The 55836-nt window shown below is 68.2% G+C and carries 54 protein-coding genes (2 of these 54 running past the window's edge); 25 read left to right on the forward strand and 29 right to left on the reverse strand.

Going from position 1 to position 55836, the window contains the following annotated elements:
* From AB0F17_RS54615 to AB0F17_RS54630, 4 genes are all read left to right on the forward strand, one after another.
* Nucleotides 1–218 carry the 3' end of a helix-turn-helix transcriptional regulator gene (locus tag AB0F17_RS54615; RefSeq protein WP_358041441.1) on the forward strand. It extends 622 nt beyond the left edge of the window, so 218 of the gene's 840 nt are visible here — the last part of the coding sequence; the start codon falls outside the window, past its left edge; it ends in the stop codon at nucleotides 216–218.
* A gap of 58 nt (nucleotides 219–276) precedes the next feature.
* The gene (locus tag AB0F17_RS54620) at nucleotides 277–681 is read left to right on the forward strand and encodes a hypothetical protein (protein WP_358041443.1); all 405 of its coding nucleotides are present in this window, start codon (nucleotides 277–279) and stop codon (nucleotides 679–681) included.
* The gene (locus tag AB0F17_RS54625; RefSeq protein ID WP_358041445.1) at nucleotides 678–1331 is read left to right on the forward strand and encodes a hypothetical protein; all 654 of its coding nucleotides are present in this window, start codon (nucleotides 678–680) and stop codon (nucleotides 1329–1331) included. The genes AB0F17_RS54620 and AB0F17_RS54625 overlap by 4 nt, the downstream gene beginning before the upstream one ends.
* A gap of 85 nt (nucleotides 1332–1416) precedes the next feature.
* Nucleotides 1417–1740 carry a hypothetical protein gene (locus tag AB0F17_RS54630; protein ID WP_358041448.1) on the forward strand — a complete coding sequence of 108 codons (324 nt, stop codon included), beginning with the start codon at nucleotides 1417–1419 and terminating at the stop codon, nucleotides 1738–1740.
* A 263-nt stretch (nucleotides 1741–2003) separates the two neighbouring features.
* Here AB0F17_RS54630 and AB0F17_RS54635 read toward each other — a convergent pair whose 3' ends face one another.
* From AB0F17_RS54635 to AB0F17_RS54675, 9 genes are all read right to left on the reverse strand, one after another.
* Entirely contained in the window at nucleotides 2004–3653 is a 1650-nt protein-coding gene (locus tag AB0F17_RS54635; protein WP_358041451.1) for a hypothetical protein, read from the reverse strand.
* Nucleotides 3654–4099: 446 nt separating this feature from the next.
* Nucleotides 4100–5023 (reverse strand): hypothetical protein, encoded by a 924-nt coding sequence (locus AB0F17_RS54640; RefSeq protein ID WP_358041454.1) that lies wholly within the window; start codon nucleotides 5021–5023, stop codon nucleotides 4100–4102.
* 21 nt (nucleotides 5024–5044) lie between these two features.
* Nucleotides 5045–5536 carry a hypothetical protein gene (locus AB0F17_RS54645; RefSeq protein WP_358041457.1) on the reverse strand — a complete coding sequence of 164 codons (492 nt, stop codon included), beginning with the start codon at nucleotides 5534–5536 and terminating at the stop codon, nucleotides 5045–5047.
* A gap of 45 nt (nucleotides 5537–5581) precedes the next feature.
* On the reverse strand, nucleotides 5582–5767 hold the full coding sequence (locus tag AB0F17_RS54650; protein WP_358041460.1) for a hypothetical protein: 186 nt from the start codon (nucleotides 5765–5767) through the stop codon (nucleotides 5582–5584).
* 158 nt (nucleotides 5768–5925) lie between these two features.
* The gene (locus AB0F17_RS54655; RefSeq protein ID WP_358041462.1) at nucleotides 5926–6222 is read right to left on the reverse strand and encodes a hypothetical protein; all 297 of its coding nucleotides are present in this window, start codon (nucleotides 6220–6222) and stop codon (nucleotides 5926–5928) included.
* Between the two features lie 273 nt (nucleotides 6223–6495).
* The gene (locus tag AB0F17_RS54660; RefSeq protein WP_358041465.1) at nucleotides 6496–6687 is read right to left on the reverse strand and encodes an HNH endonuclease signature motif containing protein; all 192 of its coding nucleotides are present in this window, start codon (nucleotides 6685–6687) and stop codon (nucleotides 6496–6498) included.
* A gap of 401 nt (nucleotides 6688–7088) precedes the next feature.
* Nucleotides 7089–8024: an AAA family ATPase gene (locus tag AB0F17_RS54665; RefSeq protein ID WP_358041468.1), complete on the reverse strand. Its 936-nt coding sequence runs from the start codon at nucleotides 8022–8024 to the stop codon at nucleotides 7089–7091.
* A 65-nt stretch (nucleotides 8025–8089) separates the two neighbouring features.
* Nucleotides 8090–9733 carry a recombinase family protein gene (locus tag AB0F17_RS54670; protein WP_358041471.1) on the reverse strand — a complete coding sequence of 548 codons (1644 nt, stop codon included), beginning with the start codon at nucleotides 9731–9733 and terminating at the stop codon, nucleotides 8090–8092.
* Between the two features lie 222 nt (nucleotides 9734–9955).
* Nucleotides 9956–10144 (reverse strand): DUF5999 family protein, encoded by a 189-nt coding sequence (locus AB0F17_RS54675; RefSeq protein ID WP_358041474.1) that lies wholly within the window; start codon nucleotides 10142–10144, stop codon nucleotides 9956–9958.
* Between the two features lie 853 nt (nucleotides 10145–10997).
* On the opposite strand from AB0F17_RS54675, the gene AB0F17_RS54680 reads away from it, so the two are divergent.
* The 3 genes from AB0F17_RS54680 to AB0F17_RS54690 all read left to right on the forward strand — a co-directional run bounded on the left by AB0F17_RS54680 (nucleotide 10998) and on the right by AB0F17_RS54690 (nucleotide 15799).
* A complete protein-coding gene (locus tag AB0F17_RS54680) occupies nucleotides 10998–12107 on the forward strand; it encodes a serine/threonine-protein kinase (RefSeq protein WP_358041477.1) in 1110 nt (369 codons plus the stop codon).
* 35 nt (nucleotides 12108–12142) lie between these two features.
* The gene (locus AB0F17_RS54685) at nucleotides 12143–14266 is read left to right on the forward strand and encodes a serine/threonine-protein kinase (protein ID WP_358041480.1); all 2124 of its coding nucleotides are present in this window, start codon (nucleotides 12143–12145) and stop codon (nucleotides 14264–14266) included.
* 141 nt (nucleotides 14267–14407) lie between these two features.
* Entirely contained in the window at nucleotides 14408–15799 is a 1392-nt protein-coding gene (locus tag AB0F17_RS54690; RefSeq protein WP_358041483.1) for a class II fumarate hydratase, read from the forward strand.
* A 63-nt stretch (nucleotides 15800–15862) separates the two neighbouring features.
* Here the strand turns inward: AB0F17_RS54690 and trpD are convergent, their stop codons facing one another.
* Entirely contained in the window at nucleotides 15863–16945 is a 1083-nt protein-coding gene (trpD, locus tag AB0F17_RS54695) for an anthranilate phosphoribosyltransferase (protein WP_358041486.1), read from the reverse strand.
* 215 nt (nucleotides 16946–17160) lie between these two features.
* On the opposite strand from trpD, the gene AB0F17_RS54700 reads away from it, so the two are divergent.
* From AB0F17_RS54700 to AB0F17_RS54710, 3 genes are all read left to right on the forward strand, one after another.
* A complete protein-coding gene (locus AB0F17_RS54700; RefSeq protein WP_358041489.1) occupies nucleotides 17161–17913 on the forward strand; it encodes an SDR family NAD(P)-dependent oxidoreductase in 753 nt (250 codons plus the stop codon).
* A 112-nt stretch (nucleotides 17914–18025) separates the two neighbouring features.
* Nucleotides 18026–19885, forward strand: coding sequence for a GAF domain-containing protein (locus tag AB0F17_RS54705; protein WP_358041492.1), 1860 nt, complete (start codon nucleotides 18026–18028; stop codon nucleotides 19883–19885).
* Between the two features lie 30 nt (nucleotides 19886–19915).
* Nucleotides 19916–21202, forward strand: coding sequence for an MFS transporter (locus tag AB0F17_RS54710; RefSeq protein ID WP_358041496.1), 1287 nt, complete (start codon nucleotides 19916–19918; stop codon nucleotides 21200–21202).
* Here AB0F17_RS54710 and AB0F17_RS54715 read toward each other — a convergent pair.
* A complete protein-coding gene (locus AB0F17_RS54715) occupies nucleotides 21185–22414 on the reverse strand; it encodes a transposase (RefSeq protein WP_358041498.1) in 1230 nt (409 codons plus the stop codon). The genes AB0F17_RS54710 and AB0F17_RS54715 overlap by 18 nt on opposite strands.
* Before the next feature lie 166 nt (nucleotides 22415–22580).
* On the opposite strand from AB0F17_RS54715, the gene AB0F17_RS54720 reads away from it, so the two are divergent.
* Nucleotides 22581–22733 carry a hypothetical protein gene (locus AB0F17_RS54720; protein ID WP_358041501.1) on the forward strand — a complete coding sequence of 51 codons (153 nt, stop codon included), beginning with the start codon at nucleotides 22581–22583 and terminating at the stop codon, nucleotides 22731–22733.
* Here AB0F17_RS54720 and AB0F17_RS54725 read toward each other — a convergent pair.
* Nucleotides 22723–24720 (reverse strand): glycosyltransferase family 2 protein, encoded by a 1998-nt coding sequence (locus AB0F17_RS54725; RefSeq protein WP_358041504.1) that lies wholly within the window; start codon nucleotides 24718–24720, stop codon nucleotides 22723–22725. The genes AB0F17_RS54720 and AB0F17_RS54725 overlap by 11 nt on opposite strands.
* A gap of 70 nt (nucleotides 24721–24790) precedes the next feature.
* The gene (locus tag AB0F17_RS54730; RefSeq protein WP_358041606.1) at nucleotides 24791–25411 is read right to left on the reverse strand and encodes a lytic transglycosylase domain-containing protein; all 621 of its coding nucleotides are present in this window, start codon (nucleotides 25409–25411) and stop codon (nucleotides 24791–24793) included.
* A 364-nt stretch (nucleotides 25412–25775) separates the two neighbouring features.
* Between AB0F17_RS54730 and AB0F17_RS54735 the strand changes: the two genes are divergently transcribed.
* The 3 genes from AB0F17_RS54735 to AB0F17_RS54745 are packed head-to-tail and all read left to right on the forward strand — an operon-like array spanning nucleotide 25776 to nucleotide 28364.
* The gene (locus tag AB0F17_RS54735; RefSeq protein ID WP_358041507.1) at nucleotides 25776–26450 is read left to right on the forward strand and encodes a response regulator transcription factor; all 675 of its coding nucleotides are present in this window, start codon (nucleotides 25776–25778) and stop codon (nucleotides 26448–26450) included.
* Entirely contained in the window at nucleotides 26447–27859 is a 1413-nt protein-coding gene (locus AB0F17_RS54740) for a HAMP domain-containing sensor histidine kinase (protein WP_358041510.1), read from the forward strand. Before AB0F17_RS54735 ends, AB0F17_RS54740 begins: the two co-directional genes overlap by 4 nt.
* On the forward strand, nucleotides 27852–28364 hold the full coding sequence (locus AB0F17_RS54745) for a hypothetical protein (protein ID WP_358041513.1): 513 nt from the start codon (nucleotides 27852–27854) through the stop codon (nucleotides 28362–28364). The genes AB0F17_RS54740 and AB0F17_RS54745 overlap by 8 nt, the downstream gene beginning before the upstream one ends.
* A 9-nt stretch (nucleotides 28365–28373) precedes the next feature.
* On the opposite strand, the gene AB0F17_RS54750 is transcribed toward AB0F17_RS54745, so the two are convergent.
* The 9 genes from AB0F17_RS54750 to AB0F17_RS54790 form a co-directional block, all read right to left on the reverse strand.
* Nucleotides 28374–29693: a PhoH family protein gene (locus AB0F17_RS54750; protein ID WP_358041516.1), complete on the reverse strand. Its 1320-nt coding sequence runs from the start codon at nucleotides 29691–29693 to the stop codon at nucleotides 28374–28376.
* A gap of 207 nt (nucleotides 29694–29900) precedes the next feature.
* Nucleotides 29901–30662, reverse strand: coding sequence for an isoprenyl transferase (locus tag AB0F17_RS54755; protein ID WP_358041519.1), 762 nt, complete (start codon nucleotides 30660–30662; stop codon nucleotides 29901–29903).
* Between the two features lie 82 nt (nucleotides 30663–30744).
* Nucleotides 30745–31281 carry a hypothetical protein gene (locus tag AB0F17_RS54760; protein WP_358041523.1) on the reverse strand — a complete coding sequence of 179 codons (537 nt, stop codon included), beginning with the start codon at nucleotides 31279–31281 and terminating at the stop codon, nucleotides 30745–30747.
* A gap of 19 nt (nucleotides 31282–31300) precedes the next feature.
* Entirely contained in the window at nucleotides 31301–32134 is an 834-nt protein-coding gene (locus AB0F17_RS54765) for an amidohydrolase family protein (RefSeq protein ID WP_358041526.1), read from the reverse strand.
* An 88-nt stretch (nucleotides 32135–32222) separates the two neighbouring features.
* Entirely contained in the window at nucleotides 32223–34016 is a 1794-nt protein-coding gene (locus tag AB0F17_RS54770; RefSeq protein WP_358041528.1) for a phosphoenolpyruvate carboxykinase (GTP), read from the reverse strand.
* Nucleotides 34017–34266: 250 nt separating this feature from the next.
* A complete protein-coding gene (locus AB0F17_RS54775) occupies nucleotides 34267–34788 on the reverse strand; it encodes a hypothetical protein (protein ID WP_358041531.1) in 522 nt (173 codons plus the stop codon).
* A 71-nt stretch (nucleotides 34789–34859) separates the two neighbouring features.
* Nucleotides 34860–35987 carry a C40 family peptidase gene (locus AB0F17_RS54780; RefSeq protein WP_358041534.1) on the reverse strand — a complete coding sequence of 376 codons (1128 nt, stop codon included), beginning with the start codon at nucleotides 35985–35987 and terminating at the stop codon, nucleotides 34860–34862.
* 137 nt (nucleotides 35988–36124) lie between these two features.
* A complete protein-coding gene (gene greA / locus AB0F17_RS54785) occupies nucleotides 36125–36625 on the reverse strand; it encodes a transcription elongation factor GreA (RefSeq protein WP_219534083.1) in 501 nt (166 codons plus the stop codon).
* 108 nt (nucleotides 36626–36733) lie between these two features.
* Nucleotides 36734–37153, reverse strand: a complete 420-nt coding sequence (locus tag AB0F17_RS54790; RefSeq protein WP_358041538.1) for a DUF4307 domain-containing protein — start codon at nucleotides 37151–37153, stop codon at nucleotides 36734–36736.
* Between the two features lie 134 nt (nucleotides 37154–37287).
* On the opposite strand from AB0F17_RS54790, the gene mca reads away from it, so the two are divergent.
* From mca to AB0F17_RS54805, 3 genes are read left to right on the forward strand one after another with little or no spacing between them, the layout of a single operon-like run.
* A complete protein-coding gene (gene mca / locus AB0F17_RS54795; protein WP_358041541.1) occupies nucleotides 37288–38172 on the forward strand; it encodes a mycothiol conjugate amidase Mca in 885 nt (294 codons plus the stop codon).
* A gap of 34 nt (nucleotides 38173–38206) precedes the next feature.
* Complete coding sequence (locus AB0F17_RS54800; protein WP_358041544.1) at nucleotides 38207–38371, forward strand: hypothetical protein; 165 nt, start codon at nucleotides 38207–38209, stop codon at nucleotides 38369–38371.
* Complete coding sequence (locus AB0F17_RS54805) at nucleotides 38372–38665, forward strand: GNAT family N-acetyltransferase (RefSeq protein WP_358041547.1); 294 nt, start codon at nucleotides 38372–38374, stop codon at nucleotides 38663–38665.
* Here the strand turns inward: AB0F17_RS54805 and AB0F17_RS54810 are convergent.
* Nucleotides 38651–39802, reverse strand: a complete 1152-nt coding sequence (locus tag AB0F17_RS54810; RefSeq protein WP_358041550.1) for a hypothetical protein — start codon at nucleotides 39800–39802, stop codon at nucleotides 38651–38653. The genes AB0F17_RS54805 and AB0F17_RS54810 overlap by 15 nt on opposite strands.
* A 96-nt stretch (nucleotides 39803–39898) precedes the next feature.
* Between AB0F17_RS54810 and AB0F17_RS54815 the strand changes: the two genes are divergently transcribed.
* Nucleotides 39899–41863: a thioredoxin domain-containing protein gene (locus tag AB0F17_RS54815; RefSeq protein ID WP_358041552.1), complete on the forward strand. Its 1965-nt coding sequence runs from the start codon at nucleotides 39899–39901 to the stop codon at nucleotides 41861–41863.
* Here AB0F17_RS54815 and AB0F17_RS54820 read toward each other — a convergent pair.
* Nucleotides 41849–43948, reverse strand: coding sequence for a transglycosylase domain-containing protein (locus AB0F17_RS54820; RefSeq protein ID WP_358041555.1), 2100 nt, complete (start codon nucleotides 43946–43948; stop codon nucleotides 41849–41851). The two genes, AB0F17_RS54815 and AB0F17_RS54820, sit on opposite strands and share 15 nt — an antisense overlap.
* A 125-nt stretch (nucleotides 43949–44073) precedes the next feature.
* Nucleotides 44074–44553: an Lrp/AsnC family transcriptional regulator gene (locus AB0F17_RS54825; RefSeq protein WP_358041558.1), complete on the reverse strand. Its 480-nt coding sequence runs from the start codon at nucleotides 44551–44553 to the stop codon at nucleotides 44074–44076.
* A 102-nt stretch (nucleotides 44554–44655) separates the two neighbouring features.
* On the opposite strand from AB0F17_RS54825, the gene hppD reads away from it, so the two are divergent.
* Together hppD and AB0F17_RS54835 are read left to right on the forward strand one after the other, a co-directional pair.
* The gene (hppD, locus tag AB0F17_RS54830; RefSeq protein ID WP_358041561.1) at nucleotides 44656–45765 is read left to right on the forward strand and encodes a 4-hydroxyphenylpyruvate dioxygenase; all 1110 of its coding nucleotides are present in this window, start codon (nucleotides 44656–44658) and stop codon (nucleotides 45763–45765) included.
* A 175-nt stretch (nucleotides 45766–45940) separates the two neighbouring features.
* Entirely contained in the window at nucleotides 45941–47338 is a 1398-nt protein-coding gene (locus AB0F17_RS54835) for a M1 family metallopeptidase (protein ID WP_358041563.1), read from the forward strand.
* Nucleotides 47339–47353: 15 nt separating this feature from the next.
* On the opposite strand, the gene AB0F17_RS54840 is transcribed toward AB0F17_RS54835, so the two are convergent.
* A complete protein-coding gene (locus AB0F17_RS54840; protein WP_358041609.1) occupies nucleotides 47354–48538 on the reverse strand; it encodes an FIST N-terminal domain-containing protein in 1185 nt (394 codons plus the stop codon).
* A gap of 171 nt (nucleotides 48539–48709) precedes the next feature.
* Between AB0F17_RS54840 and AB0F17_RS54845 the strand changes: the two genes are divergently transcribed.
* The 3 genes from AB0F17_RS54845 (at nucleotide 48710) to AB0F17_RS54855 (ending at nucleotide 52884) form a co-directional block, all read left to right on the forward strand.
* On the forward strand, nucleotides 48710–50101 hold the full coding sequence (locus AB0F17_RS54845) for a sigma 54-interacting transcriptional regulator (protein WP_358041566.1): 1392 nt from the start codon (nucleotides 48710–48712) through the stop codon (nucleotides 50099–50101).
* A 62-nt stretch (nucleotides 50102–50163) separates the two neighbouring features.
* A complete protein-coding gene (locus AB0F17_RS54850; RefSeq protein WP_358041569.1) occupies nucleotides 50164–50898 on the forward strand; it encodes a hypothetical protein in 735 nt (244 codons plus the stop codon).
* A 30-nt stretch (nucleotides 50899–50928) separates the two neighbouring features.
* On the forward strand, nucleotides 50929–52884 hold the full coding sequence (locus AB0F17_RS54855) for a hypothetical protein (RefSeq protein WP_358041611.1): 1956 nt from the start codon (nucleotides 50929–50931) through the stop codon (nucleotides 52882–52884).
* 22 nt (nucleotides 52885–52906) lie between these two features.
* Here AB0F17_RS54855 and AB0F17_RS54860 read toward each other — a convergent pair whose 3' ends face one another.
* Nucleotides 52907–53329 (reverse strand): DUF6292 family protein, encoded by a 423-nt coding sequence (locus tag AB0F17_RS54860; protein WP_358041572.1) that lies wholly within the window; start codon nucleotides 53327–53329, stop codon nucleotides 52907–52909.
* A gap of 276 nt (nucleotides 53330–53605) precedes the next feature.
* On the opposite strand from AB0F17_RS54860, the gene AB0F17_RS54865 reads away from it, so the two are divergent.
* On the forward strand, nucleotides 53606–54037 hold the full coding sequence (locus AB0F17_RS54865; RefSeq protein ID WP_358041575.1) for a hypothetical protein: 432 nt from the start codon (nucleotides 53606–53608) through the stop codon (nucleotides 54035–54037).
* Here AB0F17_RS54865 and AB0F17_RS54870 read toward each other — a convergent pair.
* Nucleotides 54034–55173, reverse strand: coding sequence for a cystathionine gamma-synthase (locus AB0F17_RS54870; RefSeq protein WP_358041578.1), 1140 nt, complete (start codon nucleotides 55171–55173; stop codon nucleotides 54034–54036). The genes AB0F17_RS54865 and AB0F17_RS54870 overlap by 4 nt on opposite strands.
* A gap of 161 nt (nucleotides 55174–55334) precedes the next feature.
* Nucleotides 55335–55544, reverse strand: a complete 210-nt coding sequence (locus tag AB0F17_RS54875; protein WP_358041581.1) for a hypothetical protein — start codon at nucleotides 55542–55544, stop codon at nucleotides 55335–55337.
* Nucleotides 55545–55684: 140 nt separating this feature from the next.
* On the opposite strand from AB0F17_RS54875, the gene AB0F17_RS54880 reads away from it, so the two are divergent.
* On the forward strand, nucleotides 55685–55836 hold the 5' end (the start) of the coding sequence (locus AB0F17_RS54880; RefSeq protein ID WP_358041584.1) for a histidine kinase. 988 nt of this gene lie beyond the right edge of the window; 152 of the gene's 1140 nt are visible here — the first part of the coding sequence; the start codon lies at nucleotides 55685–55687; its stop codon lies beyond the right edge, outside the window.

The raw sequence follows: 55836 nt of genomic DNA on the forward strand, positions 1-55836 counted from the left end.
CCGCGACGGCGCCATACGAAGTGCCGACAAATCAGTTCATCATGTTCGATGAGCGGATGGTGCATGTGGAAGCGATATCAGCAGAGATTGCAATTACTCAGCCCCATGAGATCGCCCTGTATAGCAAGGCATTCCAGGGCCTGAGCGACCTAGCGGTGTATGGCGCAGCAGCCCGAGAGGTGATCACTTCAGCGCTTGATGAGCTGCGGACGGCATGACGCGCAAACTGCTGCAAAATCCTTGAGCGCTGCTGCAACCCGTCCCTACGGTCAAGACATGGCCGTCACTCACACAACCGCATCAGCCGAAGACCTGTTGGGGCAGCCGATCCGGGAGGCGGAGGCGGCAGCCCAGAACGTCGCCCTCGACCGGGTCCTTGAGCATCTGACGGCCGAAGGCGTGAACGCGCAACTGATCAAGCGGCTTGTGATCGAGTGTGGGGCGCATCCTGGCCCGTTCGTCGAAAAGCTTCGGTATCCGCCTCAGCTCGTCATCTACGCCAATGCGGGTTGGCGGGTCGCCACGGTGACCATCGGGGTTCGCTCGGGCGCGTACATGGTCGAGCTGACCCGCAGGAGACCTGACAACGAGATCAGGCCCGACAGGGTGGAGGTCGTACCGGCGTCACAGCCGGGCCGCGTTGCTCTGCTGGTAGCGCAGAACGCGGGAGCAGCCGCATGAGCAGAGCCAAGGTGAGTGAGACAGCGTTCCGCTACCCGTACGTGATCGGGTGGACAGGCGAGACTCAGAACCCTCCACTGAAGTGGGCACCGCGCCGTGGCGGGCTGCGACTGGGCTACGTCGTGTCGCACCGCGACGACTTCGGCAACGGTGTCCTTCGCCTTCGGCAGAGTCAGAACCGAGCCGGGCGGCCCGACTTCAAGACGGTCAACACGCTGCGGCAGTGGCGCTGCATGGAAAAGCGGCTGTGCCAGGTATGCGCCCGCTCTGCTGTGGATCGGGCCACGGGGCGGATTTGGTGGCTGCTGTCTTCTGGTTATGGCGGTGATGGCGACGGCTACACCAATGCGCCCCCGACGTGCCCGACTTGCATTCCGGAAGCGATCTCCCAGTGTTCGCACCTGCGACGCAACGCGGCCGTCTTCACCGTGGGCGACTGCTCGCCGTACGGGGTGCGGGCAGATGTGTTTGTTCCTTATTTGCCGCCGCTGGTCCCGTTCGAGCGGAACGCCATCTTGGCGTTCGACGACTACGACATGCATCACGTGCTCGCCCGTGAGCTGTTGATGCGGCTACAGGACGTGCAGTCGGCCGTGACAGAGGGCGATGCGTATGGGCGGCATAGGCGGTGCCCATCCGTTCGTGGATGACGGATCTTGACCGGTGCACTCGCCCTAGCTTTATAATCTAACGATCTTGCTACTGGATCAAGAAGCCATCACGAAGGGATGACACATGATCGCTCGCCTCGCTGGCATCATGAGCGCCTCATTGCTAGCTGCGGCAATCGTCGCCTTGCCGGTAACGGCCGCTCAGGCGGAGAGGGCTCAGGTATCAAAATCAGAGGTGGTCTTGGATGTACGTTCGGCCGCTGACTCTTGCAACGCAGCGATCAACGCTGCAAGGGAATGGCTGCGCAAGGTCGGCCGTGACGCAGGTGGTAATGCGGAGACCCTCCGCAACAGAATCCACACGGCGGCCATGAGCATGTGGGATGGTCCTACCAGGCGGGCGGGCCTCAAAATCGTGAAGCGTCTGAACGTCCAATGTGATCTCTGATTGGACTTATGTCGCTCTCTGCTGAGGAGTGCGAACCAAGCACGGCGACTCACTCCCGTGAAGTCCTCTGGTTCCGAGGTCGCCTGCAGCTGGGCCAGGTTTAGTTTGCCGGCCTTGATGCTCACCGACGCGTTCGCCACTAGGCGGGGCTCTCGCGCCCGGCCGATGGCTGCGTACGTCAGCCAGTTCACGTACCGGCCTCCGGGGATGACGTGCCAATGGGCAGGCCCCCGACCGTAGCCGGGGGCCTGCCCTACGGGACACTAGGCCGCTACCTCAGGAGCCTGGAAGAGCGCTTCGGCGTTGCTCTTGGCCCGGCTCCTCCGGGGAGCCTTGGCCTTGGTCGCCGCGCCCATCTGGGGAGCACTGGCCGCAGCCTGCTTGGCCATCATGGACATCAGGATCTCCTGGAGCATCTCCGCTCCGGCAGGAGAGGATAGGAACGCCTTCACGGCCTCCTCCGAGACGGTGGACTCCTCGGTGGCCTGGGCCACCGGCTCAGGCTCAGGCATGACGTTCGGCACGGCGTCGATCTCGTCCCACTCGTCATCGCTCAGGAAGGGCAGGAAGGCCGGAGTCTCCGTCACCGGAGCGGCCTCCTCCTCAGGTGCCGCCTCCTCGGTGGTGGCCGACTCGGCAGGCTGCTCCAAAACGATCTCGGAAGTTTTCTCGACGTCGAGATTGGTTAGTTCGTTAGTTTCCGGGACCTGAGCGTCAACGTAGAGGTAGCGCATGCTCGGACGGCCCCCGGTGCCCTTGGCACTGTGCCCCTTGACGACCTCGATCGTGTCGAGCTGGGTCACGATCTCCCGAAGGTCGGCCGCCTTGATGTTCAGGGCTCGATAGATCTCAGTGGCCGTACGGCCTTCCAGCCCGGCCTCACGAACGAAGTTCTCCACCTTCACGGCAAGGCTGGCCTCCTCCGAAGCCTCAGCTTCGGGAAGCACGTAGGCGATGGTCTCGATGGAGTAGCAGACCAGGGCCAGAGCAGCGTCAAAGTCGCGCTCGCTGATCTCGTCTCGCCGCTCCGACAGGGCGAACAGTCCAGCCAGCCGGATCATGTACGCCATGGCTCGTTCGGCGTACTGGCTCATGGCCTCGGTGGAGATCATGGCTTCCACGATGGGCCTGTGCTTGGCCTCGAACACGCGCGCTACGTGCCCCGGCACGGTCACCGTATCCACCTGTCGGGCGTAGTCGCCCGCCTGCCTCAGGGCTCGTGCGGCCTGGCGGATGGCCTCGTGAGCATCGGAGGACTCGAACACGGGCAGGGTCTTGGACTGCTGCACCCACACGGGCAGGAGACGGTTCCACGTCCCTCCGGTGGCGTCCTTACCACCCGCCACCGCTGCCCAGTTTCTTGGCTGCACGTGCATCGTGAGGCCCAGGTGCGGACGCCTCACCCGAAGGTCATCCACCTTGGTCTTGTGGGCGATGGTCTGGGCGTCGAAGGACTTGCGAAGGTAGATGCCCACCTTGGCGTCACGACGCGCGTTGGACAGTAACGCGTCTCCCTCCTCCTCGATGAACCAGACCGGGTTGGCCAGCGTGCCCTCTGCTCGGTCGGCCAACTCCGTGATGAACCCCAAGCCCGTGGCCGGGAGTCCCTCCACCACGTTCTCCTCGGCGAAGGTCGCGAACGCCCCCTCGACCACGCGCCTCGCGATGCCGGTAGCCGTGCCCTTCCTGCCGACACCGCTACGCCCCACGAGAACGCCCCAGAGTGCCAGCGGGGAAGAGCCCTTCCCGGTCTCGACGGTCGGCCCGTAGCCGATGTAGGCGCTGTAGGCCGACATGAGAGACACCATGACACCGACCTTGGACCCCTCGGTGTAGGGGTCGAGTGCATCCGTGATGCGGCCAAACAGCCCGTGGAACGCCTCGTTGGAGATGACAGGAGCGTTGCTCTGCATGGCTTGGTAGCCTTCCCTTGTCGGCCCCAGAGCGCTTGAGATTGCCGTCTGATCGCTCTGGGGCTGGTTATGTCTGCCGCTGGTTTCTCCGTCCCGAGTTTGTTCGTTACTCGGTTGAATCGGAGCCAGCGCCGAGAAAGCTAGCCATTCGAGTTTTGTCTGTCAACACAAAACTAAGAAACCCCTGGAAAATCGTTGTTTGTTAGTTCATCGCCCACACCCTGGGGTAATGCACTTTCCTTCCCTCGGTAGACCCCGAGGGGGGTGGTTCCTCCGACCAGGTACGAATCTGGGACTTTTCCGAGAGGGCGTCAAACATACTCTGAGCTGGGCTACAGTCTTCTTGCGGGGATGGAGAAACATACAAAATCCGCAGTCCAGAAAGCAAGAAGAGTCCCCGGATTCTTCTATTGAATCCGGGGCTTTCATGGGTCTTCAGAATTAACTTAGGCGGTCCACTTCACAGCGGCCTTCACGAGGCCCTCGGAATCCTTCACGGCGACGTTCGGCCCGGTGGGCTGCTTCCCACCAGGGAAAGACAGAACCCGTGCGCCGTACAGGTGCAGGGCGTCAATCTGGTCGCGTCGGTACTTCTCCACTGGCTGACTCCGGAAGTCGGTGAACTGGCTGGCGAACGTGGTGAACGACCTTTGTCCGGCCAGAATGTCCACGCCGGTCGGCATGGCCGTGGTGGACAGCAGTGTGAACCCGGCCAGGCGTGCAACCACGCCGTTGGCCGTTGCGCCAGCCTCACCCAGAGCGGCGGCGTTGGCCACGTCGGGGGCGCGCATCAGGTAGCGCTTGGCCTTGGGGCCGACGACTACGTATCGACCGTCCGGCACCTTGCCAGTGTCGAGCCTTTCCATCATGTCGAAGATGGCTTCCAGCAGCGCCTCGCCCTTGTCGCGACTGTCAGGCTGGGCGCTTACGTTCACCTGCGGGAGGCTGGTGGCCGAGGCCGCAATGGTCGCGCCAACGAATGTGTCCGTAGAGGCCGCCAGAGCACGGATGGACTCCAGAGCGGCCGGCGCGGCCAGGGCGCCGGCCGCTTGCACCGTCTCAATGTTGCGCACGTAGAAGGCCACGTAGTCGGCCTCGGAGATGTCCACGTACTGCTCAACGGTCTTCAGGTCTTCGATCGTCATCCCGGCCACGTCGTCGTACTTGCCGACGTTGGGCCGGATGAGGCCGTTGACCACCATTCGGTCGCCTTGGGCGGTGATGTCGCCCTCGTAGTCGGTGTTCACCACCAGGGGTGAGGCCCAGACCAGCAGCGGATCAAACTGGGTGAGTAGCTCGTTGCTCCACTCGGTGGGAACGAACGCATGCGTGCCTGCGTGCGCGTATGCGGGGATTGGGGTAATTGCCAAAGGGGAACCTTTCAGTAGCGGTTAGCGGCGTGCCCGCGCGTCCAGAGACACACCGCGGTCAACGGGTGCCCCGTTTCCTCCGTGCGGGCCGATGCCCACATCTTGGGGATACGTGGGCTTCTTGGTTGCCGAACCGAGTGAAGAAACAAACTCCGTGATCGTGTGAAGGTCTGCCGATCCTTCCTCGGTGAGGAAGGCGGCCATGTTCAACTTGGACATCGCCTCTGGAGTCAGCTCCATGCCACGCTCTTTGGCGGCCTGCTGGAGCTGGATCTCAGCGAGCGTGAGAGCGTGCTCCTGCTTCATCGTGGCCATGGCCTGTTCCAGTTCCGAGCTCTTGGCCGTTGCGGCCTCCAGTTCGGCGCTGGCGGCCTTCCAGCGGGCTTCATTAGTCCGGCTGAGGCTCTTCCATTTATCGGTCTCAGAATCGATCTGAGAGCCTTCTAAGGGTGCTTCGGTCACCGGCTCCATTTCGGTGGTGGCGTCAAGCGTGTTACTTGGTGAGTCGTCCATTTCGGCTACTCCCTTCGATAGTCAATGCGTGGGTACGTGTCGGGGCTACCAGGTGCGCATACGCAGCTCGTCATGCTCGGGCGTCGCCTGCCACGCGTAGGTAAGCGACCTCGGGTTGTCCAGGTCGCCGCTCACGGACACGATGCGAATGGCAGGGTCCAAGTTTCCTTCACGCCAGGCGGCGAGGATCTCCAGGGCGCTCATGTTCTCAAGCTGGACGTGGGTAATCATCAGTTCTGTTCTCCAAACGGGGTGTGGTGTGGGCTGAAGAAGGCCCCCGGCACGAGGTCACCGAGGGCCTTCAACAACCTGTACGTGAATGAGGAGGGTCGAAGAGTCCCTCCCCACCTTCTATTAGAGGGGTGGATAGGTTATTTGTGCGAGAAACCTCAGCTCACGGCCGTTCGGATCTCCCACAGCACATCATCACAACGCAGTGAGCAGTACGGATCGAACTCTTCGGCGTCGATCTTGAGTCCACACTTCAGGCACAAGCCTTTGCTGAGGCGGTAGCGCTCCTGCGCTTTCTCTCGATCTCGTACACGCTTGGCGGCCTGACGGCACTCGGTCGAGCAGTAGCGAAGCCAAGGCCCAGGGCGGCCCGAACCAAGTTTCCGGATTTCTTTGTCGGGCTTAGCGCAATGGCCACACTTAAACGCCTGTGTGAGATAGCCGTCCTGAAACATGTCTGCCTGCTTTCCTGAGTCTCATAAGTAGTGATGCTCACGGTGAGCTACGGGAACCCCCGTAGCGCACGAATCATGTGTCATGTGAGGGATGACGGACACGATGTTCGTCGTCAGTGGGGGGAGACACTCCGTTCTGTGAGAGCGGGCGTCTCCGCATCTTGGAGCCCTTTGGCGGCTCTGATCAGGGAAGAGGCCGAGGTCGAAAGGGGTTTTCACACTGCCCACACCCTTTTCTGACGACCGTCGGCCAATAACTAACGAACTAACGAATCAACCTCGGCTCGTTCGACGGGTTCTGCTGGCCCGCCGCTCACGGAACGACTTGGCCTTGTGGTCCTCGGCGCAGATAGCGGCGAGGTTATCCAGCTCCCAGCTACCGCCTTCGGCGATGCATAGAATGTGATCAACCTCGGTGGCGTTGCTGCGGCGGCAGACGTAGCAGACTCCACTGTCTCTTTCCATGACCGCCTTGCGACGCCGTCGCCAGTCGGTTGGTCTGGACAGGTTCCTCTTGGATTTGACGGCCCACGCCCTGCGGCGGTGGGCGGAACACCTGCCTTGCCTCGGCAGAGAGATGCCGTGACAGCCTGTCTCATTGCAAATCTTGTTGGCCAAACTGGCTGGCTCCTTTCCCTAACAACAAAGACCCCGGTGGGGGCCGGGGTCCTGCTTGCATGTCCCTATTGACTACACAAGGGCCTCTCTAAAGGCCCTCAGAATGAACCTACTGTAGTTACCATGCCGAAGAATGCCGCCCCTCGAAGGGCGGCTTATCAAGTGAGTCCAAGTGGGTAAAGGGTGGGGCGGAGACCCACCTATTAGGGTATCCAGTACCCATGTATCCACCCTGCCGTTCCCCGTGGTCAGCGGGTCTGCTGATCAGCGGCCTCCGTAAGCTGCCAGCGTCCATCCGACTGGACAACGGGAATCGTCCCTTTGGTGAGATACCTCTTGTACGTGTTTTCACTGCCGTCGAACTCAGCAGCGAGACGCTTTGCCGTCTCATTTCGACTTAGGCCCTGGCAGTTTTCCATCAGCCATTGGGCGTGCTTGAGACGCATGTCCATCGTGGCCTTGTCCCGCTTTCGCTTGTCCTCGGCCTGCCTAACCTCACCAGCCTGGGCCACCGTGAAGCGCAGGCCGTCGCCGTCCTCAAGTGTCAGACGATAAACGGTGTCTGGTACATGATTGCCACGTGCCGTGAGTCGATGCGTTCCTGCACCCTGCCCGTTGATCTCCAAATAGAGAATATGCCGTGGCCATGACGTAATGAACTGCGATCCTATGGGCGTCTTTCCCTTGCCCAATCCCGGCTTACTCGCGTGATGGACCAGCACAACCGGCATGCCATATTGGACGAGCTTGGTGAGCCGCTCCAACGTCGGCTTGACTGTATGCCGGTTGTTGAGGTCCGCATCCGGGGGCAACAAGCCGTCCAGATTATCGACGATGAGGATCTCGGCCTTCTCCAGCGACCTTTCGAGGTCATAGCCCCTCGGCTCAGTAAGCGAGATGACATTCCTAAAGGTTGGGTCCAACGTCGTGTACCGACTGATGAACTCTGGCCATGCCCCTGCATCACTCAATGCAACCGCCACGGAGTGTGGCTTATTGATTGGAGCCCCTAAAAAGGGCTCCCCATTGGCCAGAGCATGCGCAAGCTGAGTAATGATCACCGACTTTCCCGCCTTAGGTTGGCCGTAGACAAGAGTGCCGGCCGATGAAACAAGCCCGTCGATAACAAACAAACTGTCGTGCTCGATCCGCTGCGCAAGTCCGGCTAGGGGAACGATCGCCATGCAGGAGACTCCTTACACTCAGATATGGATACGCCCCGCCGTAGCGGGGCGATTTCGCTTGAGGACTACAGGGCCAATGCTTCCTGTTTTATGGCGATACGAGACTGCGCCATCTCGGTAAGCCGCTCCAATGGAAGAGAGCTCCCGTCATCTCCAGGCGGAGTGTTGAAGTCGGTCCTGTAGTAGTCCAGATCATCCAGTTGAAGATTATTGCCCTGGATAACTTCCTTTAGATTCAAGAACTCCACCACGACACTCTCTTTGGCCCACTCAACCAGGTCTCGGAAGACGACGATGCGGATGTTGTGCTTCTTGAGGAAAGCTCGCTTCTGCTCGTCGTCTTTCTCTGCCCACACCTCCGCGTAGGTCCTGCCCGTGTTCACATACTTCGGAGCGCTGTCCAGCACTTCCACTTCCGCGCGAAGACGAGAGATCTTCGCCGAGAGGCTCTTGTGCATCTTCCAGTACGACTCTTGCTGTCCTTCCTCGTCGTACCTACCGGCCATGTAGTCCGTCTCAAGTCGATCGAGCCGCTTCTTCACGGCCTCCAGCTCGGTACGGATCGGGCCGGAGTCCACCGATGACTTCTCGAACACGGGGGCTTGTCCGAGGGCGCGGCCAACAGCGTCGTTCACGTACTGATCAAGACGTTCCCGCGTGCTTCGGGCCGGGAACCGGCACATGCCGGTCTGGAGGTTGTTGCAGGCGTAGTAGAAGTACTCGGTTCCCTTGGCGGTGTTCTTCGACTTCTTGGCGGACGACATGTTGGCACCGCAAACTCCACAGGTGGCCACTCCTCCAAGCATCGAACGTGAGGGGGTGGACCTGACCGCCTTCCGTTCATCGGTGGTGAACCGAACGACCATCTGGTTCCACTCATCGGGAGTCATGATCGGGTTGGAGGAGATCATGACCGGGTTACCCTCATCGTCCTCCACCTGCTCCCCCTTGTAGGTGAAGAGCCCCGCCGCAGTGGGGTTGGTGACGATGGCAACGATCGTGGCCGAAGCCCACTGGATTCCCCGAGGCGGCTTCCCCGACTTGATGCGCAGATAGTCCCGCCATGTCGGCACCTTGCGCCGGTTGAGGTCCACGGCGATCCGGTAGGCCGACCAATCGGTCTTCACCCTGTCCACGATCTCTCTGAGGAGAGCCGCATACTCGGGATCTTGGGCCAGCTTCTTGCCCTTGCCCGCCGTGCTGTCCGTGAACTGGTATCCGAACGGAAGCACTCCCCCGGTCCACACACCCATCTCTAGACGAGTCTGCGCGCTGGCCTGGATCCGGGCACGGATCGTGTTCAGCTCCCCCTCCGCGAACGCCGCGATGATCTGAGCGAACATCTTCCCCATGGGGGTGGACATGTCGATGCCCTCAGTCACAGACACGATCGTCTTGCCGCGCTTCTCGCACCACTCGACCAGTTCGGCGAAGTGCTTCGAGCGACGGGTCAGCCTGTCGATCTTGAGTACGGCGATGACATCGAACTCGCTCTCCCGCTCCGTGAGCCACGGACCTAGCTTCGGTCGCTTGAACGGGTCGAGGCCGCCGGACACGTCCAGGTCCTCAGCCCACCCGATCACGGTTCCGCTGACATGAGGGGCGTTGACCCAGTGGTGGATCGCGTCTCGCTGACGTTCGGGGGCTGTGCTGGCATCGGTGGTGACACTGAGTCTGATCACGCCAAGCACGCGGGGGGTCTCGATCATGGATGTGATCGTAGAGGTGTTGCCGTTAGACAAACAAGGGTGACGACTTCTTCACCGATCGCACCGGGCCGGTCCTGTCGATAGGTCGCCGCTGACGGTCTCGCGAACCGGTCCCCACTGACGGTCTCGTCAATCGGTCACCGCTGGGGGGTCTTGTCAATCGGTCGCCGAGGGGTGCCGGGTGGGCCGTTTCGGGCCAGTTCGGCACCGGTCGGGTGACGCTCAGGCGGCCACGAGACCGCGGTGGGGCGCGACGACGGAGCCGTCGGGAAGGAGCAACCCGGTGTCCTCGAACAGCACCACGCCATTGCACAGCAGGCTCCAACCCTGGTCAGGGTGAGCCGAGATCACGTGGGCAGCCTCACGGTCGGGTGAGTCGGCGGCGGGACAGAGCGGGTAGTGACTGCACATCGTGCACCTCTCAGAAGACGCTCCTGTGGCGTGGGTTTCAAAAGGGCAGCTGTCGCCCCGACGGCGTGCGAAGGTCCAGCGCGGGCACGATCGGCCTCTTCGTCGGTCGGCGACGAACCTGACTGCGGCGCATCCTCATCACGTCCCTCAACGAACTCGTCATGGCTATTCGTTCCGGTAAAGCACCAGGGCCGTATGTTCCCAGTGTGACCGCCGACACTGACAGTTTCGGCCGCCGGTGGGTCCATGAGTTCCCCTTAACTTCACTGTGCCCCAGAGCCCTTACGACACCCTTACAAGTCGCTGACGGCTGCGTCAGACCCCTAGCGGCAACCCTGCCGGATACCTGCGAACTTCTTGCCGGGCATCGCGCACATTCCTGGTGACCAACTTGGGCCGGGCGCCGTATCGGCAGGTCAGTGGCCTGGGACCCGTTCGCGCGGGCGACGCCGCCACCCCGCCCGTACGTCTGACCCCGAGCCCGCCTTCGCCGGCGAGACCTTGTCGCCGCACCAGGCCGGGTCCGTCGGCGGCGCCGACGGCACCCTGGACAGGCCGGCCGAGGCGCGCTACAAAGGCAGGTTCGGCCGGGAGATGACCGTCTCGGCACGGTCGAACGGTCCAGCGGGAGCAGGCTGGTCATCGGGCCGAATTGCCAGCATCATGGGAGCACCACGCTCGGGAGCACCCCTACTACTCGCGGTATCGCAATGTCCGTGGAGCCTGATCAACGGGACCGATGTGGCCGACAGGTTTGCTGACGTCACGAGTCAGACGAGTTGACTTAACTTCGCAACATTTTATCGGCCCCGCCTCTACTGGTCGGTTTACACAAATAGGTAAGCTGCCTGCCATGCGTGCGCCCTCCGGTTACCTACTCGCCGCGCGCTACCGGCTTCTCGAACCGGTCGGTCGCGGCGGCATGGGTACCGTTTGGCGAGCGCACGACGAGCTGCTCGACCGCGACGTGGCGGTCAAGGAGGTCCGGCTGCCGGCCGTGCTCGACGAGGAGCTGCGGGCCGAGCTGTGCGCCCGCACCGAGCGCGAGGGCAGGGCGACCGCGATGGTCGCGCACCCTTCGGTCATCACCGTGTTCGACGTGGTCACCGAGGACGACCGGCCGTGGATCGTCATGGAGTTGCTCCAGGCCAGGTCCCTTGAGCAGCTCATCCTGGAGGACGGACCGCTCCATCCGCGCAAGGCCGCCGAGATCGGGCGGCAGATCCTCGGCGCGCTGCGGGCCGTACACGCGAAGGGGATCCTGCACCGCGACGTGAAGCCCAGCAACGTGCTGGTGATGGAGGACCGGGCGGTCCTGACGGACTTCGGGCTGGCCGCACTGGAAGGTGACGTTTCCATCACCCAGGCGGGCATCGTGCTCGGTTCAGCCGGATACATCGCTCCAGAGCGGGTGCTGGGATCGAAGGCCAGTCCGGCCGGCGATCTGTGGTCGCTCGGCGCGACCCTCTACACCGCCGTCGAGGGCAGGGGCCTGCATGGGCGCCGTACGGCCGCCGCCGCGCTGGCCGCGCTCACCAGTGGCGAGCCGATCCCGATGACGAAGGCCGGGCCGCTGGCGCCGGTTCTCGACGCGCTGCTCCGCATCGACCCGCAGACCAGGCTCGACTCCGTACGCGCCTCATTGATGCTGGCCAGGGTGGCTGCGGGCGGCTCCGCGGAGGAGCCACTGGCCCCCAGCGGATCGGGGCGGCCGACGCCGGTGATCACCGCACCCTCTTTCACGCGCAGGCCCGCGCACCGCGGGCTGCATCGGGCGGAGGCCACGGCCGCCGCCTTGGTGGTGCCACCACCACGTCAAGAACGCCGGCAGGGTGAAGGCGTCCATCGGAAGAGAGTCGAGCCTCGACCTACTCCGTCCACTTATGCCCGTTTCAAAGCGACGGTGATAAAGTTGTGCCTTCCTCGACGGTTCTGGCCAAGAGAACTTCGCAAGCGAGGGTAAAGCACTTCCCAAGCGAGAATCGATATCTTCTTCTCATGCCGGAACAGCAGACACGCCTGCTCGCGGAGCGCTACGAGCTCATCGCACCCCTCGGTCGAGGGACCATGGGTACGGTGTGGCGCGCCCGTGATCGCGCGCTCGGGCGCGAGGTGGCGGTCAAGGAAATCCGCCAGGACCCGGGTCTCACCGAGGAACAGCGGGCCGAGCTGCGCGAGCGCATGGTCCGCGAGGGGCGCATCGCCGCCCGGATCAACCACCCGTCCGTCGCCGCCATCCACGACGTGCTCATCCACGACAACAGCCCATGGATCATCATGGAGCTCATCGAGGCCCGCTCCCTGGAGCAGGTGATCGACGAAGAGGGCCCGCTGCCGCCCCGGCTGGTGGCGGAGATCGGCGTCGACCTGCTCGGCGCCCTGCGCGCGGCGCACGCCCAGGGCATCACGCATCGCGACGTCAAGCCGGGCAACGTGCTCATCACCGAGAACGGCCGGGTGGTGCTGACCGACTTCGGCATCGCCAAGGCCGAGGGTGACTCCCGGCTCACCAAGACCGGCATGGTCATCGGCTCTCCCGGCTACACGGCGCCGGAGCGCGCCAGGGGCGAGTACACCGGGCCCGAGTCCGACGTCTGGTCGCTCGGGGCGACGCTGTACTTCGCGGTCGAGGGCCGTCCGGCGTACGAGCGGGCCACGATCGCGGAGACGCTCGCCGCGCTGCTGAGCGAGAACGCCGACCCGCCCACCCAGGCCGGTTCGCTGCGTCCGGTGCTGACCGGGCTGCTGGACAAGGACCACAAGCGGCGCTTGACGGCGGCCAAGGCGGAGACCCTGCTCCGGATGGTCGCCGACACGCCCACGAGCGAGATGCAGGCGATCACGGCCGAGGCCCTGATCGCCCAGGAGGCCGGCGTGCCCGACTCGAACGACACGTCACCCGCCGGACCGGCCCCCATAGCGGCCGGCCCGTGGGGCACTCCACCCGCCGCACCCGGCCGTGGAGCCCAGGGTGCGCCGTCGGGGCCCGGTTGGGATGCGCAGGCTCCGCACGCGGCGAGCGGGGCGTTCGGTCCGGGCGGTCCGAGCGGGCCGACGCTGGCCGGGGCGGGCGGTCCGGCCGGTCAAGGCGGGCAAGCTGGTCGAGGTGGGCAATCCGGCCGAGGCGGGCAAGCCGCTCAGAGCGGCTCTGCGGCGGGCAGTCAGAGCGGCCCTGCGGGTCCGGGCGGGCAGGCCGGTCAGAGCGGCCCTGCGGGTCAAGGCTGGCAGGCGGCTCAGGGCGGCCAGACCGCTCAGGGCGGGCAAGCTGCTCAGGGCGGGCAAGCGAGGGGCGGTCAGGGGCCGATGGGCGGGCCCCAGGGACAGGCAGGCGGGCCGCAGGGTCGTAGGGCCGGGTCGCGGCCGAATGCGCCCGGCACGTCCCCTCAGGGCCCCGCGACAGGACCGCAGGCAGCACGGGCAGGCGCGGCCTCCGACGTGTGGACCGCCAGTCCGACGGGCGGAGTTCAGCCGCACGGACCCTCGGGCGCCCCGTCCGGCCCCGCCGGCGCTGGGCAGGGGCCCGCGGGCTCTCGGCGCGGTGCCGCCGACGCTCCGCAGGGCCCGGGTGGTGGTCCGCAGGGCCCGGGTGGCGGTTCACAGGGTCCCGGTGGTGGTCTGCAGGGCCCTGGTGGCGGTTCACAGGGTTCCGGTGGCGGTCCGCAGAGCCCGGGTGGTGGTCCGCGTGGTGCCGGGCGCGGTGTTCCGACCGGGCCTCGCCCCAGCGGTGCGTACGACCCCGAGCGGACCATCAGCGTGGCGCGTCCGAAGGCCCCCAGACCGCAGGACCCGTCACGACGTGGCTCCGACGAGGAGAGCACCGTCACCACCCGCATCCACCAGGCCCCGGGACAGCAGGTGTACCCGCTGCCCCCACCCCAGCAGCACCCCCAGCCAGGACCGCGCGGCCCACAACCAGGACCCCGCGGCCCGCAGCAGGCGCCACCCCCGATGGGGCAGGAGCGCCAGGCCGGACAGGGGCTGGGAACGGATCTGTTCGCCATCGCGAAGGAGCCCGAACAGGGCCCCACCGGCAACCGCAACGGCATGCTGGTCCTGATGGCCGTGGCCGCGGCCGCCGCCGTGGTGATCGCCGTACTCATCGTGGCGCTCCTGTCGAGCTGACCCGGCCTCGTCGGGACGCCCCGACCGGCCACCGAGCCGACCGCACCTCACCGTGGCGCTCCTGACGACGCCGAGCCGGCCCAACTTTGTCGGGATGCCCCTTTCGGGCTGATCCGGCAAGCGTGAGCCAGACTGGGAGGCATGAGCGAGTTCCGCATTGAACATGACTCCATGGGTGAGGTGCGCGTTCCGGTCGGCGCCAAATGGCGCGCGCAGACGCAGCGGGCGGTGGAGAACTTCCCGGTGTCCGGACGGCCGCTGGAGCCGTCGCACATCGCCGCGCTCGGCCTGATCAAGGCGGTCGCCGCCGAGGTCAACGGAGAGCTCGGCGTACTCGAAAAGGATCTGTCCGAGGCAATCGCGCAGGCCGCGGCCGACGTCGCGGAGAACGAGCACGACGACCACTTCCCGATCGACGTCTTCCAGACCGGTTCCGGCACCTCGTCCAACATGAACGCCAACGAGGTCATCGCGACGCTGGCCCAGGAGCGGCTGGGCCGGCCCGTGCACCCGAACGACCACGTCAACGCCTCGCAGTCGTCCAATGACGTGTTCCCGACCTCGATCCACGTGGCGGCGGCGACGGAGGTGACCTACCACCTGCTGCCCTCGCTGGAACACCTGGCGGCGGCGCTGCGGGCCAAGGCGATCCAGTTCGACCAGGTGGTGAAGTCGGGCCGGACGCATCTCATGGACGCCACGCCCGTGACGCTGGGGCAGGAGTTCGCCGGCTACGCCACGCAGATCGAGCACGGCACCGTACGGGTGAGGTCGGCGCTCGGGCACGTACTCGAGCTGCCCCTGGGCGGCACGGCGGTGGGCACCGGCATCAACACCCCGCCGGGCTTCGCGAACATGGCGATCGAGAAGCTGCGTGAGGCGACCGGGATCCCGTTCCGAGAGGCGATGGACCACTTCGAGGCGCAGAGCGCGCAGGACTCCATCGTCGAGCTCTCGGGACAGCTGAAGGTGGTGGCGGTCTCGCTCAACAAGATCGCCAACGATCTCCGGTGGATGGGCTCCGGACCGCGCGCCGGGCTCGGCGAGATCAACCTGCCGGACCTGCAGCCGGGTTCGTCCATCATGCCCGGCAAGGTCAACCCAGTGATCCCCGAGGCCACGGTCATGGTCGCGGCACAGGTCATCGGCAACGACGCGGCGATCACCTTCGCGGGCGCGTCGGGCAACTTCGAGCTGAACGTGCAACTGCCGGTCATCGCGCGGAACATCCTGGAGTCGATCCGGCTGCTGGCGAACGTCTCGCGGCTGCTGGCCGACCGGTGCGTGGCCGGGATCACGGCGAACGTGCCGCGGCTGCGGGAGTACGCGGAGTCGTCGCCGTCGATCGTCACGCCGCTGAACCGGCATGTGGGCTATGAGGAGGCGGCGAAGATCGCCAAGCAGGCGTTGTCGGAGCGCAAGACGATCCGCGAGGTGGTCATCGAACGCGGCCACGTGGCGGCCGGCCGGCTCACGGAGGAGCAACTCGACGCCCTGCTGGACGTGCTCTCCATGACCCGGCCCGCCGAGTGACAGCCTCGAACCGCCCGGTGGGTGGCGCGCCCAACAGGTGAGCGGAGTCAGTGCCGACCAGCTTCAAACCGCCCGGTGAGTGGCGTGCGCCCAGCGGGTGAGCAGGGTCGCGGCGGCACCTGAGTCGACGGCGTCACCCGCTCGCTTGTACGCCTGGGCGAGTGCCTCGGTGAGGCCGTCGGCCGGTGGCGTGCCGTCGGCCGCCACCAGGGCGGCCGACGCGTTCAGCAAGACGATGTCGCGGACCGGCCCCCGCTCCCCCGCCAGGACCGCCCTGGCCACCGCCGCGTTGTGCGCCGCGTCGCCGCCGACCAGGTCGGACGGGTGTGCTCGCGGGATCGACAGGTCCGCCGGGTCGAAGCGGGTCGGGGTCACCGTGCCCCTGCGTACGAGCCAGACGGCCGAGGGGCCGGAGGTGGTGAGTTCGTCGAGGCCGTCGTCGCCGCGGAAGACCAGCGAGGAGCCGCCGCGCTCCGCGAGGACGCCCGCGATGACCGGCGCCAGGTCCCGGTGGAAGACGCCGACCGCCTGCGCGGCCGGCAGGGCGGGGTTGGTGAGGGGGCCGAGGAAGTTGAAGACCGTCGGCACACCCAGCTCCCGCCGCGCCCCGGAGGTGCGTTTCAACGCCGGGTGGAAGGTGGGCGCGAAGCAGAACGTGATGCCGACCTCCTCCACGACCCGGACGACGCCGGCCGGCGGCAGGTCGATGACCAGGCCGAGCTCCTCCAGCAGGTCGGCGGCTCCGGTGCTCGAGGAGGCGGCCCGGCCGCCGTGCTTGACGACCTTGGCCCCGGCGGCCGCCGCCACGATGGCCGCCATGGTGGAGATGTTGACCGTGTTGGCCCGGTCGCCGCCTGTGCCGACCAGGTCGACCGGGTCGCCGGGGATCCTGATGGCCGCCGATCTGGCGAGCATGCCGTCGGCCAGGCCGGACACCTCCGCCACGGTCTCGCCCTTGGCCCGCATGGCGATGGCGAAGGCAGCGATCTGGGCGTCCGTGGCGGCGCCGGACATGATCTGGTCCATGGCCCAGGAGGCCTGGCCGGAGGTGAGCGAGGTGCCGTCGAGGAGTGTGCTGAGCAACGCTGGCCAGGTTGTCACGGAACGCCCTTTCGTCTGGGGTGCTCGACAAGGGGGTCCGGACATGACGACGGCCGCCTCGTCGAGGCGGCCGGGGTGCGTATGCGCTAGGAGGACCGCCTAGAAGGCGGGCCACCAGGAGTACGAATACGCGTGCATAGGGAAAACCGTATCAGGGACCCGGGCACGGCGGCCTTCCAGACACACCACATAAGGCGGCATCGATCTATGTTGCGGACACCCATGCCACCCTCGCCCCGTGAGCGCTTAGGGTCGGAGACATGGCGAAGGAGCTGACGGGGCGGACGGCGCTGGTCACGGGGGGCGGGGCCGGGATCGGGGCCGCCTGCGCGAGACGGCTGGCCGCCGGTGGGGCGAGGGTGCTGGTCGTCGACCGGAGCGCGGAGTCGGCGGAGAAGGTGGCCGCCGAGCTCGGCGGGGTGCCGGTGGTGGCGGACCTGAGCGATCCGGAGTTCCTCCGCGCCCTGCCGGAGGAGCCCGTCGACATCGTGGTCAACAACGCGGGGTTCCAGCACGTGGCGCCGATCGAGGAGTTTCCGCCCGCGGTGTTCGCCACGATGCTGCGGGTCATGGTCGAGGCGCCGTTCCTGATCGCTCGGCAGGTGCTGCCGGGGATGTACGAGCGGGGCTGGGGGCGGTTCGTCAGCATCTCGTCGGTGCACGGGCTGCGGGCTTCGCCGTACAAGTCGGCGTACACGACGGCCAAGCATGGGCTGGAGGGGTTCTCCAAGGTCGTCGCGCTCGAAGGGGCGCCCCACGGGGTGACCTCCACCTGTGTGTGCCCGGCGTACGTACGGACCGGGCTGGTCGAGAGCCAGATCGCCGACCAGGCGAAGGCGCACGGCATCGACCCCGGCGAGGTCGTCGAGGACATCATGCTCCAGCCCGCGGCGATCAAGCGGCTGATCGAGCCCGAGGAGGTGGCCGAGCTGGTCGCCTACCTGTGCGGCCCGGCCGGATCGTTCATCACCGGCGTCTCCCTCCCCGTCGACGGCGGCTGGACGGCACGCTAGTGGTGCGAGGGAGCGCCGTCGCCTGGAGGAGGAGCGCCGGGAGCGAAGCGACCAGAGCGACGGGGGAAGGCGGCGGCATTGGGCGACCGAGCCCGCCGAACGGAGTGAGGCAATGAGCAGGCGCTTTCTGGAACTGCTGGCCAGGGAGGCGTCGGCGGTCGAGTTCGAGGGGCCGATCATCCAGGCCAGGGCCGCGGGTGCCGACGCGGCGACGGTCGAGGAGCTGGAGCTGGCCAAGGTCGACGCGCTCAAGGTGCGCGCGCTGCTCAAACGCCGGGCCAGGCGCGAGGCCGAGTTGTCGGCGCTCTACGACACCGCCAACGACCTGGCCGCGCTGCGCGACCTCGACGCGGTGCTGGAGGCGATCGTGCACCGCGCCAGGCAACTGCTCGCGACCGACACCGCCTACCTCACGCTGCACGATCCCGCCCGCGGCGACACGTACATGCAGGTGACGGACGGCTCGATCTCGGCCAAGTTCCGGGCGCTCCGGCTGGCCATGGGCGCGGGGCTGGGCGGGCTGGTCGCGCAGACCGCCACGCCGTACGCGACCGCCGACTACTTCGCCGACGCCCGCTTCCACCACAAGAACCACATCGACGAAGCCGTCACCGAGGAAGGGCTGGTCGCGATCCTCGGCGTGCCGCTGCGGCTGGGGCAGCGGGTGATCGGCGTGCTGTTCGCGGCCAACCGCAGCGCCAGGCCGTTCCTGCAGGAGGAGGTGTCGCTGCTGGCGAGCCTGGCGGCGCACGCGGCCGTCGCGATCGACAACGCCAGGCTGCTGCAGGAGACCAGGAACGCCCTCGAAGAGCTGTCCGCCGCGCACCGCACGGTCAGGGAGCACGGCCAGGCCGTCGAACGCGCCGCGCTGGCCCACGACCGGATGACCTCGCTGGTGCTGCGGGGTGGCGGCATCGAGGACGTGGCCGCCGTGGTGACCGACGTGCTCGGCGGCTCGCTGGCCGTACTCGACGACCTGGGCCGACCGATCACCGGAGACGTCGGCGAGCTGGATCCGGGCGTGTTCGAGGCCGCGCAGGCGTCCAGGGCGCTGGGCCGTACCGTGCGCCGGGCGGATCTGCTGATCGCGTCGGTGGACGTCGGCGGCGAGCCGCTCTGCACGCTGATCCTTCGCAGCGACGACGCCGACGAGCGCATCCTGGAGCGGGCGGCGCTGGTCTGCGCGCTGCTGCTGCTGTTCCGCAGGAGCGTCGCCGAGGCGGAGGGGCGGGTGCGGGGCGAGCTGCTCGACGACCTGATCTCCAGGCCCGGCTCTCCCGGGCTGGCCGACCGGGCGCGCCGGCTGGGCGTGGACCTGAGCGCGCCGCACGTCATGGTGGTGGTCCGGCACGAGGGGCAGCGCGAGCGGGCCGCGTTCTGGGCGTCGTCGCAGGCGGCCCAACGCCATGGGCTGGCCGCCGGGCGGGCCGGAGAGGTGGTCCTGCTGCTGCCCGGCGGCGACGCGGGCGCCATCGCGCAGCGCGTCGCGGCCGAGCTGAGCGCGTCCCTGCACACCCCCGCCACGGCCGGGGCGTCGCGCAAGAGCGATGTCGCCGCGGCCTACCAGGAGGCGCGGCGCTGCGCCGATGCGCTCATCGCGCTGGGCCGGACGGGTGACGGCGCGAGCGCGGGCGAGCTCGGCTTCGTCGGCCTGCTGATCGGCGACGTCCGCGACGTGCCCGGTTACGTCGGCTCGGTGCTCGGGCCGGTGGTCGAGTACGACGCCCGCAGGGGCACCGTGCTGGCCGACACGCTGACCGCCTACTTCGGCTCGGGCGGCTCACCCTCCCGTACGGCCGACGTCATGCACATTCACGTCAACACCGTCACCCAGCGGCTCGACCGCATCGGCAAACTCCTGGGCGACGGCTGGCTGGAGCCGGAGCGGGCGCTGGAGATCCAGCTCGCGCTCCGCCTGCACCGGCTCGGCCACACATCCTCACCACAGACTGTGGGTCCGGACGCCATATGAGTGACGCCGGTCACTCCCTAGCGTGACGGTATGGCCACTTCCATCAAGAAGATCGTCGCTGCGAGCCTGATCGGCACCACCATCGAGTGGTACGACTTCTTCCTGTACGGCTCGGCAGCCGCCCTCGTCTTCAACAAGATCTTTTTCCCCACCGCCGACCCCCTGACCGGGACGCTCCTCGCGTTCCTCACCTACGCCGTCGGGTTCGTCGCCCGTCCGCTCGGCGGCCTGATCTTCGGCCACTTCGGCGACCGACTCGGCCGCAAGCGGCTGCTGGTGGTCAGCCTGCTGCTGATGGGCGCCGCCACGTTCCTGATCGGCTGCCTGCCGACGTACGCGGGCGTGGGCGCCGCCGCGCCGCTGCTGCTGACCCTGCTCCGGCTGGTGCAGGGCTTCGCGCTGGGCGGCGAGTGGGGCGGCGCGGTGCTGATCGTCTCCGAGCACGGCGACGCGGCGCGGCGCGGCTTCTGGGCCTCCTGGCCGCAGGCGGGCGCGCCGGGCGGCAACCTGCTGGCCACCGGCGTGCTGGCGATACTGGCCGCCTGGCAGTCGGACGAGGCGTTCCTGGCGTGGGGCTGGCGGGTGCCGTTCCTGCTGTCGGGCGTGCTGGTGCTGATCGGGCTGTGGATCCGGCTGTCGATCACCGAGTCGCCGGTGTTCCAGCAGGCCGAGCCGGAGGAGACGGCGCCGATCATCGGCGTGCTGCGCCACCACTGGCGGGACGTCGTCACCGCGATCGGCGCCCGGCTGGCGGAGAACATCTCCTTCTACCTCCTCACGGTCTTCGTCATCACCTACGCGAAGGCCAACAAGATCGAGAACTCCACCGTGCTCAACGCCGTGCTGATCGCCTCGGCCATCCACTTCGTCACGATCCCGATGTGGGGCGCGCTGTCGGACCGGATCGGCCGCCGCCCGATGTACCTGGCCGGGGCCGCCGGCATCGGGCTGTGGATCTTCGCGTTCTTCCCGCTCGTCAGCACCGGCAACTTCCTGGCCATCACGCTCGCCATCACCGTGGGCCTGCTCTTCCACGGCATGATGTACGGCCCGCAGGCGGCCTTCTTCGCCGAGCTGTTCGGCACCAGAATGCGGTACACCGGGGTGTCGATCGGCGCCCAGTTGTCGGCGATCGTGGCCGGGGCACTGGCCCCGATCATCGCGGTCGCGCTGCTGAAGAGCTACGGCAGCAGCCTGCCGATCTCCATCTACCTCGGCCTGGCGGCCGTCCTCACCCTGGTCGCGGTCTTCGCCGCCAGGGAGACTAAGGGCCGCGACCTGGCCGAGAAGGTGCACGTATCAACTACCACCGGTTGAATCTGGTGGTTTGCTCTCGCGGTCCCGTCTGGGTGAAGGGAGGCCGGTAGCGTGTGGCTGGTTGACAGCAGCCCAGCCCGCTACGCCGCGTGCGGCGATGTTGCGGGCCGCGATGTGGTCGGCGTGCCCAGCGAGGCCACACCGGGTGCAGAGGAACCGGCCCCGCGCCGGACGGTTCGCCCTGCTGACGTTCCCGCAGTCTGGACAGGCCTGCGAGGTGTAGGCGGGGTCGACCAGGATGAAGGCGACTCCGGCTCGGGCGGCTTTGTAGCGGGTGAAGGTGAGCTGCTGGGCGAAGGCCCAGTTGTGCAGGGTGCGTCGCTGGAGCCGGTGAGCCCTGACCCGGCCGCGGATACCCTGAAGATCCTCCAGGGCTATCCCGCGGCCGGTGCGTTCGGCTTCACGCACCACGTACTTGCTGATTTGGTGGTTGAGGTCGGTCATCATCCGGTGCTCACGCCCGGCAAGGCGGCGCAGCACCCGCCGCGCCGCCGACGTGCCCTTCTTCTGCAACCGGCGGCGTTGACGATGCCGCCGTTCCCGCAGGGTGCGGACGTGGCCGTTGCCGCCGATCGGGCCGGGCAAGGCGGGGCCGGGCAGCACCACCCGGTCGGAGGTGACCGCCAGGTTCGCTATCCCTTGATCCACCCCGACGAAGCCGCCGACCGGCTCACGCACCACTGGTGTGGGCAGGGTGAGGGCGACCTGCAGCAGCCACACGCCGCGTCGGCAGATCAGGTCGGCCTCTCCCATCGGCAGCGTATCGATGGCTTTGAGGTCGTCTGGTCGGCCGGTGTAGGGGACGGTGACGCGGCCTGCGGGGGTCCACAGCGACACCGTCCGGGCGTCACGGTTGAAGCTCATCAGCCGGGCGTCGTAGGGGACGGCGCCGTGCGGGCGGAAGATGTGGGCGCGTTTCTTGCTGGCGCGCCGGTTGGCGTACGCGCCGGCGACCCGGGCGATCGCCCGCACGGCCGCTTGCGCGCCCAGCCCGGCCATCTGCGCCCGCACCTCGTAATAGGCCAGCCGATGCAACTCCACCACGGCGAAGGTGCGGTGCTGCCAGGCCAGGCGGGAGACGACGGTGGCCGCCTGATTGCACACCTGCACCGCCGCTGCCAGCGCGTCGGCCTGGACCGGGGCGGGTGTGAGTCGCAGTTGCACGACGGTGGGCAGGCCGTGGCGTTTGGTGGTGGAGCGGCGGATCGCCATCGCGCACCTCCTGTCACAGCGCCATCACTCACCGCACACATTGCCGAACGTGACCGAGTCTTTCCATACTGTTTTCGAAAGGAGGATTGGCACTTTCGCCCGGCCCTGAAGGACCGGGTCCCCGCGCCACCATTCAGATGAAGGTCACCACGCCGTCTACGCCGAGATGGTCGGCCCGCACCGGCCGTTCCGCTACCACCGGGTCGAGGGCGGCAACCACCTCGACGGCCTGGTGGACGTCTACCCCGGCAAGCTGAAGCCGCTCTTGCCGGTCTTCAGAGACTCCTTCACCGAGTTGGAGGGCTGGGTCAGTCCCTGAGGTAGCGATGCTTGCCCGCGCGCGCCAGACGCACCATGTGCCGCGCGCCGGGCAGGCGGCGGCCGAGCCGGTACAGCAGCGTGTCCCCGCCCATCGGCGAGCGCCGCTCAGGATCCATGGCCGCCGACGGCCGCACCTCGATCCTGCCCCTGCGCACCTCCAGCCCGAACCGCAGGCCGGTCTCGTCGTCGGCGGTGCGCAGCGACGAGAGCCAGGCGCCGGGGCCGAGGCTGTCCTTTCCCGGCATCATCCGCTTGACCGGCACCTTGGCCACCAACTGCCCGGCGATCTTGCCCGGCACGCCCGGCTCGACCAGCGCGGGCGCGGACACCTCGCGTGGCCGGCGCGAGGTGGTGCGCAGCACCAGCTCCAGCGCGGGGCCGCCGCTCGGCGGCACGTACGGCACGGGCAGCACGACGTACAGGTGCCCCTCCTGCCGCCTGATGGTCACCCCCGGCGACACCAGCGCGATCGACTCCGAGAACGAGCGCGGCTCGATGGCCAGCCCGAGCTCGCCCGCGTCGGTCCAGCAGGGCACCACCAGGCGCATCCTGGGCTGCTGGGCGAGCACGCCGAGGCAGTTGAGCGGGCCGTCCGGGCGGCGGACCCGGCTCCTGGCCTGGTGCGCGCCGCCGAACATGCGGACGTGCACCTCCCACTGGCCGGCCTTGAGCGGCTCGCCGAGCGCCGCCGCGGTCACGTCGACCCTGGCCTCGCCGACGATCTGGATGCGGACGTGGCGGCGCCCGTCCGGGACCCGTTCGACCCGGTAGGCGACCGGCAGGTAGTGGATGACGCCCGTCTCGCTGTGCCGTACGTACACCTCGATGCGGGCGCGCTCGACGGCGCCGGTGACGTCCGTGACGGTGTCGGGCAGCAGCTTGGCGTCGACCGAGCGGGGCGGCTGCCACAGCAGGCGCTCGCCGCTCGTCCGGAACCTGGCCGGCCCCCCGTCGCCGCCCAGGACCTCCACGGAGAGCCCGAGCACCAGCACCTGCGCGTCCCAGCGGACCTCGCTCAGGTCCGCGCGCAGCCCGGCCCGCCTGGAGGAGTTGGCCAGGACGACGAGCTGATCCAGCCGTCCGGCGCGGACGAAGGCGGCCACGACCCGCAGCTGGACGGGCAGGTACTTGTCGAGGCGCTCGGGGAAGCTGTCGAGCACGAGCTGCCTGATCAGCCTGAAGTGCATGCCCCGGTCCACGGACGACGCGGCGAACCGGCTGGTCAGCAGCGGCTTGAGCACGGTGGAGCGGAACCAGTGGCCGTACATGCGGTCGCGCTGGCGGCCGTCCCCCACGTAGGCGTCGATGGCGGCGAGCAGCGACCGGAGCTCGGCCACGGCGGCGCGCGGGTCCTCCTCGGGCTCGTCGCGCTCGCCGATGTGGCAGCAGATCTGGTCGGCCAGCACCGCGACGACCTTGGCCTGCAAGTAGGCCCGGACCGAGAACGCCTGCTCGGCCACCTGCCCGCCGGGCACGGGGAAGCCCAGCTCGTGCTCCTCCAGGAAGGCGCGGCGGTAGAGCTTGTGCGGCGTGAGCAGGCAGAGCAGCCGGTCGCGCAGCAGGTCGGCGCGTCCCCGGTTGCGTACGAACGCGGTCACCGGCGGCCCCGTGTCCCGCACCAGGCGGCCGACCAGGACGTCGGCGTCGGTCTCGACGGCCCGTTCGTACATGCTGAGCAGCGCGTCGCGCTCCAGCCGGTCGCCCTGCTCCATCAGGTAGATGTAGTCGCCCTTGGCGGCGGCCATGCCGACGTTGCGTCCCCGCATCGGTGAGCCGGTGTGCGGAAGGTGCAGCACGCGTACGTTCCTGCGGACGGCGGCGACCGTGTCGAGCCGCTCCGCGATCCCGTCCATGGAGCCGTCGTCCACGAAGATCACTTCATAGTCGTCCGCGGGCATGCTCTGCTCCAGGACGGAGCGGATGCACGAGTCTGCACGGCTTCCCGGGTTGTGGACACTGACGATCACGCTGACCTTCACACCCATGCGGGTAGCGTGCGCCGGGCCCCCTCATCGGGCGTGGCGGCTTGCCGATTGCAGAGGCAAAGATGGGCTGTTAATACCATCCCGTGGCCTGCGAGTGCCCCCAGGCGCCGCAGGGCGTGCCGTAGCGGCCCTTGATATAGCCGAGACCCCATTTGATCTGGGTGGCGGCGTTGGTCTGCCAGTCGCCGCCCGCGCTGGCCATCTTGCTGCCGGGCAGGGACTGCGGGATGCCGTAGGCGCCGGAGTAGCGGTTCATCGCCCGCTCGTTCCAGCCGCTCTCCTTCTGCCAGAGCCGCTCCAGGCAGCCCCACTGGTCGGCGCCGAAGCCGGCTCCGGACATCATCTGCTTGGCGACGGACTTGTTGCTGCCGGGTGAGGGGTTGGTGCCCGGCGGGAAGTCGGCGGTCGGGAACCCGTCGCCGCCCGGAGCCTTCTTCTTGACCTCGACCCAGTCGAGGTCGGACTTGGTGTCCTTGCGGCCTTCCTTGAGCTCCTTCGCCTGGTACGCCTTGACCCCCGCCGCCTTGAGCGCGTCGCTCTCGGGGTCGGGCGAGTAGAGGTCGCCGCTGGCGATCCGCCCGAAGTCCTCCGCCGAGATCGGCGTGGGCGGCGTGTTGGCGTTCTGGATCGCTCGGTAGGCGACGAAAGCACCGCCACCACAGACGATCACGACGGACAACCCGATGACCATCACGCGCTTCGCCTTCTGCGCGGACGAACGGGCCGGTCGGCGCGCCGAGGGGGAGGTTTCCGACGCGGGACGCTCACTCAACTGCGGACCAGGGCTCACGACCCATGAGCTTGCCCTGTCATGGGGGGTGGTCCGCAACCGAAACGGGACATCTGGTTGGCGCCGCATTTACTAACGGGCTGGTTGGCGGCCGGTTTCCCGGAATGTGTGATTTTCCTCACATCCTCGGCCCGCCCCTCGGGCGCCCGTAACCGAAGGGAGGGCCGCTTTAAGCGTGCCTGGTGTTGTTTGTGGTCCTGTGCGCGCCATGTCACAGTTTCATGACGGAGCGCAGCAACCCTCGGCATGGAAGAATAATGTTCGCGTGGCTGGCATCCTCCTCGTCGAAGACGATCCCTCCGTCCGCATGGCTCTAGAGCTGGCGCTGACCAGGCAGGGGCACTCCGTTACGTCTTACGCGACCGGCGAGGAAGCGCTCGACCACGTCAGGTCCCGCCGTCCCGAGATCGCCATCCTCGACGTCATGCTGCCCGGCATCGACGGGGTCGAGGTGTGCCGGCGCATCCGCCGGCTCGACCAGCTCCCGGTCATCCTGCTCACCGCGCGCGGCGACGACCTGGACGTGGTGGTCGGGCTGGAGGCGGGCGCCGACGACTACGTGGTCAAGCCGGTCGAGCCGCGGGTCCTGGACGCGCGCATCCGCGCCATCCTGCGCCGGGCCGAGTCCGCCGCCTCCGACCGGATCTCGTTCGGCGACCTCATGATCGACCGGGGCGCGCTGAAGGTCACGCTGGCCAGCAAGGAGATCCACCTGACCCCGACCGAGCTGCGGCTGCTGCTGGAGCTCGTCCGGCATCCCGGCCAGGTCCTCAACCGCCGCTACCTGCTGCGGGCCGTCTGGGACCACACGCACGTGGCCGACTCGCGGCTGGTCGACGCCTGCGTGCAGCGGGTGCGCGCGAAGATCGAGCCGAGGCCGGCGGAGCCGGTGTTCATCCACACCGTGCGCGGGTTCGGTTACCGGTTCAGTCCTCCGTGAGACCGCTGCCCACCGGGCTGCGCGCGCGCCTGGTCATCACGTTCACCCTGGTCGCCGTCACCGCCTCCTTCCTCGTCGCGACCATCGGCTTCGAGCTGGCCAAGTCGGCGCTCGTCAAGCGGGCCGAGGACACCTCCATCGACCTGGTGACCAGAGAACTGGGCCGCATCACCTTCCCGGTAGGCACGCTCAGGCAGGGCGAGGCCCCGCCCACCACCAAGAACCTGGAGAACGTCGCCCAGTCGCTCAACGGACCCGGCCGCAGCGTCGTAGTCGAGTACAAGAACCTGACCTACGCCGAAGGCCCGCTCAACATGAACGACGTGCCCAACGAGCTGTACGGCCGGGCCAAGCGGAACGTCGTCACCCAGCGCAGGCTCATCCACGACGAACTCTGGCTCGTCGTCGGCGCCGAGGTCTACCGCGAGACCGGCACCGAACCCGAGGCCACCGGTCTGCGGGCCTTCGTGTTCTTCCCGCTGCGCGACGACGAGCGCGAGCTGGCCACGCTCAAGGGCAAGCTCACCCAGGGCGGCGTGGTCATCCTGCTGATCGCCCTGGTCGTCGCCCTGCTGTCGGCCAGGCAGGTGCTGCTGCCCGTCAGGCGGCTCAGCGCCGCCGCGCAGGCGCTCGGCCAGGGCCGCCTCGACACGCGCCTGCCCGTGCACGGTCAGGACGAGCTGGCCGAGCTCACCTCCAGGTTCAACGACGCGGCGGCGGCGCTGGAGCTCAGCGTGTCGGAGCTGCGCTCGCTGGAGGCGCTGTCGCGCCGGTTCGTCGCCGACGTCTCGCATGAGCTGCGCACCCCGCTCACCGCGATGACCGCCGTGGCCGACATGCTCTCCGAGGAGGCCGAGCGCCTGCCCAGCGCGCCCGCGGAGGCGGTACGCCTGGTGCTGCGGGAGATCGAGCGGCTGCGCGGGCTGGTCGAGCACCTCATCGAGATCAGCCGCTTCGACGCCGGCACCGCGACGCTCAACCTGGAACCGGTCAACGTGGCCGACGCCATCCTCGACTGCCTGGAGGTACGCGGCTGGGGCGAGCAGGTGGAGGTTGCCGCCTCCCACGTCCTGACGGTCAACCTCGACCCCAGGAGGTTCGACGTCATCGTGGCCAACCTCGTCGGCAACGCGCTCAAGCACGGGCTGCCCCCCGTGGTGGTCACCGCCAGGGCCACGAAGAACGGGCTGGAGATCAAGGTACGCGACCACGGCAAGGGCATCCCGGCGGAGGCGATGGCCCACGTGTTCGACCGCTTCTTCAAGGCCGGCGCGGGCCGGGCGCGCAGCCAGGGCAGCGGTCTCGGCCTGGCCATCGCGCGGGCCAACGTGCACCTGCACGGCGGCACGATCTCGGTGCGCCGGCAGGATCCGGGCACGCTCTTCACGGTCTGGCTGCCCCATGGCTGACCGTCGCGCCCTCGCCGCCGCCTTCCTCGCCCTCCTGGCGGTGGCCGCCTGCGGCATCTCCCCCACGGACGTCGAGGTCCGGGCCACGCCGCCGGTCATCGAGGTGCCGCCGCCCTCGAAGACGATCTACCTGATCAAGAACGGCAAGCTGACGCTGGAGCCGGCCGACGTCGACTCCGACACGGTCAGCAGCCTGCTCACCGCCCTGTTCGACGCCTCCGGCCTGCCGCTCGGCGACCGGGACACCGCCCTGCGCGGCTTCACCTTCGAGCGCATCGAGGACTCGCTCAACCCCATCCAGCGCGACGAGGTCCAGCTCCCGCGGACCTCGACGCTGACCGTCTTCGTCAGGGGCGAGGGCACGCTCAGCAGGCTGGCCAAGGCCCAGATCGTCTGTACGGCCCAGCAGGACGCGGCGTTCGAGCAGGTCAAGATCATCCACGTGTACCCAGAGAACCGCCCCTCCAAGACGGAGGGACGGTTCATCTGCGGCGACCTGAAATGATCTGTCGAGCTAGAGGGTGATGTCCTCCAGCATCTCCGTCACCAGCGCGGCGATCGGGGACCGCTCCGACCTGCTCAGCGTGACGTGCGCGAACAGCGGATGACCCTTCAGCTTCTCCACCACCGCCACCACGCCGTCGTGCCTGCCGACCCGCAGGTTGTCACGCTGGGCGATGTCGTGGGTGAGCACCACCCGGGAGTTGGCGCCGATCCTGCTCAACACGGTCAGCAGCACCCCGCGCTCCAGCGACTGGGCCTCGTCCACGATCACGAACGCGTCGTGCAGCGAGCGGCCGCGGATGTGCGTGAGCGGCAGCACCTCCAGCATGCCGCGGTCGAGCACCTCCTCGATCACCTCGGGAGAGCTGATCGCCCCCAGGGTGTCGAAGACCGCCTGGGCCCACGGCCCCATCTTCTCGCCCTCGGAGCCGGGCAGGTAGCCGAGCTCCTGGCCGCCCACGGCGTACAGCGGGCGGAAGACGATCACCTTGCGGTGCTGGCGGCGCTCCAGCACGGCCTCCAGGCCCGCGCAGAGTGCCAGTGCCGACTTGCCGGTGCCCGCGCGCCCGCCCAGCGAGACGATCCCGATCTCCGGGTCCATCAGCAGGTCGAGCGCGATGCGCTGCTCCGCGGACCGGCCGTGCAGGCCGAACACCTCCCGGTCCCCACGCACCAGCCGTACCGACTTGTCCGGCAGCACGCGGCCGAGGGCCGAGCCCTTGGCCGACAGCAGCCGCAGGCCGGTGTGCGTCGGCAGGTCTCTGGCCTCCGCCAGATCGGCCGTGCCGTGCTCGAAGAGTGTCCCCACGTCTTCCGTGGTCACCTGGACCTCGGCCATCCCGGTCCAGCCCGACTCGACGACCAGCTCGGCGCGGTACTCCTCGGCCGCCAAGCCGATCGAGGCGGCCTTGACCCGCATGGGCAGGTCCTTGGAGACCAGCACGACATCGCAGCCTTCGGCGGCCAGCGAGCGCGCCACGGTCAGGATGCGGGTGTCGTTGTCACCCAGTCGGAATCCGACCGGCAGGATGGATGGATCGCTGTGGTTGAGCTCAACCCTGATCGTGCCGTCTCCCGTTGGCATCGGCTCGTCCAGCCGGCCGTACTGAACTCGCAGATCGTCGAGGTAGCGCAGGGCTTTCCTGGCGAAGTAGCCGAGTTCGGGGTGGTGTCGCTTGCCCTCCAGTTCGGTGATCACCACGATTGGGAGGACCACGTCGTGCTCCGCGAACCGGGTCGTGGCCGCCGGGTCCGCTAGCAGGACAGATGTGTCCAGCACGTACGTGCGCTTGGCCGGGTTGGTCGAAGGGTTGCTCGAGGACACTGCCACACGTTCTCCCCCGGGCGCCCAAACGAGCGGGCACCCTGCAGACGAGGTGGGATCCGGACCGGACCCGCGTCCCCGACCACGACATGCCGGTGGCGCCGGATTCCGGCCCCCCGCGGCAGATAGTGGTGCAAAGGCGGGCCCTCTCCGGAGTGCCCGGTCTGTGACCGGACACTTCTCACGTTACGTCCTGGATACCCAGATGTCCCGTCAGGAACCGTAACGTCGATGTCTCGCGGCATAGTCGCGCAGCGCCCGCAGGAAATCCACCCTGCGGAAGTCGGGCCAGTAGGCCTCATGGAAGTAGAACTCGGAGTGAGCGCTCTGCCACAGCATGAAGCCCGACAGGCGCTGCTCGCCTGAAGTCCGGATGAGGAGGTCCGGGTCGGGTTGGCCGCGAGTGTAGAGATGCTCCGCGATGTGCTCGACATCGAGTACCTCGACGAGGTCCTCGATGCTGGCACCCTTGCTGGCGTGCTCCTGGAGGAGTGAGCGCACCGCATCGGCAATCTCACGCCTTCCTCCATACCCAACTGCAACGTTCACAATCAGGCCAGGACGGTGTGATGTGACTTCTTTTGCGTTTTTGAGGACATTCGCCGTTCTGTCGGGCAGCAGGTCCAGCGCCCCGACCGGGCTGATCCGCCAGCCCGCCTCCACCAGCTCCCCCGTCACGTCCTCGATGATGCGCAGCAGCGGCTCCAGCTCTTCGCTCGGCCGGTTGAGGTTGTCGTTGGACAGCATCCAGATGGTGACCACCTCGACGCCGGTCTCGCGGCACCAGGTGACCAGCTCGGCTATCTTGTCGGCACCCTTACGGTGACCGCTGGCCACGTCGCGCATCCCCATGGCCCGCGCCCACCGCCGGTTGCCGTCGATGATGACCCCGACGTGCCGGGGGACGCTGTCCTTCGACAGCTTGGTCTCCAGCCGGTGCTCGTACAGCCGGTAGACCAGATCGCGCAGGCCCACGGAGTCCTCCCCATCGGTGCCGTGCCTATGGTCGAATGACCCAACAGGCAATTATCACCGCGTTTCACCCCAGCCCGCTCCCTCAACCGGATTCCTGGGGCCCTTCCCCGCCGCCGAGGCAGTCCTCCACCTCGTCGACCAGTCCGTGCACGAACGCGGCCAGCTCGGACGATGTCAGAACCGCCCGCATCCCGACTCCGCTGGAGCCCCAGGCTTCCACGAAGGCCCTGCGGGTCACCCGCCACTCGCGCTCGCCCGGAAGCCAGATGGGGATCGTCCTGAGCTGGCAGCGTAGCTCCCCGCCGGTCATCGCGCCGGACCTCGCGCGATATTGGAACGAGAACAGCTCGCTCCCGCCCTCGCCCACGGGGAATCGGTCGTCGGGATCCGGCCACTTGCCCGCTTCGCCGGGTCCCGCCGGGCCCTGCCCCTCGCGCGCCCGGCTCACCCCGAGCGCCAGCCGCGCCAGCAGCCAGCCGCACCTCTCACCGACGATCCCGTACGGCGTGCCGTCGCGGCGGAGCTCCAGAGTGATCTCGTACGGCGTGCCGACACTGTCCGTGCACGGAATGGGCGTGACGGTCAGGTATGAACCATCGACACAGCGAAGTCCTCCCATGTCCAGAGAGTATCCGTCGTTAAACTCGGTCAAACCCGTAGAAATACCTAGCTGTGTCACCAAATACCCGATCCCGGTCGGTGCCATCGAGCAGGGCCGTGGCCGCCTCCAAGACCGTCCGGTAGTCGGCCGCCAGCAGCGCGACGGGCCAGTCGCTGCCGTACATCAGCCGCTCCGGCCCGAACGCCTCCACCGCGTGCTCGACGTACGGCCTGAGGTCCGCCACGGTCCAGGCGCGGTGGTCGGCCTCGGTGACCAGCCCCGAGACCTTGGCGTACACGTTGGGGCAGGCGGCGGCCCGGGTGAGCTGGGCGGCCCACGGCTCCCACTCGTGGTCCTTGATCCGCGGCTTGGACAGGTGGTCGATGACGATCTTCAGGCTCGGGTGGCGCTCGGCGAGCGTGACCACGTGGTCGAGGTGCCGCGGCAGCAGCGACGGCACGTCGAGCGTCAGCCCGGCCTCGGCCAGCAGCCCGAGCGACTCCAGCACGCTGTCTTTGACCACCCAGTCGGGGTCGGGTTCGTCGTGGATGAGGTGGCGGACACCGGCAAACTTCGGATGTCTCCGGTAGCGGCCGATGGCCTCCGCCGCCTCCTCCGGCCGGTCCAGCGGCACCCAGCCGACGACGGCGGCGATGAAGTCGTGCGCCTCGGCCTGGGCCAGCATGGCGTCGGTGTCGTCGTAGCCGTCGGCGGCCTGGACCAGCACCGTGGCCTCGATGCCGGTCGCGTCGAGCTCCGGCCGTAGGTCGCCGGGGGCGTAGGTGCGGTAGAGGGGGCCGAGGTCGGGGGTCAGCCAGGTGTACCAGCCGGTATCGACATTCCAGAAATGCTGGTGCGCATCAACCATCATCCGACAAAACCTAGGATGTCTGGATATACCAGAGCAATAGGTCGCGCCGACCGTCATGAAGACGGCCGGCGCGGTCGGTGCCGGTGGATCAGCTCAGGCGGTCGAGCAGATCGTTGTACTCCTCCCACAGCTCCTTGGGCAGGTGCGAGCCGAACGTGTCGAAGTGGGCCGGGATCAGCGCCGCCTCCTCCCGCCACACCTCGCGGTCGACCGAGAGCAGCGTGCGCAGGTCCTCTTCCGGCAGGTCCAGGCCCTCGACGTCGAGCCCGTCCGGCAGCAGGCCGATCGGGGTGGGCACGGCCTTGGCCTCGCCGTTGAGCCGGTCCACGATCCACTTGAGCACGCGGCTGTTCTCGCCGAAGCCGGGCCAGATGAACTTGCCGTCGGCGTTCTTGCGGAACCAGTTCACGTAGTAGATGCGCGGCAGCTTGGCGTTCTTGCGGCGGCCGATCTCCAGCCAGTGGGCGAAGTAGTCGCCCATGTTGTAGCCGCAGAACGGCAGCATCGCGAACGGGTCGTAGCGCAGCTCGCCGACCTTGCCCTCGGCGGCGGCGGTCTTCTCGGAGGCGACGTTGGCTCCGAGGAAGACGCCGTGTTCCCAGCTCAGCGATTCGGTGACCAGCGGCACCGCGGTGGCGCGGCGGCCGCCGAACAGGATCGCCGAAATGGGCACGCCCTTGGGGTCCTGCCATTCGGGGGCGATGGTCGGGCACTGGGCGGCGGGTGTGGTGAAGCGCGCGTTCGGATGGGCGGCGGGCTCAGCGGACTCCGGTGTCCAGGAGCGGCCCTTCCAGTCGGTCAGATGCGCGGGGGGCTCGGCGGTGAGCCCCTCCCACCACACGTCGCCGTTGTCGGTCAGCGCGACGTTGGTGAAGATGCTGTTGCCCCAGAGCGTCTTGACCGCGTTGGCGTTGGTGACCTCACCGGTGCCGGGCGCGACGCCGAAGAAGCCGGCCTCGGGGTTGATGGCGTAGAGGCGGCCGTCGTCGCCGAACCGCATCCAGGCGATGTCGTCGCCGACCGTCTCGACCTTCCAGCCGGGGATCGTCGGCTGGAGCATGGCGAGGTTGGTCTTGCCGCAGGCGCTCGGGAAGGCGGCCGCGATGTAGCGGGTCTCGCCGGAGGGCGGGGTCAGCTTGAGGATGAGCATGTGCTCGGCCAGCCAGCCCTCGTCGCGGGCCATGACACTGGCGATGCGCAGGGCGTAGCACTTCTTGCCGAGCAGCGCGTTGCCGCCGTAGCCGGACCCGTAGGACCAGATCTCGCGGGTCTCCGGGAAGTGGCTGATGTACTTGGTCGTGCTGCACGGCCACGGCACGTCGGCCTGTCCGGCCGCCAGCGGCGCGCCGACGGAGTGGACGCACTTGACGAACTCGCCGCGCTCCTCGATCAGGCGCAGCGCCCGCTCCCCCATGCGCGTCATGACCCGCATCGACACGGCCACGTACGCCGAGTCGGTGATCTCGACGCCGAGCTGGGAGATCTCGCCGCCCAGCGGGCCCATGCAGAACGGCACGACGTACATGGTCCGGCCGCGCATGCTGCCCTTGAACAGCTCGCCGAACGTCCGGCGCATCTCGGCGGGCGCGACCCAGTTGTTCGTCGGCCCGGCGTCCTCCGCACGCTCGGAGCAGATGAAGGTACGGTCCTCGACCCTGGCCACGTCGCTCGGGTCGGACTTGGCGTAGAAGCTGTTGGGCCGCTGGGCCAGGCGCGTGAACGTGCCCTGCTCGACGAGCAGGTTGGTCAGGCGCGTCCACTCCTCCTCCGAGCCGTCGCACCACTCGATCCGGTCGGGCTGGGTCAATGCGGCGATCTGGTTCACCCAGGCGACCAATTCGGCATTGCTCGTCGGGGCGGGTACTTCCACGGAAACGGACACGGCTACGGCTCCTCCACTCTTCAGGCCCAAACATCATTGACGACGACGGCGCCGAAAAGCCAATTGGCATAGACCTATGCCTGGATTCCGCCGTCGCCGCAGGCTGTGGCCTCGATGATTGGGGGAGCCTACCCCGGCGAAGCGGTTTCAAAAGAAATCGACTCGCCCACTGCCCCGGCCAATGCGGCTGGTCTAAACCAATTTCGCAATTGGTTTAGTCCATTCGCCACCGAGTTTCTCCTGCGTACTCTCAGGAATTGACGTCCGGCCCGGCGGAGCGAACTCGGTCGACGTGTTGCAACGCGTCTCGCAGTTCGGACAGCCAGGTGTCGGTGTTCTTTCCGACGAGTCGTACGCACCAGGCCAGCGCGTCGCTGCGACTGCGGGCCACGCCCGCGGCGACGAGCGTGTCGAGGACCTGGCGTTCCTGCTGTCGCAGGCGGGTCATGACGGGCACGGAAAGAGTGGTGAACATCACAGTCGTGTCACCGCAGACGACGCCCCAGGAGACCTTCTGCCCGAATCGCCGTTCGGCCTCCTTGGCGATCTCGATGCGGCGCTCGCGCGTCTCTTCCCTGAACCGCCCGATGAGCCCCTCGATAAGGGCCGCCTTCTCCGTGTCCGAGCCCTCGAAATCTGGCTCCGGCAGCGTGCCGAGCACCGCGATCTCCTCGCGGTCCCTGACGATCCCCGGCGCTCCGGTGAACCATCCTTCGGGCAGCCGCCCGGTGAACCAGCCCTTGATCTGAGCCGTTGCTTCATCAGTTGCCATGTAATCACAATTACATGGTTGCGCGGAAAAAGCACGCGCCGAAGGACGGTCTCTTTCGGGAGGAAGCTCCGTCAGCGAACGCGCGCCGCGAGCGTCGGGCTGACCCTGACGATTCCGGCCAGGTTCCGGGTGCTGATCGGGGCGATCTTGACCACGTCGCCGGTGCGCGGGGCCACCACCATCTTGCCGTCGCCCCAGTAGATCGCCACATGCGAGATGTAGCCGGGATTGGTCGGGTCGATGCGCCAGAACAGCAGGTCACCCGGCTGGATCTGGGAGAGCGGCACCTGCGGCCCGGCCAGCCACTGCTGGTGCGTCACCCGGGGCATGCGTACCCCCGCCTGCGCGAAAGCCCACTGGACCAGGCCCGAGCAGTCGAAGGTGTTCGGGCCTTCCGCGCCCCACACGTACGGCCGGCCCAGCTTGGAGGCGGCGGCCCTGAGCGCGACGGTGATCTGCTCGCCGCTCATGAACGAGCCGGCCGCGTAGGTGCGGACCTTGGCCTGCGCCGGGGGCAGCACCGGGTTGACCATGGCCACCTGCGTGCCCTTGCCCAGCACCTTGAGCAGGGCCTTGCGTAGCTTGTCGGAGTTCGTCTTCGGCGCGCTCACGATCAGCGCGTTGTCGCGCGGCAGGCCGAGCGTCCGCCCGACCTCGCGGGAGACGACGGCGTCGACCGCCCCGAAGCCGGTCGTGGCGTAGGCCCCGATGCGCAGCGAGCCGGTGGGCCCGCTCACCCGGCTGTGCAGGCTCAGCCCGCCGTCGTTGCCGAGCACGAACGAGACCGCCACGTCACCGGCCGCCACGTTGTTCCACAGCGCGTCGGAGGCCGCCGTCACCTTGGGCGTGTAGGCGCGAAAGGTCGAGGGGTCGACCGCCAGTGTCTGCACCCGCTTGCCGTCGAGCGTGATCGAGGCCGCGTCGGCCAGCTCCAGCGCGGTCACCCCGCTCACCCGCGCGACCTTGCGCAGCAGCTCGTTGGTCAGCGGCTTGCGGGTGACCACGAAGAGGTTGGGCTTGTGTAATTGGCCCAGCGGCTTCACCGGCTGCGCGGTCTTGCCCTCCTGGGCCGCCAGGGTCTTCTGGGGCTCGGGACGGTGCGTCCGTACGGCGGCCGCGGGCTGCTGGGCGACCGCCTGCCGTTCGCTCGCCTGCACGAGCAGCATCAGGTCGGCGGTCAGCACCGCGACGAGCGACACCACGATGAACGGGACCAGCTTGTGGTGGTCACGCCGCTTCCTGGAGCGGACCAGGAAGCTGAGGTCCTGCCGAATACCGGAGGAACGCGAAAAATCCGCCGGGCCGACGTTGGCCCGGCGGGTCGTCTCTTCTGAAGTCAGTTGCCGATGTACGGAACGGCCTCGAGGATCTCGACAGTGTTCTGGCGACCGTTGGGCATGGAATAGGTCGCCTTTTCGCCGATCTTCTTACCATTGATCGCCGCTCCAAGGGGCGATTTCGGCGAATACACGTCGATCGGAGCTCCGCTCTCCTCCCGGGACGCGAGCAGGAAGGTCACCTCGTCGTCGTCACGGACGAACCGGATCGTCACGGTCATGCCGGGGCCGACGACCCCTTCGGTCTTCGGTGCCTCTCCCACCTTGGCGTTGTCGATGATCTGCCGGAGGTGGAAGATGCGGGCCTCCATCTTGCCCTGCTCATCCTTGGCCGCGTGATAGCCGCCGTTCTCCTTCAGGTCACCTTCCTCACGGGCGGCTTCGATCTTCTTGGCGATGTCGACGCGCCCTGGGCCCGAGAGGTATTCGTACTCCGCCTTGAGACGGTCGTACGCCTCCTGCGTCAGCCATGTGACGTTCTCATCGCGAGAGTCGGCCACGGGTTCTCCTTGCTTGCCTAGGGGGCCCTGAGATCACTCGAGGTTGCGTACGGTTGAATTGCGAAAGGCTAACAACTCAACAGCTCGAACGCTTCCTCAAACGTCTCATTATACGAGACTGCAGTACTGGATGTGGACGGACGCGGCCTGGGCACTCGTGTCCAGGCGCTCGTTGAGCTGCTTACTACCCGCCCCAGCCGGAATTCTTACTTCCCTGCTGCCCACTTCTGCGTGGTTGACATCGTCGGCCCTGATACGGCATATGGCCGCCCGGTCGTCGGGCTTGCTCACCTCGAAGGTGATCTCGGCCTCGTCGGGACGGTCGACGTCGAACGACACCACCTGCGGGACGGCCCCAGTGGTGGCGCCGGTCATCGACCACATCACGTAGCCCCAGCCACCTGCGATGATGGCCACCAGCACGCCGATGACGACGTGCACGACGAACCTGCCCCGTCGCTCGGGACGGTCGGGGAAGTCGTCGGGTGTGCCGAGAACTGGACGGTTCTCGACATCTTCGGTGGCCATGGTGGAATCTCCCTGCACTCCCTCAGCGTTATCCGAGACAATTGTCGCCCGTGGGGGTCACGCCCTCGCGACCGCCCAGCAGAACCTAACCTGTCTGGGCAAGTGATCGGTCCAACTGAGGAGACATCGAGCCCGTGAGTGCACCGTTGAGGCTGATGGCCGTCCACGCCCATCCTGACGACGAGTCGAGCAAGGGCGCCGCCACAATGGCGCGCTACGTCCGCGAAGGCGTGGAAGTGCTGGTCTGTACGCTCACCGGCGGTGAGCGCGGCTCGGTGCTCAACCCCAAGATGGACCGGCCGGAGATCGTCGACAACATCGGCGAGGTCCGCAAGGCCGAGATGGCCCGCGCGCGCGAGATCCTCGGCGTCCGGCAGGAGTTCATGGGCTTCATCGACTCCGGGCTGCCGGAGAGCGAGGAGGAGGAGCTGCCCGAGGGCTGCTTCGCGGTGCAGAAGCTCGAAGACGCCTCCGCGCCCCTTGTCGCCGCGGTGCGCGCGTTCAGGCCGCACGTCATCCTGACGTACGACGACGACGGCGGCTACCCGCACCCCGACCACATCATGACGAACAAGGTCTCCGTGGAGGCGTTCGAGGCGGCCGGCGACCCCGACCGCTATCCGGGCACGGGCGACCCGTGGCAGCCGCTGAAGCTCTACTACCAGATGGGCTTCACCAAGGAGCGGTTCGAGGCGCTGCACGAGGCGATGACCTCGCGCGGCATGGGCTCCCCCTACTCCGACTGGATCTCCCGCTGGGAGGACCGCCCCGCCAAGTGGCCGGTGACGACCCGGGTGCCCTGCGGCGACTACTTCGAGCTGCGGGACGAGGCGCTGCTCGCGCACGCCACCCAGGTGGACCCCGACGGCTTCTGGTTCGTCTGCCCGATCGACCTCCAGCGCGAGATCTGGCCGACCGAGGACTACCACCTGGCGCGCTCGCTGGTCGACACCGAGCTGCCGGAGGACGATCTGTTCGCGGGCATCCACGCCGAAGAGGTCTCCCCCGCCCACCACTGACCGGAGCATGACCCCTCGGTGGCAGACTGGACGAGTGACAGTTCTCGTAGCGGGTGATGTTAGTCCGGGCCTGCTCGGCTTCATCGTCGTCGCCTTCATCGGGGTCGCCCTGTACATCCTGATCAAATCGATGAACAAGCAGATGTCGAGGATCCAGGTACCCCGGGCGGCCGACATCGACGACAAGAAGGCCGAATAGATGCCGGTGGAAATAGTCGACAACACCGAGCACAGCCGGTTCGAGATCTTCGTGGACGGCGCGGTGGCCGGGTTCGCCGACTACCGGCTGCTGCCCACGAAGATCGTCTTCACGCACACCGAGGTGCAGCCCGCATACGAGGGCCAGGGCCTGGCGGGCAAGCTGGTCGGGCACGCGCTCGACGCGAGCAGGGACACCGGCCTGCGCGTGGTGCCGCTCTGCCCCTACGTCGCCCGATACATCGAGCGCCATCCCTCGTACAAAGACCTGGTCGACGACTCAGTCGGAGGGTGACCAGGCGCGTTCGAGCGCCTTCGGCAGCCCCCACCAGCCCAGCGGGGTGAGCACGTCGTCGGTGTCCACGACGCCCAGGTAGCCCCACAGGCTCACCACCGGCACGAACAGGCGCTCGGTGGCGTCGAGGTCGTCGGCGTCCTGGTCGTCGATGTCGATGTCCTCCGACTCGGCGATGAGGCGGGCCAGCCGCTCGGGCGAGGCGAGCACGCCGGGACCGAACCTGGTCAGGGCCGCCACCGCGGCCAGCCAGTCGGCGTGCTGGATGGCGCAGAGGTTGGCCAGCACGGAGTCCTCGTGGCTGAGGTCGCCGTCGAGGTCCGCGAACTCCTCCAGGCTGTCTCCGGCCTCCGACAGATCGGAGATGGGCCCGGCGATGCCGGCCGCCACCGACAGCCAGAGCTCTCCGTCGTCGTCGGGCATCGGCCGGTCGTCGAGCCCGGCGCAGGCCCGCAGCACGTTCGCCGGATAGCCGGGCAGGCCGAGCAGCTCGCGCAGCCGTATCCCGGCCCGCCGCAGCTCGACGGCGGGCAGCTCGGGCGGTTTGGGCAGCTCGGTGATGATCCGCCGCAGCTCGGCCAGCGCGAACGCCTCCTCCTCGTCCCAGGCGGCGAACAGTTCCTCGTCCTGCTCGTCACTGACCGCGAACCCGGGCACCCGGCCGTCGGGCTGCGGCGTGCTCAGCCAGCGTTCCTGCAGGTCCTCATACGTCCTGCGGGCCCCCGGATCACCCGCGACCAGCGCGTCGGGGTCGATCTCACCCTCGCTGACGCGTTCCTCCAGATACCGCACGAGCAGCGAGAACATCTCCTCGGCCACCGGCCCGCGCTCGTCCTCCTCCGGCCAGACGAAGTAACCGGGCGTCATCAGCATCGGCTCAGTGCCGGTCGACTCGACCCAGCGCTGCACGTCGCCGACCGTGGCGGCGCCCGATTCGATCATGCCGAGCGTCGACCGGGCCGACTCCCAGAACGCCAGCGAGAGCGGGTTGCCCGCGGCCATCAACGCGCGCCGCAGGTCGGGCAGCGCCACCAGCGCCACCCCTGAGGGCACGGCGAGCAGCGCGCGTGCCACATCCCTGCGGGTGAGGGCGGCGGCGGGGCGCCCCGCATGCGTGCACACGAAGTCCAGATCCACGCTCCGTAACCTACGCCCCCTCCGTCCCCACCACACGTGTTGCCGCCCACCCGGTGTCCGCCGGGCGTGGTCGTAGAGTGCTCGAAGGAGGACCTGATGAACCGCTTGAAGGACGCGACGAGCCCCTATCTGCTGCAACACGCGGACAACCCCGTCGACTGGCACCCCTGGGGCGAGGAGGCCTTCGCCGAGGCGCGACGGCGCGATGTGCCGCTGCTGATCAGCGTTGGTTACTCAGCGTGTCATTGGTGTCACGTAATGGCACACGAGAGCTTCGAGGACGCCGACACGGCCCGGTTGATGAACGAGCACTTCGTCAACATCAAGGTGGACCGCGAGGAGCGGCCCGACGTCGACGCCGTCTACATGACCGCCACCCAGGCCATGATCCGCCAGGGCGGCTGGCCGATGACGGTGTTCGCGACGCCGGAGGGTCACCCGTTCTACTGCGGCACCTACTTCCCGCGGCCCCAGTTCCAGCGGCTGCTCCGAGGTGTCCACGACGCGTGGACCGGCGACCGGGCGGCCGTGACGGAGCAGGGGTCGAAGGTGGTCGAGGCGCTCAACGCGCAGACGACGCTGCCCAGCGGGCCGCTGCCCGAAGAGGAGACGCTGACGCTGGCCGTGGCGAATCTGCGGGAGTCGTTCGACAAGGAGCGCGGCGGGTTCGGCGGGGCGCCCAAGTTCCCGCCGTCGATGGTGCTGGAGTTCCTGCTGCGCTCCAGGGAGACCGAGATGAGCGGCCGCACGCTGGACGCGATGGCGCGCGGCGGGATGTACGACCAGCTCGGCGGCGGTTTCGCCCGCTACAGCGTCGACGCGGGCTGGGTGGTGCCGCACTTCGAGAAGATGCTGTACGACAACGCGCTGCTGCTGCGCGTCTACACGCACTGGTGGAAGTCGAGCCGGGAGCCCCTCGCCCGCCGGGTCGCCCTGGAGACGGCCGACTGGCTGCTGCGCGAGATGCGCACCGCGGAGGGCGGCTTCGCCTCGGCGCTCGACGCCGACAGCGAGGGCGAGGAGGGCAGGTTCTACGTCTGGACGCCGGAGCAACTGCGCGAGGTGCTCGGCGACGACGACGGGGAATGGGCCACCCGGCTCTTCGAGGTGCGGGGCACGTTCGAGCACGGCACGTCCGTGCTGCAACTGCTCGCCGACCCGGACGACGCCGCGCGGTTCGACGACGTACGGGCCCGGCTGCTCACCGCCCGGGGCCGGCGGGTCCGCCCGGGACGTGACGACAAGGTGGTGGCCTCGTGGAACGGGCTGGCCATCGCCGCGCTGGCCGAGACCGGGACGGTGTTCGACCGGCCGGACCTGGTGGACGCCGCCCGGCAGGCGGCGGAGCTGCTCGAAGACGTGCACATGGACGGCGGCAGGCTGCTGCGGACCTCGCGCGACGGGCGGGCCGGCCGCAACGCCGGGGTGCTGGAGGACTACGCGAACCTGGCCGAGGGGCTGATCTCCCTCTACGGCGTGACCGGCGAGACGCGCTGGCACCGGCTGGCGGGCTCGCTGCTCGACACCGTGCTCGACCGGTTCGGCGACGACGCGGGCGGGTTCTACGACACGGCCGACGACGCCGAACGGCTGTTCCAGCGACCGCAGGATCCCACCGACAACGCGACCCCGTCGGGCCAGTACGCCGCGGCCGGGGCGCTGCTCGCCTACTCGGCGCTGACCGGGTCCGCGCGGCACCGTGAGGCCGCCTACGCGGCGCTGGGCACGGTGTCCGTGCTGGCCACCGGGCACGCGAGGTTCGCCGGCTGGGGGCTGGCCGTGGCGCGGGCGGCGCTCGACGGGCCGGTCGAGGTGGCGGTCGTCGGGCCGCCGGCCGATCCGCGTACGCGGGCGCTGCACCGCGAGGCGCTGCTGGCCGACGTTCCCGGCCTGGTCGTCGCGCTGGGTGACGGCGAAGGTGGGCCACCGGAGGGCCCCGCGCTGCTGGAGGGTCGCGGGACGGTCGGCGGATCCCCTGCCGCTTACGTGTGCCGGGGCTTCACCTGCCGGATGCCCGTCACCACCCCCGAGGAGCTGCGGGCCGAGCTAGCCGGCCGGTGACCGGCCGCCGAGGTCGGTCGCGTCGGGCCCGGTCGTGGGAACGGCCGGGTCGCCGGTGGGCTGGCCGGTGTCGGTCTGCTGCGCCGGATCCTGGGTGACGGAGTCCTGCGTGGTGGGCGCCTCCGTGACCGACGGCTCGGGGGCGTCGGGGGTGGACGTGGCCCACGGGTCGGATTGCTGGGTCTGGCGCGGTTCCTGCGGCGTGTCCTGCTGCTGGTCGGGACGGCCCCAGTCGGAGCCGTAGCCGTAGTCGGACGGCTCCGGGAACTCGATGACGGGCTTGTTCGCCATGGCCTCGGTCATGAACGCCCGCCAGATCTGGGCGGGCAACTGGCCGCCGAACTGCACCCCGTAGCCGGGGACCTCGACCGGCTTGTTGTCGTCGCGGAACATGTCGACCGCGACGGCGAGCTGCGGCGTGAAGCCGTTGAACCAGACCGCCTTGGAGCTGTCCGTGGTGCCGGTCTTGCCGGCCACCGGCCGGTCGTACAGCCTGGCCGCGGTGCCCGTGCCGTACTTGACGACCTGCTGCATGGCGTACGTGGTGTCGGCGGCGGCCTGCTCGCTGACCACCTGGGTCGAGGTGGGATCGACCACGTCCTTCTTGCTGTTGGGGGCGGTCACCGACCTCACGACGTGCGCCTCCATGTGGACGCCGCCGTTGGCGAAGGTGGAGAAGCCGGAGGCGTTCTGCACGGCGCTCACCGAGGCGACGCCGAGCGGGAACGTGGCGGCCGACTGGTGCTGCTTGAGCTGCGCCTCCGGGATGCCGGCCGCCTCCGCGGTGGCGGCCACCTTGTCGAGGCCGACCTTCTGGCCGAGGTCGACGAACGCAGTGTTGACGGAGTTCTGGGTGGCGCTGATCAGGTTGATCTCACCGTAGGAGCGGTCGCTGTCGTTCGGGATGGGCTTGGTGGCCGAGGCCACGCGCATCGGCGAGTTGCCGTTGACCCGGGTGGACAGGTCGAAGCCGTTGTTGAGCGCGGCGGCCAGCGTGTACGGCTTGAAGGTGGAGCCCGCCATCACCTTGGCCGAGAAGGCGTTGTCGTACTCGGAGCGGTCGGGACGGCCGCCGTAGAAGGCGACGACCTCGCCGGTGGCCGGATCGACGGCGGCCAGCCCGGTGCGCACCTTCTTGGGCGTCGCTTCGGGCAGCACGCTCTTGACCGCGCTCTCGGCCGCCTGCATGAGCTTCTTGTCGAACGTCGTGACGACCCTGAGCCCGCCGCCGTTGATGTCCTCGTCGGTGTAGCCACGCCGGTTCAGCTCGGCGGTGACCTGGTCGAGCATGTACTGGGCCTGGCCCTTGAGCTCGAACGGCCGCTTCGGCGCCTTCAGCGCCGGGAACGTCTGGGCGGCGGCCTGCTCGGCGGTGAGCGAGCCGGTCTGGCGCATGGCGTCGATCACGGCCTGCCAGCGGGCCTTGGCGGCGTCGAGGTCGGCGCCCTTGGGGTCGGCGAAGCGGCTGGGCTGCTGGATCACCGCGGCCAGGTAGGCGCCCTCGGCCACGCTCAGCTTGTCGACGTTCTTGCCGAAGTACGCCTGCGCGGCCGCCTGGGCACCGTTGGCGCCGCGGCCGAAGTAGATCGTGTTGAGGTACTGCTCAAGGACCCAGTCCTTGGACTTGGACTGGTCGACCTTGATGGAGATCATGATCTCCTTGAACTTGCGGGTGATGGACCGCTCCTGGCTGAGGCCGCTGTAGTAGTTGCGGACCAGCTGCTGGGTGATCGTCGAGCCGCCCTGGAGCTGCTGCCCGGAGACGGTGGACCACACGGCCCGCGCGGTGCCCTTGACGGACACGCCGCCGTCCTCGTAGAACGAGCGGTTCTCGGCCGCTATCACCGCGTCGCGCACGTGCTGGGGCACCTTGGCCAGCGGGACGGTCCTGCGGTCGATGCCCTTCTTCGCGAGCACGGTCTTGCCGTCGCGGTAGTAGATCACCGACCCCTGGGCCGTGGCCTCTTTCTGCGTGCTGTCGGGGATCGGGGTCATCGCCCACGCGACGGCGAACAGGCCTATGGCCAAGACGATCCCGGCGCCGAAGACGATCAAAAGGCGTCGAAGGATCCGCCGCTTCCCCATGTCCTTTTCACCACCACTCCGCACCCACAACCCCCGATCAAACCCCGCCAAACCCCCGTTAGCTGGGAGAATGTCAAGGCTAAGCGATCGATACCGGTGCCTCATCCCCTCCCGCGATAGTACGACTAGCGCGTAACGCGCTGCGGAACATTCGCCACCAATGGCAATACGCGGTAGGGAACAGGTGTGTCGAGGACGATGATCGACGAAGTCCTGAGAACACCCTGAACCTCGACGATCCGATCGATCACCCGCTGCAGATCGGCGTTCGTCCGGGCCACCACCCGGCAGAGCAGGTCGCTGCCGCCCGTGATCGTGTGGACCTCCAGCACCTCGGGGATGTGGGCCAGCCGGTGCGCCACCGGGTCGTGCCCGGCGACCTGCCTGATCTCCATCGTCACGAACGCGGTGACGTCGTAGCCGAGCGCCTCGGGCGACACGTCGGGCCCGAACCCGGTGATCACCCCCCTGTCGATCAGCCGGTCGAGCCGGGCCTGCACGGTGCCGCGGGCCACGCCGAGCCGGCGCGAGCACTCCAACACGCCCAGGCGCGGCTCGGCGGCGAGCAGCGCGATCAGCCGGGCGTCCAGTTGGTCGATCGTCATGGTGTACAGATCTCCCGATCATTCGCGGTGAAGGCTATGCAGATTGTCCAGTCTACAAAGGCGCTGTTGCACAACTCGTCTACAGAATTCGAGGATTGGTGCATGAGCGATGTTTTTCCGGTTAACGGGATGGACGCCGTGGTGTTCGCCGTGGGCAACGCCAGGCAGGCGGCTCACTACTACTCGACCGCGTTCGGCATGCGGCTGGTGGCCTATCGCGGGCCGGAGAACGGCAGCCGCGACGAGGTGGGCTACGTGCTGACCTCGGGGGGCGCCAGGTTCGAGTTCAGGGCCTCGGTCCGGCCCGGGACCGAGCTGGCCGGGCACGTCGCCGAGCACGGCGACGGGGTGATCGACCTGGCCATCGAGGTGCCGGACGTGGAGGGCGCCTACCGGCACGCCGTGGAGCAGGGGGCCCGCGGGCTGGCGGAGCCGTACACGCTGGAGGACGAGCGGGGCAAGGTGGTGCTCGCGGCGATCGCCACCTACGGCGAGACGCGGCACACGCTCGTCGACAGGTCCAACTACAGCGGCGCCTACCTGCCCGGCTACGTGCCCGCCGAGCCGCTCGTCGCCCCGCCCGCGACCAGGACCGGGCGGCTGTTCCAGGCCATCGACCACTGTGTGGGCAACGTCGAGCTGGGCCGGATGGACGAATGGGTGGAGTTCTACAAGAACGTGATGGGCTTCACCAACATGGCGGAGTTCGTCGGCGACGACATCGCCACCGAGTATTCGGCGCTGATGTCCAAGGTCGTGGCCGACGGGACCCGCAAGGTCAAGTTCCCGCTGAACGAGCCGGCCGTGAGCCGCAGGAAGTCGCAGATCGACGAGTATCTGGAGTTCTACCGAGGGCCGGGCGTGCAGCACGTCGCGCTGGCCACCAACGACATCCTGACCACGGTCGACCACATGCGCGCGGCCGGCGTGAGCTTCCTCGACACGCCCGACTCCTACTACGACGACCCCGAGCTGCGGGCCCGCATCGGGCAGGTCAGGGCCCCGATCGAGGAGCTGAGGAAGCGCAGGATCCTGGTCGACCGAGACGAGGACGGTTACCTGCTGCAGATCTTCACCAAGCCGGTGCAGGACCGGCCCACCGTCTTCTTCGAGCTCATCGAGCGGCACGGCTCGCTCGGGTTCGGCAAGGGCAACTTCAAGGCGCTGTTCGAGGCGATCGAGCGGGAGCAGGAGCGCAGGGGCAACCTTTAGCGCGCTCCGGCCGCCACACGCGTCTCCTCGACCTAGGCTGGATTCTGTTCGACCCCCCGCGAGCAGGCTTTGCCCGGCAAAGCCGCGAAGACGGTCGTGGTCGACGCCTGACTCCGCGTAGAATTCCGGTTACTTAGCGAAGGGGAGAGCGCAGCCTATGGGGTTTGACCAGCGCGTGGTCGCTTCGTTTATGGCGCTGCTGAGCATGCTCGCCTGCGCGCCGTCCGAGGGGGCCATCGTCCCGGCATCCTCAGGCAGCCGGCAGCCGAACGCGAGCATGGGCGCGCCCGGCATCGGCGACCCCGACTTCCCCCTTGACGGCAACGGCGGCTACGACGTCTCCCACTACGGCCTCGTGATCGGCTACACGCCGAGCAGCAAGCAGCTCGACGGCGTGACGACGATCGACGCCACGACCACGCAGCCGCTCTCACGCTTCAACCTCGACCTGTCCGGTCTCAAGGTGAGCGATGTCACGGTCAACGGGGAGAAGGCCGTCTTCTCGCGCACCGGCAGCGAGCTGAGCGTGCTGCCCGCGACGCCGCTCGGCGACAAAGCCGCGTTCACCGTCAAGGTGACCTACGCCGGGGTGCCCCAACCGGTGAAGGACTCCTCCAACCTGGGCACCTTCGGCTTCATCCCGACGGCCGACGGCGCGTTCGTGGCCTGCGAGCCCGACGGCGCCAAGACCTGGTACCCAGCCAACGACCACCCCGCCGACAAGGCGTCCTACGACTTCACCATCACCGTGCCCCAGGGCGTGACCGCGCTGGCCAACGGCGAGCAGGTCGGCGAGCCCACGACCGCGGACGGCAAGACCACGTTCCGGTGGCGCGAGCGGCATCCGATGGTGAGCTATCTCGCCACGGCCACGATCGGCAAGTTCGAGCTGCGCAAGGGCCACACGCCGGGCGGCATCCCCAACCTCGCGGCGGCCGACCCCAAGCACCGCGGCTCGCTCAACAATCTCTTCAACGTCTCGGGCGAGGTCACCGACTACTGGAGCAAGGTCTTCGGGCCTTACCCGTTCTCCTCCACAGGCGGCATGATCGACGACTTCTCGGCCGGCTACGCCCTGGAGAACCAGACCAAGCCCCTCTACGGCGGCTTCGCCCCCGACGAGAGCATCATCGCGCACGAGCTGGCCCACCAGTGGTTCGGCGACAGCCTGAGCATCAAGCGCTGGCGGGACCTCTGGCTCAACGAGGGCTTCGCCACCTATGCCGAGTGGCTCTGGGCCGAGCACAAGGGCACCAACACCGCCGACCGGCTCTTCCAGACCTTCCACTCCCGCCCCGCGACCGACCCGATATGGAAATATCCGCCCGGCCGCGCCCAGGCGCGTGACCTGTTCAACGACTCGGTCTACACCCGGGGCGGGATGACCCTTCACGCCCTGCGCAAGGCCATCGGCGACGAGACCTTCTTCAAGCTGCTGAAGACCTGGACGGCCGACCACAAATACGGCACGGTCACCACGGAGGAGTTCATCGCGCTGGCGGAGAAGCTCTCGGGCAGGGATCTGACGTCGCTGTTCAACGCCTGGCTCTTCCTTCCGACCAAGCCCGACTGACGTCGAGCGCGCGGATCACGGGCCGCCCGCCCCACTCGAGGGCGTGGAGAAGACCAGGACGGACGCCGTGAACCCGTGCACGTGGTTCTGGCCGCCGACCGGGCCGACCTCGCCGGCGGCGAAGAAGCCCGCGACCCCGATCGGCCCGAGCGTGTCGCGCAGCGCCACCGGATCGTGGTCGGCGGTGCCGAACATCGCCGAGCCCCGGCCGTTGCAGGAGAACAACAGCGCGCCGTCGATCCGGCCGAGCTCCTCCCGGTGCGCGTCGAGCAGGTCGTAGAGGTCCTCGTCGGCCGTGGCGGCGTCGCGCACGTGGAAGCGCACGGTCCTGCCGACGTCCACGACGTCGCCGATGGCCACGGCCTCACGTTCCGGGTCGATCCCGATCACGCCCCTGATGAGGAAGTCGCCTCGTTCGTGCCGTTCGGCGTACTCGTCCATGGCCACGCCGATCTGCAGACCGGCGGCGACCAGCTCGCGGTCGTCCTCGTCGAGCTCGCTGACGATGTCCTCCAGCCGGGCCAGGGCCGGCTGGCCGGCCAGCTCCAGCAGCAGGTTCTCCTCGGAACGGGTGACGACCATGGTCGGGCCGATCGGCCGGCACCCCTGGCTGACCACCGTGCTGACCCGCACGGAGCCACTGAGCAGCACGCCGATCGCGCCCTCGGTGTAGATCTCACCGTCGGCGAAGAGCCGGACGGAGCCGCGGCCCCGCAACCCGTTGGCCAGCCCGCCGATCAACGGCAGGTTGCCCAGCACGTCCGCCGAACGCTCCACGAACGCGTCCGTGGGAAAGGTGTACGGGTCCGCCAGCAGGATCGCCACGTGATCGTCCGACGTCCGCTCGGGCAGCCCCACCACCACGAACCGATCCTCGGCGGTCAGCGTCTCCAGCGCGAACGTGGTCAGCTCGGCCCCGTCCAGCGTGGCCGCCCACGCGCTCACGGCGGACGTCAGCTCGACCCCCTGCCCGTCACCGATCACGCCGGTGGCGCTGCATCCGATCACGTGGGCCTCGGGGGCCAGTCTCATCGCGCGCTCCCCCGCCCTGGCGACGTCGTCGGGGTCGTCGCCGCAGATGAAGAAGCACACCAGGTCCGCCTCGCCGCTGAGCCGCGACAGGGCCTGACCGACAGCACGCTCCGCGGCCTCCACCAGGTCGGAACCTACGGCGAGACCGTCGGCGAAGCGGCTCGTCATCACAGCCACGGATCTCGCCTCCTCGGCGGGTCGAAGTTCCCTAGGAACGGATTCTCCCCATTAAAGGAACAAGCACGCGCACGAACCGTCACGCAATAGTCAAGATCCGAAATCTCCGCCAGATGGGAAACTGTCTGCCGCAGTGGTCCCGGGGGACGTAGTCTCGTTCCCGTGCATCAGCCTCTAAATCTCCGCGAGCTGCGAGAGAGCGGTCACGTTCATCGCACCGTGAAAGCAGAGGTCCGCGAAAATCTGCTGGCCAAGCTGCGAGCAGGTGAGCCCCGTTTTCCAGGCATCGTGGGCTTCGACGACTCCGTCCTGCCCCATTTGGAGCGGGCGCTACTCGCCGGGCACGACCTCGTCCTGCTCGGTGAGCGGGGCCAGGGCAAGACCCGACTCATCCGCACCGTTACCGGCCTGCTCGACGAGTGGACTCCGGTGGTCGACGGGTGCGAGATCAACGACCATCCGTACGCGCCGGCCTGTACGCGCTGCCTCGCCCTCGCCCGGGAGCTGGGCGACGAGCTGCCTGTGGCGTGGAAGCATCGCGACGAGCGCTACGGCGAGAAGCTCGCGACGCCCGACACCTCCGTCGGCGACCTGATCGGCGACGTCGACCCGATCAAGATCGCCGAGGGCCGGACGCTCGGCGACCCGGAGACCGTCCACTACGGGCTGGTGCCCCGCACCAACCGGGGCGTGTTCTCCGTCAACGAGCTGCCCGACCTGGCCGAGCGCATCCAGGTGTCACTGCTCAACGTGCTGGAGGAGCGCGACATCCAGGTGCGCGGCTACAACCTGCGCCTGCCGCTCGACATCCTGCTCATCGCCAGCGCCAACCCCGAGGACTACACCAACAGGGGCCGGATCATCACCCCGCTGAAGGACCGCTTCGGCGCCGAGATCCGCACCCACTACCCGCTGACGGTCGAGGACGAGCTGGTGCTCATCCGCCAGGAGTCCATGCCGGACATCGGGGCCGACATCCCCGAGCACCTGGTCGAAGTGATCGCCCGGTTCACCCGCCTGGTCCGCGAGTCCACGGCGGTCGACGCCCGTTCGGGCGTGTCCGCGCGGTTCTCGATCGCGGCCGCCGAGACCGCCATGGCCTCCGCCGTACGCAGGGCGGCGATCGCCGGCGAGGAGCAGGCCGTCGCCCGCGTCTGCGACCTGGCCAGCGTCGTCCACAGCCTGCGCGGCAAGGTGGAGTTCGAGGTCAGCGAGGAGGGCAGGGAGACCGAGATCCTCTCCCACCTGCTCCGCCGGGCCACGGCCGAGACGTTCAGGAGCCGGTTGGGCGGGATGGACCTGTCGGCGCTGACGGACAAGTTCGCCGAGGGCAACCAGGTGGAGTCCGGCGAGCTGATCCCGGCCGCCGAGCTGCTGCGCCGCATCGGCCCGGTCAGCGGCCTGGCGAAGGTCATGTCGCGGCTGGGCATGGGCGCGGGCGAGGAGTCGCCGGGCCACGCGGCGGCCGCGCTGGAGTTCGCCCTGGAGGGCCTGTACCTCATGCGCCGCCTGTCCAAGGAAGACCTGGACGGAGTCACCGTCTACCGGACATGAACAAAAGGGCGGTCTCGCGCGTCGAATGTGATGATCAATCACGCCGTCAGGGGAGACCGCCCATGCGTCCGCTCGTCTTTGCCATCGCCTTGTGCTTGGGCGCTGTCGCCGTACCCGCCGGGGCCGCTGAGGCCACTGCCACGAAGGCCGTTTACGGCTGGGCCTGGTCCACCGGCGTGACCGGGATCCGCATCACGCCCATGGCCGCCACGTACCGCAAGCCGCTCCACACGTTCAAGGCCGTCCCCGGCGCCAAGGAGCTGCGGCTCGACTACGCCAAGGCCGCGTTCCGGCGGGTGACCGTCGCCTGCGACCTCAAGGAGACCGAAGGAAAGGTGGCGCTCGACCGCGCGGGCCTGGGCACCACCGTCTGCGAGCCTCGCGACCTGACCGCCGACCTGGCGTCCGGGCCCAGCGCCGTCCGCGTCGAGTACCGCGGCACCAAGGCCGTCAAGATCAGCGAAGTGCTCGCCCACGGGCCCGAGCCCCGCACCACCCGCGGCACGGTCAAGCGGATCGACGACACCACGGTCCTGTTCACCGGGGCGGGCAGGACGCTCAAGCTCGGCTACACCAACCTGATGACGTTCGGCAGGACCACCAGGCGCTGCGGCGACGGCTGGCTGGCCGGCAAGCCGGTCAACGCCGACAAGCACGGGCTCGGCAAGAAGCCGTGCCAGGCCAGCGACTTCGCCCAAGCCCTCAAGTCGGTCGGGCACCCGGTGCTCGTCCAGGTCGATTACGTGCCCCAGGTCAACGAACTCTCCGGGGTACGTGAGGTATTTGGGGACGCGTAGGCCCGTATATCGGGTTAGCGTGTGTTCGTGATGGCCTACCGCTATGGCGAGTTCAACGATGGCCCCGACCCCCTCGCCCCGCCGTACGACGTACGCGCCGCGCTCGACGAGATGGGCGACGCCATCCTGTCCGGCTCCACCCCCGTACACGCCCTGCGCGACCTGCTCAAGCGCGGGCTGCCCGGCGCCCAGGACCGGCGGGGTCTCGACGACATGCTCAGAGAGGTACGCCGCCGCCGCCGGGACCTGCGCGAGAGCGGCCGCCTCGACGGCACGCTGGAGAAGGCGCGGGCGCTCCTCGACAAGGCCATCGGCCAGGAGCGGGCCGAGCTGTTCCCCGACCCGTCCGACGACGCCCGGCTGCGCGAGAGCGAGCTCGACTCGCTGCCCGACGACACGGCCAGCGCGATCCAGCAGCTGACCTCGTACGAGTGGCGCTCCGCCGCCGCCCGGCAGACCTTCGAGGAGCTGCGCGAGCTGCTGCGCCGCGAAGTGCTCGACAGCCAGTTCAGAGGGATGCGCGACGCGCTGGCCCAGCCGGACCCGGCGGCCATGGAACGCGTCCGGCAGATGATGTCGGACCTCAACGACATGCTCGACAAGGACGCCAAGGGTCAGCACACCCAGGCGGACTTCGAGACGTTCATGAAGAACTACGGCGATCTCTTCCCGGAGAAGCCGCGCAACCTCGAAGAACTCGTCGACGTCCTGGCCCGGCGGGCTGCCGCGACCCAGCGCATGCTCGCCTCGATGACCCCGCGCCAGCGCGAGGAGCTGGCCAACCTGATCAACCAGACGCTCGACCAGGCCGGGCTCTCCGACCAGATGCGCCGCCTCGGCGAGGCGCTCCAGGCCCGCCGTCCCGACCTGGCCTGGGACACCCCCGACCGGCTCACCGGCGAGGAGCCGCTGGGCATGGGCGACGCCGTCACCGCTCTGGAGGAGCTGGCCGACCTCTCCCAACTGGAGACCTCGCTCCGGCAGGACTACCCGGGCGCCAGGCTCGACGACATCGACGAGTCCGCGGTCCGCCGCGCGCTCGGCCGATCGGCGGTCGACGACCTGGAGGCCCTCAAGCGGATCGAACGTGAGCTGGAGGAGCAGGGCTACCTCCTGCGCCGCCGGGGCAAGCTGGAGCTCACCCCCAAGGCCGTCAGGCGGCTCGGCGAGACCGCGCTGCGCCGGGTGTTCTCCTCGCTCGACGCGGGCCGGCGCGGCGACCACGACCAGCACGACGCGGGCTCGGCCGGCGAGCTGACCGGCTCGTCGCGGCCCTGGCGGTTCGGCGACGAGCAGCCGATCGACGTGGTCCGCACGCTGGTCAACGGCATCCGCAACGGCGGCGTCCAGACGGAATCGGGCGCGGTCCGGCTCTCCGTCGACGACTTCGAGGTGGCCGAGACCGAGCGGCGCAGCGCGGCGGCCGTCTGCCTGCTGGTCGACCTGTCGTACTCGATGGCCCTGCGCGGGACCTGGGCGGCGGCCAAGCAGACCGCGCTCGCCCTTCAGGCGCTGGTCGCCTCGAAGTTCCCGCAGGACGCCGTGCAGATCATCGGGTTCTCCAACTACGCGCGGGTACTGCAGCCGGACGAGCTGGCCGGTCTCGACTGGGACATGGTCCAGGGGACGAACCTGCACCACGCGCTGCTCATCGCGGGCCGGCACCTGGATCGCCATCCCGACTTCGAGCCGGTCGTGCTCGTGGTCACCGACGGCGAGCCGACGGCCCACCTGATGCGCAACGGGCAGTCGGCCTTCGAGTGGCCGCCGTCGAACGAGACGCTGGAGCTCACGCTGGCCGAGGTGGACAAGATGACGCGGCGGCGGGCGACGCTGAACATCTTCATGCTGGCGGGTGACGATCGGCTCAAGGAGTTCGTCGACGAGGTGGCGCGGCGCAACGGCGGGCGCGTGTTCTCCCCCAGCGCGGAGCGGCTGGGCGAGTACGTGGTGAGCGACTTCCTGCGGGTGCGCCGGTCCCGCTGAACTTCAGGCGGTCAGGTGGTGGTCACGCCTCGATGAGGGGGGCGTAGAAGTCGAGCGCGACGTCGAAGCCGTCGCGGCAGTTGCGGTGAGAGCGGTAGCAGGGGCGCCACGCGGAGCTGGCGCCCACGCCCACGCGGGCGTCGCCCAGCGCCGACGGCACGCGCTCGGGCCGGGGCAGCAGTCCGCCGCCCAGATAGCGGACGCCGTCGAGCTGAGTGTGCTCGCCGCGGTCACCGGAGACGAAGCTCCCGAGCCGCCATCCGCTCTCCTCGTCCCACACCAGCGCGCTGCCGTCCGCCAGGCGGACGGTCGCGTCACGCGGCTCGCAGGGGCCCTCCCACCAGTCGGCGACCTCGGCTCCGAGCAGGTCGACGACCTGCTGCACATAGCCGGTCGGCTGCTGCAGCCACTCGTCGGTATACGGCTCGACATGCCTGACGGCCACGGACGGCACCCCCTTGTGCCCAAAAGGTAAGGAAAAAGCGACGGTTAGCAACCATACCCGCGCTGAACTTATTCCGTTGCCAGAGCGTCTAGTCATTACGGACGATATTTACGTCCCACACGGGGAAGGAGGGGTGTCTCATGATTGCCATGATTCTTCTGATCGTGCTCATGGTGGTCGCCATCGCGGCCACCGAGCTGATCATGCGCTGCTCCTCGGAAGGTAAACAGAGTGTCGAGTCCACGGGCGAGATCGCCGGGGACTAGTCTCCTTCGCATGTCGTCCCTGCTTCTCTGGCTGCACATCGGCTTCTCGATCTTCACGGTGGGCCCGCTCACCGCGGTCACCATGGCCGCGCCTCGAGCCATCCGCACCAAGAACGTGCCCGTCCTGCAGAACATCCAGCGGACCACCAGGATCTACAGCATCGGTTCGCTGGGTGTGCTGATCTTCGGGCTGGCCGTCGGCATGTCCATCGGGGGCGGAGTGCTCGGCAGGTGGTACATGACGTCCTCGATGACGCTGTTCATCGTGGCCATCGTGCTGCTCGTCATCATCGACCGCGATCTGCGCGCAGCCGTCCGGGTCCTCGGCACCGAGAGCCCGGACGACGACGCGAAGGTGCAGAACGGCCGGATCGCCGCCATCAGCGGGCTGCTGTCCGTGATCTGGCTGGTGATCCTGTTCCTGATGGTCGTACCCGGTTAGCCGAGCGCCTGCTTGAGGTCGGCCAGCAGGTCGTCGACCGTCTCGATGCCGACCGACAGCCGCACCAGGTCGCCCGGCACCTCCAGCGGTGAGCCCGCCGCCGAAGCGTGCGTCATCCTGCCCGGGTGCTCGATGAGCGACTCGACGCCGCCCAGCGACTCGCCCAGCGTGAACAGCTTCGCCCGGTTGCACACCGCGACGGCCTCTTCTTCGCCGCCGGCGACGCGGAACGACACCATGCCGCCGAACCGCTTCATCTGCTTGGCGGCCACCTCGTGCCCCGGGTGCTCGCCCATCCCCGGGTAGAGCACCTGGGTCACGCGCGGGTGCGCGAGCAGCAGATCGACGACCCGCTCGGCGTTGTCGCAGTGGCGGTCCATCCGTACACCCAAGGTCTTGAGCCCGCGCAGCGTCAGCCAGGCGTCGAACGGCCCGGCCACCGCGCCCATCGCGTTCTGGTGGTAGGCCAGCTCCTCGCCGACCGCCTGGTCGGCCGCGATCAGCGCGCCGCCGACGACATCGGAATGGCCGCCGACGTACTTGGTGGTGGAGTGCACGACCACGTCCGCGCCCAGCGCGAGCGGCTGCTGCAGGTACGGGGAGGCGAAGGTGTTGTCGACGACCAGCAGCGCCCCGTTGTCGTGGGCGAGCTGGGCGAGCGCGGCGATGTCGGCGATGCCGAGCAGCGGGTTCGTCGGCGTCTCCACCCAGACGATCCGCGTCTTCTGCGTCATGGCCGCGGCCACGGCGTCGAGGTCGCCGAGCGGCACCGGGTCGTAGTGCAGGCCCCAGCGCTCGTTGACCTTCGCGAACAGCCGGTATGTGCCGCCGTACGCGTCGTTGGGGATGATGACGTGGTCCTGCGGCTTGCAGACGGTGCGCAGCAGGGCGTCCTCGGCCGCCAGCCCCGACGCGAACGCCAGCCCGCGCGCGCCGCCCTCGACCGCGGCCAGCGCCTCTTCGAGCGCGGTCCTGGTGGGGTTGGCCGAGCGGCTGTACTCGTATCCGGAACGCAGGCCCCCCACGCCGTCCTGCTTGTAGGTGGACGTCGCGTAAATCGGCGGCACGACCGCACCGGTCAGCGGGTCAGGCTCCTGACCTGCGTGGATCGCCAGAGTTTCGAAACCGTTCGTCATAAGCCCACGGTAACGGAAGCGGCCCGCGATCCGTTCCCCAACGGATCGCGGGCCGAGGCGGGCGCCGTCCCCAAAGCGACGCCCGCGTGACTCGCACGCCATGCCCGCGCGAGCCAGGTCTGTTGTTGTGCCAGGTCTGTTGCTGTGCCGGGCCAGTGGGCTCAGGCCGCTTGGGGCTCGTGCCGGTCGCCGCCCGTTCGGGGCGTCAGGCGGACCACGCCGGCGTTCGGTGCGGGCACCTCGATGTGGCGGCCGCTGCCGCCCTCCGCTTCCTCCCCGTTGATGCGGGAGAGCAGCACGGGGTCGGCCAGCGCCAGCAACAGCCCGATGACCAGCCCGACACCCAGTAGTACGAACCCGATGAGAATCATTTCCCGTCCCCCTTCCGGACATCTCCCAGCATGGTCGACGGCCCCCCGCCACCGCCTCCGCTGAAGGGCTGGTCCTCGGCGCCCCTCATCGGCCGAACGGTCGATGCTCGCCATCCGACTTCCGGCTTAGGCTTCCAGGAGTGGGGGAATCCAAGCGCGTCGTCTACTGGATCCGCCGGCTGAGCGACATCGCCGCGATCGGCTGGCTGGCCATGATGCTTCTCGTGGACTTCGTCGTGGCCGGCACCAGGGGCGGACTCCAGTGGACGGTGGCGATCTGCGGGGTCGCGGG

Source organism: Nonomuraea sp. NPDC026600 (assembly GCF_040638335.1).
GTDB lineage: Bacteria > Actinomycetota > Actinomycetes > Streptosporangiales > Streptosporangiaceae > Nonomuraea.

What these genes read in the sequence shown, in the direction of transcription:
- AB0F17_RS54620 (WP_358041443.1), top strand. Translation starts at nt 277, where the DNA reads ATGGCCGTCACTCACACAACCGCATCAGCCGAAGACCTGTTGGGGCAG.
- AB0F17_RS54625 (WP_358041445.1), top strand. Translation starts at nt 678, where the DNA reads ATGAGCAGAGCCAAGGTGAGTGAGACAGCGTTCCGCTACCCGTACGTG.
- AB0F17_RS54630 (WP_358041448.1), top strand. Translation starts at nt 1,417, where the DNA reads ATGATCGCTCGCCTCGCTGGCATCATGAGCGCCTCATTGCTAGCTGCG.
- AB0F17_RS54635 (WP_358041451.1), bottom strand. Translation starts at nt 3,653, where the DNA reads ATGCAGAGCAACGCTCCTGTCATCTCCAACGAGGCGTTCCACGGGCTG.
- AB0F17_RS54645 (WP_358041457.1), bottom strand. Translation starts at nt 5,536, where the DNA reads ATGGACGACTCACCAAGTAACACGCTTGACGCCACCACCGAAATGGAG.
- AB0F17_RS54650 (WP_358041460.1), bottom strand. Translation starts at nt 5,767, where the DNA reads ATGATTACCCACGTCCAGCTTGAGAACATGAGCGCCCTGGAGATCCTC.
- AB0F17_RS54655 (WP_358041462.1), bottom strand. Translation starts at nt 6,222, where the DNA reads ATGTTTCAGGACGGCTATCTCACACAGGCGTTTAAGTGTGGCCATTGC.
- AB0F17_RS54660 (WP_358041465.1), bottom strand. Translation starts at nt 6,687, where the DNA reads ATGGAAAGAGACAGTGGAGTCTGCTACGTCTGCCGCCGCAGCAACGCC.
- AB0F17_RS54665 (WP_358041468.1), bottom strand. Translation starts at nt 8,024, where the DNA reads ATGGCGATCGTTCCCCTAGCCGGACTTGCGCAGCGGATCGAGCACGAC.
- AB0F17_RS54670 (WP_358041471.1), bottom strand. Translation starts at nt 9,733, where the DNA reads ATGATCGAGACCCCCCGCGTGCTTGGCGTGATCAGACTCAGTGTCACC.
- AB0F17_RS54675 (WP_358041474.1), bottom strand. Translation starts at nt 10,144, where the DNA reads ATGTGCAGTCACTACCCGCTCTGTCCCGCCGCCGACTCACCCGACCGT.
- AB0F17_RS54680 (WP_358041477.1), top strand. Translation starts at nt 10,998, where the DNA reads ATGCGTGCGCCCTCCGGTTACCTACTCGCCGCGCGCTACCGGCTTCTC.
- AB0F17_RS54685 (WP_358041480.1), top strand. Translation starts at nt 12,143, where the DNA reads ATGCCGGAACAGCAGACACGCCTGCTCGCGGAGCGCTACGAGCTCATC.
- AB0F17_RS54690 (WP_358041483.1), top strand. Translation starts at nt 14,408, where the DNA reads ATGAGCGAGTTCCGCATTGAACATGACTCCATGGGTGAGGTGCGCGTT.
- trpD (WP_358041486.1), bottom strand. Translation starts at nt 16,945, where the DNA reads ATGTCCGGACCCCCTTGTCGAGCACCCCAGACGAAAGGGCGTTCCGTG.
- AB0F17_RS54700 (WP_358041489.1), top strand. Translation starts at nt 17,161, where the DNA reads ATGGCGAAGGAGCTGACGGGGCGGACGGCGCTGGTCACGGGGGGCGGG.
- AB0F17_RS54705 (WP_358041492.1), top strand. Translation starts at nt 18,026, where the DNA reads ATGAGCAGGCGCTTTCTGGAACTGCTGGCCAGGGAGGCGTCGGCGGTC.
- AB0F17_RS54710 (WP_358041496.1), top strand. Translation starts at nt 19,916, where the DNA reads ATGGCCACTTCCATCAAGAAGATCGTCGCTGCGAGCCTGATCGGCACC.
- AB0F17_RS54715 (WP_358041498.1), bottom strand. Translation starts at nt 22,414, where the DNA reads ATGGCGATCCGCCGCTCCACCACCAAACGCCACGGCCTGCCCACCGTC.
- AB0F17_RS54720 (WP_358041501.1), top strand. Translation starts at nt 22,581, where the DNA reads ATGGTCGGCCCGCACCGGCCGTTCCGCTACCACCGGGTCGAGGGCGGC.
- AB0F17_RS54725 (WP_358041504.1), bottom strand. Translation starts at nt 24,720, where the DNA reads ATGGGTGTGAAGGTCAGCGTGATCGTCAGTGTCCACAACCCGGGAAGC.
- AB0F17_RS54730 (WP_358041606.1), bottom strand. Translation starts at nt 25,411, where the DNA reads ATGGTCATCGGGTTGTCCGTCGTGATCGTCTGTGGTGGCGGTGCTTTC.
- AB0F17_RS54745 (WP_358041513.1), top strand. Translation starts at nt 27,852, where the DNA reads ATGGCTGACCGTCGCGCCCTCGCCGCCGCCTTCCTCGCCCTCCTGGCG.
- AB0F17_RS54760 (WP_358041523.1), bottom strand. Translation starts at nt 31,281, where the DNA reads ATGGGAGGACTTCGCTGTGTCGATGGTTCATACCTGACCGTCACGCCC.
- AB0F17_RS54765 (WP_358041526.1), bottom strand. Translation starts at nt 32,134, where the DNA reads ATGATGGTTGATGCGCACCAGCATTTCTGGAATGTCGATACCGGCTGG.
- AB0F17_RS54775 (WP_358041531.1), bottom strand. Translation starts at nt 34,788, where the DNA reads ATGGCAACTGATGAAGCAACGGCTCAGATCAAGGGCTGGTTCACCGGG.
- AB0F17_RS54790 (WP_358041538.1), bottom strand. Translation starts at nt 37,153, where the DNA reads ATGGCCACCGAAGATGTCGAGAACCGTCCAGTTCTCGGCACACCCGAC.
- AB0F17_RS54805 (WP_358041547.1), top strand. Translation starts at nt 38,372, where the DNA reads ATGCCGGTGGAAATAGTCGACAACACCGAGCACAGCCGGTTCGAGATC.
- AB0F17_RS54815 (WP_358041552.1), top strand. Translation starts at nt 39,899, where the DNA reads ATGAACCGCTTGAAGGACGCGACGAGCCCCTATCTGCTGCAACACGCG.
- AB0F17_RS54820 (WP_358041555.1), bottom strand. Translation starts at nt 43,948, where the DNA reads ATGGGGAAGCGGCGGATCCTTCGACGCCTTTTGATCGTCTTCGGCGCC.
- AB0F17_RS54825 (WP_358041558.1), bottom strand. Translation starts at nt 44,553, where the DNA reads ATGACGATCGACCAACTGGACGCCCGGCTGATCGCGCTGCTCGCCGCC.
- hppD (WP_358041561.1), top strand. Translation starts at nt 44,656, where the DNA reads ATGAGCGATGTTTTTCCGGTTAACGGGATGGACGCCGTGGTGTTCGCC.
- AB0F17_RS54840 (WP_358041609.1), bottom strand. Translation starts at nt 48,538, where the DNA reads ATGACGAGCCGCTTCGCCGACGGTCTCGCCGTAGGTTCCGACCTGGTG.
- AB0F17_RS54850 (WP_358041569.1), top strand. Translation starts at nt 50,164, where the DNA reads ATGCGTCCGCTCGTCTTTGCCATCGCCTTGTGCTTGGGCGCTGTCGCC.
- AB0F17_RS54855 (WP_358041611.1), top strand. Translation starts at nt 50,929, where the DNA reads ATGGCCTACCGCTATGGCGAGTTCAACGATGGCCCCGACCCCCTCGCC.
- AB0F17_RS54865 (WP_358041575.1), top strand. Translation starts at nt 53,606, where the DNA reads ATGTCGTCCCTGCTTCTCTGGCTGCACATCGGCTTCTCGATCTTCACG.
- AB0F17_RS54870 (WP_358041578.1), bottom strand. Translation starts at nt 55,173, where the DNA reads ATGACGAACGGTTTCGAAACTCTGGCGATCCACGCAGGTCAGGAGCCT.
- AB0F17_RS54875 (WP_358041581.1), bottom strand. Translation starts at nt 55,544, where the DNA reads ATGATTCTCATCGGGTTCGTACTACTGGGTGTCGGGCTGGTCATCGGG.